Raw genomic sequence first — 45,155 nt, 5'->3', positions numbered from 1 at the left:
TGAAGGACGTGGGAGGCTGCGATAAGCCTCGGGGAGCTGCCAACCGAGCTGTGATCCGAGGGTGTCCGAATGGGGAAACCCGGCACCCGTGATGGGGTGTCACCCGCCGGTGAATCTATAGCCGGTGTGGAGGGAACGCGGGGAAGTGAAACATCTCAGTACCCGCAGGAAGAGAAAACAACCGTGATTCCGTGAGTAGTGGCGAGCGAAAGCGGAAGAGGCTAAACCGTGCGCATGGTGAAACTGTCAGGTGTTGTGTGTGCGGTGTTGTGGGAGCCACTGTCCAGTAGCTGACACTGCTGGGGATGGTGTGTGTGGTTAGTGGAACACGTTGGGATGCGTGACCGGAGTGGGTGAGAGTCCCGTACGCGAAAACCGCATGGCATTGTCTTGGTGGTGTTCCCGAGTAGCAGCGAGCTCGTGGAATTCGCTGTGAATCTGCCGGGACCACCCGGTAAGCCTAAATACTTCCTGGTGACCGATAGCGGACAAGTACCGTGAGGGAAAGATGAAAAGTACCCCGGGAGGGGAGTGAAAGAGTACCTGAAACCGTGTGCCTGCAAGCCGTCAGAGCCCTGTAGGGGTGATGGCGTGCCTTTTGAAGAATGAGCCTGCGAGTTAGTGCTGCGTGGCGAGGTTAACCCGTGTGGGGTAGCCGGAGCGAAAGCGAGTCTGAACAGGGCGTCCGTAGTCGCGTGGTCTAGACCCGAAGCGGAGTGATCTACCCATGGCCAGGGTGAAGCGCCGGTAAGACGGCGTGGAGGCCCGAACCCACCAGGGTTGAAAACCTGGGGGATGAGCTGTGGGTAGGGGTGAAAGGCCAATCAAACTCCGTGATAGCTGGTTCTCCCCGAAATGCATTTAGGTGCAGCGTCGTGTGTTTCACATCTGGGGTAGAGCTACTGGATGGCCTAGGGGGCTTACCGGCTTACCGAAGTCAACCAAACTCCGAATACAGGTGTGTGAGAGCGCGGCAGTGAGACGGCGGGGGATAAGCTTCGTCGTCGAGAGGGAAACAGCCCAGAACACCAGCTAAGGCCCCTAAGTGTGTGCTCAGTGGGAAAGGATGTGGAGTCGCTGAGACAACCAGGAGGTTGGCTTAGAAGCAGCCATCCTTGAAAGAGTGCGTAATAGCTCACTGGTCAAGTGGTTCTGCGCCGACAATGTAGCGGGGCTTAAGCACACCGCCGAAGCTGTGTCATTCACATGTGTGATCCGCCCGCGCCTCTTCGGGGGTGTGGGTGCAGTCGTGTGGATGGGTAGGGGGAGCGTCCTGCATCCAGGGAAGCAGCCGGGTGACCGAGTTGTGGAGGGTGTGGGAGTGAGAATGCAGGCATGAGTAGCGAATGCAGAGTGAGAATCTCTGCCGCCGGATGACCAAGGGTTCCTGGGCCAGGTTGTTCCGCCCAGGGTAAGTCGGGACCTAAGGCGAGGCCGACAGGCGTAGTCGATGGACAACGGGTTGATATTCCCGTACCCGCGTGTGTGCGTCCCTGGCGAGGCAGGTGAGACTAACCACCCGCCCTGCACTGGTGTCCCTTCGGGGACGTGGTGTTGGGGTGCGTGGGACCTGAGCTTGTAGTAGCCAAGCGATGGGGTGACGCAGGAAGGTAGCCCCGCCAGTCAGTGGTAATACTGGTGTAAGCGTGTGGCCCGCCCGATAGGCAAATCCGTCGGGCTGTCTTGAATGACGAGGGTGAGGCGTGATGCATAGCCGTTGTGGCGAAGTAGGGTGATCCTCTGCTGCCGAGAAAAGCCTCTAGCGAGTGCGCGCGTGGCCCGTACCCCAAACCGACACAGGTGGTCAGGTAGAGAATACCAAGGCGATCGGGTGAACTGTGGTTAAGGAACTCGGCAAATTGCCCCCGTAACTTCGGGAGAAGGGGGGCCAAAACACCTGAAGCCCCTTCGCGGGCTGGGGTGGGTTGGCCGCAGAGACCAGCGGAAAGCGACTGTTTATTAAAAACACAGGTCCATGCGAAGACGTAAGTCGATGTATATGGACTGACGCCTGCCCGGTGCTGGAACGTTAAGAGGACCGGTTAACCCTCCTTGTGGGGGTGAAGCTGAGAATTTAAGCGCCAGTAAACGGCGGTGGTAACTATAACCATCCTAAGGTAGCGAAATTCCTTGTCGGGTAAGTTCCGACCTGCACGAATGGCGTAACGACTTTCCGGCTGTCTCAACCACAGGCCCGGCGAAATTGCACTACGAGTAAAGATGCTCGTTTCGCGCGGCAGGACGGAAAGACCCCGGGACCTTTACTATAGCTTGGTATTGGTTTTCGGTTCGGCTTGTGTAGGATAGGTGGGAGACTGTGAAACAGCCACGCCAGTGGTTGTGGAGTCAACGTTGAAATACCACTCTGGCCGGATTGGGAATCTAACCTCGGACCGTGAGCCGGTTCAGGGACAGTGCCTGGTGGGTAGTTTAACTGGGGCGGTTGCCTCCCAAAGAGTAACGGAGGCGCCCAAAGGTTCCCTCAGCCTGGTTGGCAATCAGGTGTTGAGTGTAAGTGCACAAGGGAGCTTGACTGTGAGACCGACAGGTCGAGCAGGTGCGAAAGCAGGGACTAGTGATCCGGCACCACCTGGTGGAAGGGGTGTCGCTCAACGGATAAAAGGTACCCCGGGGATAACAGGCTGATCTTGCCCAAGAGTCCATATCGACGGCATGGTTTGGCACCTCGATGTCGGCTCGTCGCATCCTGGGGCCGGAGTAGGTCCCAAGGGTTGGGCTGTTCGCCCATTAAAGCGGCACGCGAGCTGGGTTTAGAACGTCGTGAGACAGTTCGGTCCCTATCCGCCGCGCGCGTTGGAGACTTGAGGAAGGCTGTCCCTAGTACGAGAGGACCGGGACGGACGAACCTCTGGTATGCCAGTTGTCCCACCAGGGGCATGGCTGGTTAGCTACGTTCGGAAAGGATAACCGCTGAAGGCATCTAAGCGGGAAGCCTGTTCCAAGATGAGGTCTCCCACCACCCTCGAGTGGGTAAGGCCCCCTAAAGACGATGGGGTTGATAGGCCAGACATGGACACGCAGCAATGCGCTTACGAGTGGACTGGTACTAATCGGCCGAGGGCTTGACCACAAACATGCTACGCACCCACTCTGCAACTCTGAAACACCACACACAATGGTTGTTTCACAACGTTACGGCGGCCATAGCGGTAGGGGAAACGCCCGGACCCATCCCGAACCCGGAAGCTAAGCCCACCAGCGCCGATGGTACTGCACCCGAAGGGGTGTGGGAGAGTAGGACACCGCCGAACACAACCACACAAAAGAAAAGGGGCCCCGGAACAACAGCGGAAGGTCGAGACCACATCTCCCACCGCACCCTCCGGGGCCCCTTCTCTCCCCCCACCCAGATCGCAACCCACGAGTGCGAACCACACACTTACCACGACGTCTTATATCTCACGACGGGCAGAGAGGCGGGGCGTTGCCCCGGGGGGCGTGAAGGGCTCGGATCACACACCAAGAAGCCAACCCTGCGGCCGCATTCTTTATTACTGCGTCGGATGCCAATTTGTCTTCGCCCGTGAGTGGGTACACTCGCGGGCTTTTTGCTGTTCGGCTGCAACCCCGGTTCGTCAAGAGAAGTCGCATGCTCCTGGCAGCTCGGTGTTTCGGCGAGAGGTTCGTTCTCCATGCCGTCGTGGACCAGCTCTGCGAAACGGACTCGCGAGACGCGACCAAAGGGCGACAGGAGCGGCGGTCAAACGGTTTCCGCTGGGTGCGGTAAGCCGGGCGGAAGGCCCATGTCCAGCAGGGCGGAAGAGCGTCCGCCTCTACTGGAGGTAGACGCAAAGCCCTCCACCGTGGCGAGGTGCCGCCCGGATGTCGCGAGCAACACAGGGCACGGCACCTTGGGCTCTAAGCTGGGCGCGTGAGTGCACCGCGACTTCTCGTCATTCAGCCGGACCCGTTCGCTCCGCTGGGCCCACTTGGTGACTGGCTCACCGAGGCCGGCGCATCGCTCGATCTTCGGATGATGCCGGACGACCCTCTGCCGACATCCCTGGACGAGTACGAGGCGGTCGTCGTTCTCGGTGGCGGCGCGAATGCAGAGCAGGACGAGAAGCACCCGTGGCTTGCCAGTGTGCGAACGCTGCTCACCCAAGCTGTCGAGCAGGACAGGACCACGCTGTGTGTCTGCCTCGGTGCTCAACTCTTGGCCGTGGCGTCTGGAGGCCGGGTGACCACTGGGCACGACGGCCCCGAGGTCGGGCCCGCGCTCGTCGCGAAGAAGGACGCCGCGTGGATCGACCCGCTTTTCGCAGATCTCCCACTCATGCAGGACGTCCTGCAATTCCATTCCGACGAGATCGCACAACTTCCGCCGAACGCCGTCCTCCTGGCCTCGTCACCGCGCTACCCGCACCAGGCGTTTCGCCTCGGCCGCCGTGTGTACGCCATCCAGTTCCATATCGAGACCACCCCTGAGATTGTGCGGCGGTGGGCTGCGAACACGCGGTCGAAGGCCGAGGCTGTCCGCCATGCTGCCCTCGATGACGAGACGTTGACCCGGGTCCATGCCGACATCGCCGAAACCTGGCGCCCCTTCGCCCACCGGTTCGTCGATCTGGCCGCGGGTCGGCTGGCCCCGGTGCAGGCACCGCCGTCACTGCCGATCGCCGATGGCTGAACCAGCAAGGCCCGCGGCGTCGTTGGCCCGCTTCGGCTTCACCGAACCCGCCGCACAGGAAGCGTTGCGGTCCGCAGGATGGTGGACGGACGCCGGCGCGGACTCCGGAGCCGGTGAACTGCTGGCCGCACTCGCGCGCACCCCTGACCCGAATCTCGCCCTGCTCACCCTCGACCGAGTCCGGACGGGGGACGAGGCAGGCTGGGCGGAACTCGACGAAAGATTGCGCGCCGACCGGCGCCTCCGAGCGCGGCTGTTGTCGGTGCTCGGCTGCTCCACGGTCCTCGGCGATCTCGTCGCCGCTGAACCGGGCCAGTGGCGCCGGCTCGCCGCAGTATCGCTGAGCCCTGTGAACGACTACGACCAACACCTCGCCGACGCCGTCACCGCCGACGGCGCCCAGCTCACGGGAGCTGCCGCGGTGCGGGCACTGCGATCGGGATACCGGGGGCTGCTGCTGGAGATCGCGGCGTCCGACCTCGCGCACGTCGTGGAACCGGAACTGGACAGGCCGTCGCTCACCGACATCACCGGCGCTCTGACCATGCTGGCCGAGGCGGCGCTGCGCACAGGGCTCTCGCTGGCCGAGCGGGAGGTGGGGCACAGCGCCGACGAGACCTTGGCGGTCATCGCGATGGGCAAATGCGGTGCGCGTGAACTCAACTACGTGAGCGATGTCGATGTCGTGTTCGTCGGTGCGGGGGACATCCCGGTCGCCACACGGCTGGCAGCATCCCTGATGCGGATCGTCGGGCAGGCCTGCTTCGAGGTGGACGCGGCGTTGCGGCCGGAAGGCAAGGCCGGAGTGTTAGTTCGTTCGCTCGACAGTCACGAGACCTACTACACGCGGTGGGCCAGGACGTGGGAGTTCCAGGCTCTGCTCAAGGCCCGCCCCGTGGCAGGCGATAGAGAACTGGGGCGGCGCTACGCCGAGTTGGTCGCACCCATGGTGTGGTCGGCGGCCGAGAGGGAAGACTTCGTCGCCGATGTGCAACGGATGCGCCGCAGGGTCGAGCGACACGTTCCCGCCGAGCTCGCCGATCGGGAGCTGAAACTCGGCAAGGGCGGGTTGCGGGACGTCGAGTTCGCCGTGCAACTGCTGCAGCTCGTCCACGGCCGAGCGGACACCACGCTGCGAGCTCCGTCCACTCTGGACGCTCTGGAGGCGTTGGGCGCGGGCGGTTACGTCGGCAGGGTGGACGCGGCCGAATTGCGTGAGTCGTACGAGTTTCTGCGCATGGTGGAACACCGGCTACAGCTGCGCGGGCTACGCCGGACGCACCTGTTCCCCGAGCCCGGCGACGCGGAGGAGCTGCGCAGGCTCGCGCGCGCAGGCGCCATGCGGCCAGTACGGGGCAAACCGGAGAGCGAGGTGCTGATCTCCGAGTTTCGCAGGCACCTGCTGCGGGTGCGCAGACTGCACGAGAAGTTGTTCTACCGTCCGCTGCTGGAAGCCGTGTCCAGGGTCCCCACAGCGGCATTGCGGCTGACCACTCAGCAGGCGGCGAACAGACTGTCCGCGTTGGGTTATCTCGCGCCCGACGGTGCACTCCGGCACATCCGTGCGTTGACGTCGGGGGTGTCGCGGCGAGCGGCGATTCAGAGGACGTTGCTGCCCGTGCTCCTGGACCTGCTTGCCGACACGGCCGACCCGGACGGCGGCCTTCTGGCGTATCGGCGAGTGTCGGAAGCACTGGCTGAGACCCCGTGGTATCTCAGGGTGCTGCGGGACGAGGCTGCTGTCGTCGAACGGCTCGCCACGCTGCTCGGCACGTCGAACCTGATACCGGACCTCCTGGTGCGCGCGCCTGAGGTCCTGCAACGGCTGAGCGACGACAGAGCACTCGCGGGCCGGGACCCCGGTGAGGTGGCGCGGTCGTTGCGCGCCGCGGCAGGCAGGCAGCCGGGTGTGGAAGGCACCGTCGTGGCTGCCCGATCGCTGCGCAGGCACGAGCTCCTGCGAGTCGCCTGTGCCGACCTGCTCGGACTGCTCGACGTGAATTCGGTGTGTCTCGCACTGTCGTCGGTGTGGACGGCGGTGTTGCAGGCCACGCTGGCGGCAGCCGTCCGGGCTCGCGCCGACGAGGCGGGGGGTGAGCGGGCGCGCATCACCGTGATCGGTATGGGCAGACTCGGCGGGGAGGAACTCGGATACGGCTCGGACGCCGACGTGCTGTTCGTGTGCGAGCCGGTGGGAGGTGCGAACGATTCCGAGGCCGTGCGGTTCGCGACCTCCGTCGCCGAGTCGGTGCGTTCGGCGCTCGGCGCACCGAGCCAGGACCCCCCGCTGGTCGTGGATACCGATCTCCGTCCCGAGGGACGAAGCGGACCGCTGGTGCGCACAGTGGATTCCTACCGTGCGTACTACGCGCGGTGGGGACAGGTGTGGGAAGCGCAGGCCCTGCTGCGCGGCCGGGTCGTGGCGGGGGACGCCGAACTCGGTGATCGGTTCCTCGCGGCCGTGGACCCCTTCCGGTATCCGGAGGGTGGCCTGGACGCGGCGGAGATACGGGAGGTCCGCCGTATCAAGGCGAGGGTCGAGACCGAGCGTCTCCCCAAGGGAGCCGACCCGACCGTCCACACGAAACTCGGTCGCGGTGGGCTCGCGGACGTCGAGTGGACGGCCCAGCTGATGCAGCTGCGGTACGCACACCGGATCCCCGGCCTGCGCACCACCTCGACCTCGATGGCGCTGCGCACGCTCGCCGCTGAGGGAATCGCCGACCGCGACGACGTGGAGGCGCTTATCCGGGCGTGGGAGCTGGCCACGCGAGCACGCAACGTCACCATGCTCGTCAAGGGAAAGCCGTCCGACCAGCTTCCCGCGTCGGGCCGGGAGCTCGCGGCCGTGGCGCGCGCGTTCGGTCTCTCCGCCGATGACGACCCCGGTGAGTTCCTCGACCGTTACCGTCGGGTGACACGACGCGCTCATGCCGTTGTCCAGCGCCTTTTCTACGAGTCGTGATCGTCACCGCCGGGGGACGGCGGTGACGTGGGCGGCTTATCGTGGGCGCGTGAGTGAGCAGGAGCCGTTTCGCACCCGGATCAAGGTGCGGCATTACGAACTCGACAGTCTCGGACACGTCAACCACGCCGTCTATCACCAGTACGGCGAGGTCGCCAGACTGGAGTTGTTCGAGAAGGCCGGGGGCATCGACAGCGGTCTCGCCGAGCTGGGCATGGCTCCCGTGCTTCTGGAGTCGCACATCGTCTACCGCAGGGAACTGCGCTCGGGTGACGAGGTGGACGTGAGCTGCCGCGCCTCGTTCGGCGACGGCAAGGTGTTCTGGATGACCAACGAGATCGTCAAGCTCGATGGCACACTCTCGGCCGACATCCGCTGCACCCTGGGTCTCATGGATCTGACACTGCGCAAGCTCGTGGCGCAGCCTCGTGAACGCATGGCTGAGGCGGGACTCGACATCGACCTGTTCTGCGGGACGGCTCAATAGCCTGAGGAGTCCGGCTCGCTGAGCCGGAGCCGCCCGACAGCAGGCGCGATGTGCGGGCTACACGAATCGGTCCAGAGCCTCGAAGACGCTGACAAGGTCGCCCGGAGTCGCTGGTCAGAAGGCCGCGGCGACGGCCGCAGCGACGAAGATCACCTGTATTGCCGTGCGCAGCGGCAGCGGTGTCACAGGTTTGCCGCCGAGCGTGAGTTTGCGCCGGGCCGCGGACACGTTCGCTGGGAACATGGCCAGCATGAGCGCCGCGAGCCCGAGCGCCGCCCACCTGGCGAGTGGCGGAATGAGCAGGGCTGCGGCGCAGGCCAGCTCCAGCACCCCGGTCACAGCCACCAGAATCCGGGGATACGGCAGGCCAGGCGGAATCATGGCCGCCATGTCGTCACGCCATCCAGGCAGGAAGTGCGGGATCGCCGTGAAGAGCAGCATCAGGGCCAGCGCGGCGCGTAGGGCGGGCTGCCAGCTGTCGAGGACGTCCACACCGGCCACACCGATCAGCCGGAACGCGGCAAAGCCGCCGAGGAGTGCGAAGAGAGGTACCACAACAGCTCCAATCTTGACGATGGAAAGATGCCAGGAGATACGGTAACTTGTCAACGTCAAGATTTCGGAGGTGACGGACGATCGGCTCTTCGGGCTACCACCATGGCAATCTGAGGCGCGCCCTTCTCGACGCCGCGCTCCACGCGATCACCGAGCACGGGCCGACCGCGTGGAGTCTTCGTGAACTCGCACGGCGCGCCAACGTCTCTCACGCAGCTCCGGCGCACCACTTCGGTGACAAGACTGGAGTACTCACCGCTGTCGCAGCAGAGGGATACGCGATGTTCGCCGACACCCTCGAACGTCAGTCGCACGACTTCCGCCAGGTCGGTGTCGCCTACGTGCGCTTCGCGCTGGAGAACCCCGCCCACTTCACGGTGATGTTCCGCCCGGACCTCTATCGCGTGAACGACCCGGCGGTGGTCGCGGGACGCGACCGCGCCCGTGCCGTGCTGAGCGAGGGCGCACGAACACTCACCCCTGACACCGCGTCCGGAGAATCCGACAGGGCGATCGCCCTCACTGCGTGGTCGTGTGCTCACGGGTTCGCGCACTTGTGGTTGAGTGGAGCGTTTCCGGAGAGCATCGGCAACGACCCGGAACAGGCGGCACACGCCGTGTTCGGAGCCATGTTCGGCGCGGCGAACCTCGGCGGTTGAACACGGACGGCCCGGCGGCGTGAATGCCGATGGGCCGTCCGATGCGGGTGGATCACACGTCGTAGTACAGGGCGAACTCGTAGGGGTGCGGGCGAAGTCGCAGTGGGTCGATCTCGTGCTCCCGCTTGAACGCGATCCAGGTCTCGATCACGTCGGGGGTGAAGACGCCGCCCTCGAGAAGGAAGTCGTGGTCGGTCTCCAACGTGTCGAGCACTGTGCCCAGGTCGGTCGGAACGAGCTTGACGTCCCTGGCCTCCTCAGGAGGAAGCTCGTAGAGGTCCTTGTCGATGGGGTCCGGCGGCTCGATCTTGTTCTTGATGCCGTCGAGCCCTGCCATCACCATCGCGGCGAACGCCAGGTACGGGTTACCGGACGAGTCAGGGCACCGGAACTCGATGCGCTTGGCCTTGGCGTTGCTTCCCGTGATCGGGATGCGGACGCATGCGGAGCGGTTGCGCTGCGAGTACACCAGGCTCACCGGCGCCTCGTAGCCAGGAACCAGGCGGTGATAGGAGTTGACGGTGGGGTTCGTGAACGCCAGCAGGCTCGGCGCGTGCGCCAGGATGCCACCGATGTAGTGGCGGGCCATGTCCGAAAGGCCCGCGTAGCCGGACTCGTCGTAGAACAGCGGCTCGCCGTCCTTCCACAGCGACTGGTGGCAGTGCATGCCTGACCCGTTGTCACCGAAAAGCGGCTTCGGCATGAACGTCGCGGTCTTGCCTGCGGCGAACGCCGTGTTCTTGACGATGTACTTGAACAGTTGAAGGTCGTCGGCCGCGTGCAGCAGTGTGTTGAACCGATAATTGATCTCGGTCTGGCCTGCGGTGCCCACCTCGTGGTGTGCCCGTTCTAGTACGAAACCCGACTCGACGAGTTGCTGCGAGATGTCGTCTCGAAGGTCGGCCAGGTGGTCCACCGGCGGCACGGGGAAGTAGCCGCCCTTGAACTTGGTCTTGTAACCCTTGTTCCCGCCTTCCTCCTCGCGCCCGGTGTTCCACCAGCCCTCGATCGAGTCGATCTCGTGGAACGTCGCGTGCTCGGAGGAGTCGAACCGCACCGAGTCGAAGAGGTAGAACTCCGCCTCGGGGCCGAAGAAGGCGGTATCGGCGATACCGGATTCCCCGATGTACTGCTCGGCCTTCCTCGCGATGTTGCGAGGGTCGCGGCTGTAGGGCTCCCGCGTGAAGGGGTCGTGCACGAAGAAGTTCAGCGACAACGTCTTGTGCTTGCGGAACGGGTCGATCCGAGCCGTCGCGGGATCGGGCAGCAACAGCATGTCCGATTCGTGAATCGACTGGAAGCCGCGGACCGACGACCCGTCGAACGCAAGGCCCTCTTCGAACGCCTCCGCGTCGAACGCCGATGCGGGTACGGTGAAGTGCTGCATCACGCCCGGCAGGTCACAGAACCTCACATCGACAAACTGGACGTCCTCGTCCGCGATCAGACGTAGGACCTCGTCTGGAGTAGTGGACACGCTCGGTGACTCCTTCATGGTCGGTGCGGGCGGCAGTACTCTCGTTTACCCACGTTACGACCGCGGTGTTGCCCGACCGTCACCTCGATGTTTCGCGGACGTTAACTGGCTGGTTGTGCCGTGGTGACACAGGCGAGCCGACCAGGCCGGAAGCGGCCTGCGCACTCCGAATACTCTGGAAGAGTGGCACGATGGACCGGCGAATGGTTGCAGACTCTCTCGTCCGGCGGGGCGACGACACAAGAGCCCCCTCGGTGGCCGGGTGAGCGTCTCGGCCTTCCCCAGCGCGGGCCGCGCGCCGTCGCGGGGACGGGGCGGCGCTTCCTCGCGCTACTGGGGGACCTGGTCCTCGCCTCCCTGCTGACGGCGATTTTCACCCGCCCGGACTACTCCGACCTGGCAGCAATGCAGGAACACAACCTCTGGGCTCTCGTGACCTGGACGGTCATCACGGTCGTCCCGGTGACATTCTTCGGGTTCACGCCAGGCATGGCGCTGACGGGGATCCGCGTGGCGCGGTTGGACGGCGCGGCGGTCGTCGGACTGTGGCGGGCCGCCCTGCGGTGTGTGCTGACCTTCTTCATCGTCCCAGCAGCCGTGCGCAACGCCGACAATCGCGGCTGGCACGACCGCCTCACCAACACCGTCGTGGTGACGATGCGATGACCCGGCGGCGTGCCGCCACGGCGACGGGCTGACGAGCGTCAGCGCCGACGGATGGTGCGCTGAACGTTGCGCATCTTCGCGCCCTGCGGCATGGGGCCCTTCGGCAGGGCGGCACCGCGGTTTCCGAGTGCCGCGAGCTTGGTTTCGAGCACATCGATGTCGCGGGGCCTGAGGTTGCGGGGCAGCTTCATCATGTGGCTCTGCAACTTTCGCAGCGGCACCTGACCTTCGTCGGTACCCACGATGACGTCGTAGATCGGTGTCTCACCGACGAGGCGTGCGATGCGCTTCTTCTCCTGCGACATCAGGGTCTTCACGCGGTGCGGTGCGCCCTCGGCCACCAGAATGATCCCCGGCCCGCCGAGCACCCTGTGAACGGCGTCGAGTTGTGTCGTGGCGGCGACCGTCTGGGTGACGCGCCAGCGGCCACGGAGGTTGTCGAGAGCCCACGCGGCAGCACCTGGCTGCCCCTCGGCCTTGGTGAAGACGGTCTTCTGTACGCGCCGACCAAAGATGATCATGGCGGCGAGCAGACCGAGCATGATCCCGATCGGCAGCAGCCACCACTCGATGCCCATGAGCCATCCGAGGCCGAACACGAGCCCGGCCACGACCAGGAACGACCCGAGCATCCAGGGGATGAGGGCCTTGTCTTCTTTGCGTTGCATCGAGAACGCCTGGAAGATCTGTGCCCGCCTGGCCTTACTCGCGGCACGCTTCTCTCGCTTGGCCTGCTTGGCAGCCTCTTTGTCCTGCTTTCCCGCCATAATTCCCCAGGATACGGGCGCCCGGGTGGGCGCAGGGCGCTCGGTCCCCTCTGCGAGGATGCGGGAGTGGCCAGCGCACAACGCTCTTCCCGATTGCGGGACCCACTCGACGGTCTCGATCCGGAACAGCGCGCGGCTGCGAGTGCCCCTCGAGGCCCCGTATGTGTGCTCGCGGGCGCCGGCACCGGAAAGACCCGCACGATCACCCGGCGTATCGCGTACCTCGTGCGGCAGGGGCACGTTGCCGCAGGTCAGGTACTGGCGGTCACCTTCACCGCGCGGGCCGCGGGAGAACTTCGGGCGCGCCTGCGGCAGCTCGGGGTCGATGGAGCCCAGGCACGCACGTTCCACGCCGCCGCGCTTCGCCAGCTGCGGTACTTCTGGCCCCGGGTCGTCGGCGGTGAACACTGGGACTTGATCGACAACAACAAGCTCCGACTGGTCGGGCTCGCTGCCGGCAAACTCGGGATGCCGACCGAGACGGAAGTGCTGCGTGACCTCGCGGGCGAGATCGAATGGGCCAAGGCCTGCCTGGTCGGGCCGGACGACTACCCGTCTGTGGCGCTGGCGCGACGACGCGACATCGGGCACCCTGCCGAGCGGGTCGCGGAGGCCTACCGGACCTACGAGGAGCTCAAGAACGACCGGCGGCTGCTCGACTTCGACGACCTTCTCCTGCACACCACGGCGGCGCTGGAGGAGCACCGGGGGGTGGCGGAGGAGTTCCGCGACCGCTATCGCTGCTTCGTCGTGGACGAGTACCAGGACATCACGCCCGCGCAGCAGCGGTTGCTGCAAGCCTGGCTCGGCGGTCGTGACGACGTCACGGTCGTCGGCGACGTCAACCAGACGATCTACTCTTTCGGTGGTGCTTCTCCGCGCCCGCTGCTCGACTTCACCCGGAAATACCCGGACGCCACGGTGGTCCGGCTCGAGCGCGACTACCGATCGACTCCGCAGGTGGTGGAGCTCGCCAACCGAGTCATCAGCGGAGCACGCGGGCGCCCGGCCGGCGCCCGGCTGCGTCTCGTCGGACAACGGCCCGACGGACCGAGACCGACGTTCGCCGAGTACGACGACGAGCCCACAGAGGCCGCTGCTGTGGCCCGCAAGGTTCGCGACCTCGTCGGTGCCGGAGTACCCGCCGGTGAGATCGCTGTGCTCTTCCGGGTCAACGCACAGTCGGAGACGTACGAGCGCGCGCTGGCCGACGCCGGAGTGCCCTACCAGATCCGAGGCGGTGAACGCTTCTTCGCGCGGCAAGAGGTCCGGCAGGCGATGACGGCGTTGCGCACCGCCGCGGCGGCGCAGACCGGAGCCTCGGCCACCGACCTGCCCACGATGGTGGGGCAAATCCTCTCCCAGCTCGGGTGGAGCCCGAGGCAACCAACCGGCGGCGCTGCTCGCGAGCGTTGGAGTGGCTTGCAGGCACTTCACGAACTCGCACAGGATCTCGAGCCCGAGTTCCGTGCGATCTCCACGGACGAGCGGCCGGCTTTGGCGCGCTACGTCGCCGAGTTGGAGCAGCGCGCAGCGAGCCAGCATCCTCCCGAGGTAGACGGCGTGACGTTGGCTTCTCTCCACGCGGCCAAGGGGCTCGAATGGGACGCGGTCTTCCTTGTCGGCCTCGCGGATGGCACCGTGCCGATCCAGCACGCCACCACGGACGATGCGGTCGAGGAGGAGCGCAGGCTGTTCTACGTCGGTGTGACACGGGCGAGGGAACATCTGGCGCTCAGCTGGTCGCTGTCCCGCACTCCAGGTGGCAGGCCACATCGCAGGCGCAGCCGCTTCCTTCACGGCCTCGTTCCTGAGGAGGACGCCGCACGGAGTGTCCGCCGTCCTGCGCGGCATCGCGCGGGTTCGCGAGCGGTCTGCCGGGTTTGTGGCCGTGCGCTCAACTCCACAGTGGAGGTGAAGCTCGGCCGTTGCGCCGACTGCCCCTCCGATGTGGACGAGGAACTCCTCGAACGGCTCAGGCAGTGGCGCGGGGAAAAGGCCAGAGAGCTTGGCGTCCCCGCCTTCGTCGTGTTCACCGACGCCACACTCGTCGCCATCGCCGAGCAACGTCCTGCCGACGTGCGTGGCCTTGTGTCGATCTCCGGCATCGGTGCGACCAAGGTCGAGCGGTTCGGTGAGGACGTCCTCACGCTCCTCACCGAGGACGTCCCCGGTCGCTGACCAGACGTCGGCGTGAAAGCGCTGGTCAGGGCAACTTCCCGAGAATCTGGGGAACTTTCCGGAAAATAAGTTGCCGCAGGGCCGGTCCGGGCAATAACCTGCAAGCACTGGGTGAATATTGTGCGATCTCGGCCACCGTTGCGTACGGAGAGCCGCGGACAGCGAGAGGAGGTGCCAGTGATGACGCTCAACCAGACGAACGGCATTGTCGGCACTCTGCTGTCCCCGATCGGTCACGTCATCCGTGAGCGCCGACACCTCGTCGTGTCGCGGTACGCGCAGCAGAGCCAGGGGACGGGTGTGCGCGTCGGCGCTGCGCCCGCTTTCTCTGCCGTCGTCGGCGGTGCCGAAGCAATCTGCTCGGCAGCCCTTCGTATGACCGGCGATCTGCCGAAGCAGTTCTGGGTTCCGTTGTGTCCACAGGAGCGCGCCCCCTGACCTGAGTGTCAGTGGAACAGGCTCACAAAGGCCGCGGAACCGTACTCCGGATCCGCGGCCTTTGTGCTGTCTCGGTCTGGAGACCGGCTGAATCAAGTAGCGCACAACAACACAAGGGAGAGAACGAATGCCATCGGCGACCGCCTTCGCGTCGGAGAAGGCGCTGACCGACGACAACGCCGGTACGACTGGCGTGGCCGAGTTGCTCGACTCGGTCACTACGCCGGAAACCGATCTGCCGTGCCGTTCGGGGGAGGCGGACCTGTGGTTCGCCGAAGCTCCGGCGGATCTCGAGCGGGCGAAGTATCTGTGCGGGGACTGTCCGGTGCGGGCATCCTGCCTGGCGGGCGCACTCGCCCGCCGGGAGCCCTGGGGGGTGTGGGGCGGCGAGATCTTCGAGCGAGGCGCGGTTGTGGCGAGGAAGAGGCCGCGAGGACGTCCGCGCAAGCACCCTGTCGTACCCACGGTCTCGCAGGCATCACCGGCAACGCAGGCGGCGCAGGCGGCGCAGCCGGCCGGACAACGGAGTGCGGCATGACCACCACGCTCACCATCGACCATGGAACGTCGCATCGGAGCGAGATCCGCAACAATGCCCGATTTGTCGCATTCACCACACTGTGCAACAAGGAGCCCATCACCATGTTGATGAATGAAGAACTCGCCAGAGAACGAATACGGGATATGCTGCAATCGGCGTCCGCGCAGCGTGAGGCTGGACATTCCAGAAGCGCTCGGCTCTGGACGCGCGTGGCCTATTGGGCGCAACGCCGGGCTCATCGATTCGGTTCGTAAAAGTTCCCAACTTTTCGGCGTCGGGAGCCGAAAAGACCACTGTGTCAGGGGTTCTAAGCAGGGCGGGGGCAGCGATGGACGTCGCTGCCCCCGCCTTTGCGGGTAAGGGGAGGAGATTCCGTCATGTCCGCTGGGGCGCATGACGACATCGATTGGGCCGCAAGGCTCACCGAGCTGCGTCGGCTTGACGCTCTCGAAAGCGATGCTGTGCAGGAGGTGGCCGAGAGACTCGCGGGTGGTCTGCCCCAAGACGCGGTCGTCGTGGACGCGGGCTGCGGAGCGGGAGGGATGAGCGCCGCCTTGGCTTCGGTTCTGAAGGACAACGGTGGCGGTCGGCTCGTGCTCATCGATGCGAGCGAGGAGCTTCTCGTCGCGGCTCAGGAGATGGCTGAGGAGACAGGGGGCGGAGACGTCGCGGTGACCACGGTGGTCGCCGATGTGGCCGTCGATCCGCTGGCCTCGCTGGTGCCGCAGGCCGATCTGGTCTGGGCATCGGCCATGGTGCACCACCTGCCGGACCAGCAGGCTGGTGTCACAGCCCTTGTGCGGTTGCTCGCCCCCGGAGGAAGGCTGGCACTCGCCGAGGGCGGGACGGGGCAATCGTTCCTCCCGTGGGACATCGGTCTGGGACATCCCGGTCTGGAGTCCCGTCTCAACGCGGCTCGCAACGCCTGGTTCGCCGACATGCGCGGGAGGATCGACGGTGCGGTGGCCATGCCTTACGGCTGGACCACAGCGTTGATCCGGGCTGGACTCGTGGAAGCCACATCGTTCAGCTACCTTGTCGAGCATCCTCCTCCCGTGGACGACGCCGTGCGGCGATATGTGGTGGAACGGTTCACCTGGCTCGCCGACGTGGTGAATGACCGGCTGGCCCCGGCGGACAGGGAGACTCTCGCCGAACTGCTCGATCCGGACAGTGCTTACTACGTGGGTGCTCGTGACGACGTGTTCATGCTCTACGCCCGCACCGTGCACACTGCGGTGCGACCTCGCTGAGAGGATCATCGCTGATCAGGCGGCGACGACGCGGGCGTCGGCCAACACGTGGGGACGTGGGCGTCGCGCCGCCTGCCGGAAGGCACCGACAAGCTCCGCGACGACGAGGTCACCGTGGTGCCGGAGCACGGAAGGGTCGGTGCGAACCAGTACGACCCCTGCCGCTGCGAGTGCGAGATGGCTCGGTTCGTCCCGAGTCCCGCCGTGCGGCGAGGTGGTGGGGGCGACCGACCAGGCAAGGCCGACGTCGTCCCACCAGGCATCGACCTGGCCGAGGTGGCGTCTGTCGCGGGTGAACACGGTCGTGTCCCACCGCGGCGGCGGCAGGGGACAACGGCGCGCGAGCTGATGGGCTGCGCTCCGCAGGTCGCACGTGTCGGTTCGGGAGAGCTTGCGTAGTTCGACCCGAACAGCTGCCGAGCCGCGCTGGTTTCCCTCACCGAGTTCCTCACCGAGTTCGTCGAGGGTGCAGAGGCCGTCGCGTACCGCCAGCGCCAGGACACGGCGGATACGGTCGGGCTCCGTCTCGTGACGGGCTGCGTCGATCGTGGCGCGCGCCGGAGGTGCGAACGGCAACCCTTCAATGATGATCGGGACAGGTAATCGTGAGGTGCGCTCGAGGGCCACGAACGCGGGCGGTGTGAGTCGGCGGTGCGTGGAGACGAGCGTGCGCACGGCTGGCGGCGGAGGTAACCCGATGCCGTGAGCGCGCAAGGCGTCAACACCAGTGATCACGCTGTGGCCCAGGTACGCGACAGCGGCCTGCAACAACTGGTGGCGGGTGGGTTCACCTCTTTCGAGCAGGACGACGCCGGTGGCGAGTCGGCGCCATGGTCCACCCGGCCTGCATCGCTTCGTGACCGTGCTGGGATGGACACCGAGGGAGCGCAACTGAGCCACGGAGAGCACCTGCGCCCCGGGATCAGCCTGTCGCGCGGGTGTGCTCGCGGCCGAGAAAACCGAGGCCATCGTGGGTGTGGGATCTGTGATCGCGGCGTGTGCCGCAGCAGCCGTTGTCGTCATGCCGCAAGCCTGCACCGCGCCCCCACCCCGCGACACCGCCTCGCAACCGATGTGGACAACCCACGGCCGCGAACGGTGCCAGTCGGTTCCGGCAGGAACGTCCCTGTGGACAACCCACCGCTGACGGGGATTTCAGTCAGTCGGCGAAGCCGGGCTGCCATCGTTCGACGATCGCCCGCACGGGCAGCTCGGCGTCCAGTTGACACAGGATTCCGATCGCTCCAGCGGTTACCCGATGGATCAGCAACCACTGGGGTGGCAGGTTGAGCGACCGGCCGATGTGAAAATCCTTGTTCCGGGTGTCGCCCATGCGCATCGCCTGCTTCTGCGCCCAGCGCCTCGTGAAATGGAACGTCTCGCCCGTCAGCGGCGCGACGAGCGGCAGGAGCCAGGCGTAGACGTCGTCGGCGTCGAGGCCGACCTCGGGACGCACGAATCCCTCGGCCCGCAGCAGCTCGAACAGATCCTGTGACTTGCCTTCGAGGGCCAGCCGCATCATCACGCCGAGTGCCCGCGGCGCCCCGTCGGGAAGGTTCGCGACGGCGCCGAAGTCGATGACGCACAACCGCCCGTCGTCGAGGAGCATGAAGTTGCCCGGATGCGGATCAGAGTGGAGCAGGTGCGCCCTCGCCGGGGACGAGTAGTGGAACTCGGCGAGCAGACGGCCTGCCGCGTTCCGTTGCTCGACGGTGCCGTCGGCGATAATGCGCGAGTAGGGGGTGCCGGTGACCCACTCCGACACGATCACCTTCGGGGCACTCGCCACGACCTTCGGGACGAAAACGTTGTCATCGCCCGAGAAGGCCCTGGCGAACCGGCGTTGGTTATCGGCCTCCGTGCGGTAATCGAGTTCCTCGTTCATCCTCTCGGCCAGTTCGGCGAGCAGCGGCTTCACCTCCGTGCCGGGCACCAATGCCTGGAAGAGCCTGCTGAACCTCTGCAACTGCCTGAGATCGCTGCGCAGCGCCTCGTCCGCCCCCGGATACTGAACCTTCACCGCGACTTCTCTGCCGTCGTGCCACACGGCCCGATGCACTTGGCCGATGCTCGCCGCAGCAGCGGGCTCGTCGTCGAAGTCGGCGAACCGCTGGGTCCACGACCTGCCGAGTTGTTCGGCCAGCACTCGCCTCGTCTGCCGCGACGGCATCGGCGGTGCTGCCGACTGAAGGCGCGTGAGCGCGTCCCGATAAGGGGCCGCGAATTCCTCGGGGACGGCTGCCTCGAACACGCTGAGGGCCTGTCCGAACTTCATGGCACCGCCCTTGAGCGTGCCGAGGACTTCGAACAGTTGCTCGGCAGCCTTGGCGGACAGCACAGCGTTGACGTCCTCGGCGCTCTGCCCTGTGAGGCGTCGTCCCCACCCTCCGACCGCTCGGCCCGCTATGCCGAGCGGCAAGCTCGCCAGCTTCGCGGTTCGCGCCATCGTCCGCCGAGGAAGGGCAGCGTCCTGCTGATCGCCGAGGGAATCGCGGGAGTCCGTCACGCCAGCGATTCTGCCTTCCAGATCACCGCTCGCGCACTGGTTTCGGCTGTGAAAGGGAAGTCAGTGACCTGCCCTTCGCTGTGGCGCTCCACACTGACAGCGAGGATGCGGTGGCCACTCTCGTCTTGTGACAACGCCCGTGACGCAGTCGAGCTCCAGTGTCGCGTTCCAGGTCGGTGGCGGTTGGGCAGAGGGTGTTCCCAGTGTCACCGAGAGCGCTCGAGCGGCCTGGCCCACCGCCAGCGCCGCGGTACCGTAAACACTTGTGATATCCGCCTCCTGATACCGGCCCGCGAGCTGACCCGCGATGCGAGGCCAACAGGAATCCCTGCCTGCTCTGTGGAGATCGGCACACCTCAGGCAGCTGCTCCGGCCGGGCACCACCAGTGGGCCGACGATGCCGATCCCGTCCCTGACCCGGGCCACCAGATGCGGCACACCCCACGCGACGAGGTCGGTGACCACCTCGGGGGCCGGCACGACGGCATCGGTGAGAATAACCAGCTCGGTGGAAGCAGAACCGGGACGGAGACGGCCGATCCGGACGTCCGGATGGAGCCTCCGCGCGACGTTTGCGAGCGCGGAGGTGCGATCTCTGCCGACATCGTCGTCGTGGAATCCAGACCCGACGTCGGACTTGCCGACGACCCCGTCGGCTGCGAGACAGAGCCGGGCGACACCGGCACCGGCCAGCAGTGCGGTGACGGCCGCCCCCAACCTACCGCCTCCGTGAACTCCGAATGAGCGGCGCGCAGCGGAGTCCGGCGCGATACCGGACGGGCTCACCGGGAGGCCGGAACGGTGTGCGGAGCCCTCGGCGTCCTCAACCAATCCTCGTTGGGCGAGACTCCACAACATGGCTTTGAGGCGATCGGCGTGCTCGCCGCGCACCAGCGAGAGAAGCGTGTCGGTACTTCGTCTCCCGTCGAGACCGCGCAGGACGTCCACCAGAATCGGCGGGAGATCGGTGGCGATGACGGCGTGACGGGCGTCAAGACCGATCTGGATCTCGTTTGTCCGACGTTGTACGACGGGCAGCCCCGCGCGAAGGCGCGGGCGTCTCGGCAGCGGTACGCGGGAGACGATTCCCGACGGCGATCCGGTCATGTGCTCACTGTGACCCCGAGCGGACCATTCCGCACGCGTCGTGAGCGAGTTGTCCACAGGGTGAAGCATCTGTGGACAAGTCAGGGCGATCCGCCCCTGTGATCACCGGGATGTCGGTGCCTGGCCTTACCGTTGTCCCCGTGGCCGATGTACGGGTTCCCTCGCTCAGGAATCGGAGCAGCTCGCAGCGTGATCCCGCTGCGGAACAGGAAAAAGTGGAAGTCCGGAGGAGTCCCCGACGCCGCCGGACGGTCACGGCGTATCGGGACGGCGACACGCTCGTCGTGCTGATCCCCGCCACCATGACGAAGGCTGAGGAGAAACACTGGGTCGTCGAGATGCAGCGCAAGCTGCAACGCACGGAGAGCAGGAGGGCGAATCCCGCTCGAGCCTCCGACGAGGCTCTCCTCCTGCGCTGTACCCAGCTTTCCCGGCGGTACCTGGACGGGACGGCGCAACCCGCGAGTGTCAGATGGGTTCCGCCCATGCGCACACGCTGGGCTTCGTGCACTCCCGCCGATCGCACCATCCGGGTGAGCGAACGACTCAGGGAGGTGCCGTCGTGGGTACTCGACTACGTCCTCGTCCATGAGCTGGCACACCTGAGGGTCGCCGAGCACAATCGCACGTTCTGGAACCTGGTCAACCGGTACCCGAAGACCGAGAGGGCCATCGGGTACCTCGAAGGACTCTCGGCAGCCGAACGCCTGGGCGGTTCACCACTCGAACAGTCTTGATCCCGTCCGCACCTCAGACGTCGCCGGGCTCTCGTCCGGCGACGCCGTTCTCGCCGTCGCCCTCGTCGCGACGTTCCTCTTCCGGGCCCGGCTCGCTCTCGCTCCTGCGGGCTCGCTCTGCGCGTTCGAGCTCCGCGATCGGATCGACACCGTCATCGAGAGCGCCTGTGTCCCCGAGGCGCTCGGCGAAGCCGAGTGGATCGTCGAGGTCGTCGGCCGTCGGCATGAGGTCGGGGTGGGTCCACAGGGTGTCGCGGGCCTGCATGCCGTGCCGGTCGCCGATGAGCTTCCACAGAGCCGACGCGGCGCGCATTCGGCGAGGACGCAGTTCGAGGCCCACGAGCGTGGCGAACGTCTGCTCGGCAGGCCCGCCCGTCGCGCGCCGCCTCCGCAGTGTCTCGCGCAGCGCCTCAGCCCCGGGAAGGCGTTCACCGACGGCGTCGGCCACCACGACGTCAACCCAGCCCTCCACGAGCGCCAGCAGCGTCTCCAGCCTGCCGAGCGCCGCCTTCTGCCCCGGGGTGGTCTGCGGTTCGAGGAGGCCGGAGGACATCACTTCCTCGATGCTGGCCGGGTTGGTCGGATCGACGCGGCCGGCGAGTTGTTCGAGTGCGCTGGTGTCCACGGTGATCCCCGACGCGAACTCCTCGACGGTGGCCAGCAGGCGTTGCCGCAGCCATGGGACGTGGGCGAACAGCCGTTGGTGTGCTGCCTCCCTGGCGGCGAGGTACACGAGAACCTCGCTCTTCGGTCGTTCCAGTCCCTCGGTGAACTTGGCGATGTTCTGGGGCAGCAGGGCCGACGTCGTCTCGGGGCCGAGCGGCAGTCCGACGTCCGTGGAGGTCAGCACCTCGGAGGCGAGCCCCGCCAGTGCGTTGCCGAGCTGCGAGCCGAACGCCATGCCTCCCATCTGTCCCACCATGGAGAGCAGCGGGCCTGCCGCCTGCTTGGCTTCGTCGGGAAGTGCCTGCATCCACGCGCTTGAGACCTGCTTCGCGACAGGGTCACACAGCCGCTGCCAGGTCGGGAGCGTTCTGTCGATCCAGTCCCGAGCTGTCCACGCCGCGGTGGTCGTGGCTCCCGCAGGCAGGATCGTGGCCTCGTCGAGCCAGAGTTCCGCGAGATGAGCCGAGTCTCGGACGGCCGATTCGCTGGACTCCTCCCCCGCCGTGAACCCCATCCGGCCCTCGGAACCGAGCCGCTGAAGGGCGATCTGCTTGGCCAGGTCGTAGTTCACCGGCCCTGACGTACTGCCTGCCTGGCTCAGCATCTGCCCGAGCTGGCTGAGCATCTGCCCAAGCTGCTGGAACGCGTCGGGGCCCGAGCCGGATTGCCCGCCCGACGATTCGTTGTCGCGGCCTTTGTCGGGATCGGGCAGTCCGAAGCCGAACGGTGGGTTGCTCATAACACCACCGTACGCGGCTCGGTGGACGGGCGGAGAACGGACTGTGACGCCCACGGCGAACGCGCCACGTGCGATCCGTAGGCTGGTCACGTGAGTGACTCCCCGGACAAGGCGGCACCCACCGAGGATTCCGCAGGGCGTCCTGTCGGCACACTCAGTGACCACGACGGGGCGAAGCCGTACCTCGTGCGCGACCGGCGCCGGTTGAGCAGACGCGGCTGGACCATGGTGGTCAGCGGTCTCCTCATGCTCACATTCGCCGTCCTCGGCGCTTTCGTGCGCGTGCCGTACGTGGCGCTCGGGCCGGGGCCGACCTTCGACACGCTCGGCGCGGTGGACGGCACCGAGGTCATCAAGGTCGAGGGCGAGCGAACGTATCCCACCGGTGGTGAGCTGCGCATGACCACGGTGTCCCTCAACGACAACATCACGATGTTCGGCGCGCTGGGAATGTGGCTCAGCGGACGTTACGCACTCGCCCCGAGGGAGGAGTACTTCCGTCCTGGTCAGTCGGAGGAGGAAGTACGCAAGGAGAACCTGAGGCAGTTCCAGGACTCGCAGAGCAACGCCGAGGTCGCGGCTCTGCGCGAGCTCGGCCACCCGGTGGTTCCGGTGGTCGATCAGGTCGTCGGCGACAGCCCCGCCGCGGACGTCCTCGAACCCGGCGACCGGATCGTCAAGGTGGACGGCAAGGAGGTCGCCGACTCCGAAGCGGTCCGTGAGGTACTCGGCGGTACTCGTCCAGGGCAGACGGTGTCCGTGACGTTCATGCGGGGCGAGGAGCCGGAGCGCACCGAGTCGGTGACCTTGGCACGGCATCCCAACGGCTCGTACGGATTCCTCGGCATCCAGCCTGCCGACAGCGCCGAGGTGCCCTTCACGGTGGACATCGCGCTGGAGGATGTCGGTGGCCCCTCGGCAGGGTTGATGTTCGCGCTGGCCATCGTGGACGAGCTGACTCCCGGTCAGTTGACGGGAGGTGAGCACGTCGCGGGCACGGGGACGATCGACTCGAAGGGCAATGTGGGAGAGATCGGCGGCATCACGTTCAAGCTCGTCGCGGCCCACGAAGCCGGTGCCACGGCGTTTCTGGTTCCGGAGGGCAACTGCGACGAGGCGGTGGCGGGCGCGCCGGAGGGGCTCCGGCTGGTCAAGGTGGCCACGTTGGACGACGCCGTTGACGCACTGGAGCTCCTGTCACAGGGACGCCCGGCGCCGTCCTGCGGTACCTGAGGCCGGTCTCAAGGTTGGAGGGTCGCTCGCAGTGCCTCGATCAGGTTCGGTGCGAGGTCAGGGCTCTCGACGATCTCGTCGGGAACCTCGGGGGCGTTGCTGCCGGGAACACCGCCGCGCAGACGCATGACACAGGAGGCCGAGCCATCGCGGAGGACGGCGGCGACCAGGCGGGCCTCGGTGCGGCGTGGATGGTCGGCCGCGGCCTGCCGGATACGCTCGAGGTCTTGCTCGGTGACCTCGCCCTCGGCGGTGGCTTCGGCCAGGGCGGGGAGTTCCGACTCTGCGTCGGGCGGCAGCACGATGATCTCCTGGGCGAGCGCGCACCCGTGAACGGCGTCGGGCCACGCGATTCGACCGAGAGCCTGGCCGAGGTCGCCATCGGGTAGTTCGTCCTGCGCGACCGGGGTGAACTCGCTTTCCTGGTCCAACTGGCCTGCGAGCTCGGGCTGCTGGCGGAGGATGTCCGCCGTCGGCACCAGCGCGAACAGTTGTGGCCTCTGGTCCCAGCCGCCGCTCGCGACGAACTCCTCGACCTCGCGGGCCAGCGCGGCTACCCTTCCGGAACCTGCCCGGTTCTCGCTCTCCGTCATGACGCCATCCTGGCAGGTGACGGGAACGGCCCGCGCGGCGCCCGATTTGGGTGTCTTCGGGAACTCGGGTCGCGATCCGTACAGTTAGGTAACCAGGGACGCCCGCAGGTCGGCGCCCTGACAACGACAGCCTTGACCACGGGGAGTGTGCGTAGTGGCCACCCGGCCCCCAGCCAGTCTGCCGAAACTTTCTCGGCGTGCCCGCGTGCTGCTGATCATCGCGGCCGTCATCGTTCTTCTGCTCCTACTCGGCGCCCGTCTGCTGGACACTTATGTGGACTGGCTCTGGTACGGCGAGGTCGGCGCCCGCAGCGTCTTCACGACGATGCTGTTGACCAGGGTGGCGCTGTTCTTCGCCACGGGCCTGCTCGTGGGCGGGCTGCTCGCTCTGAGCCTGTGGCTCGCGTACCGCAACCGACCCGTGTTCGTTCCCGTGTCGAGCGCGGAGGACCCGCTCGCGCGGTACCGCACGCTGATCGCGGCAAGGACCAAGCTCTTCGGCATCGGTATCCCGGTCGTCGCGGGCCTCATCGCGGGCGCGAGCGGGCAGGGCAACTGGCAGGTCGTCCAGCTGTGGCTGAACGGCACCGACTTCGGCAGAACCGACCCGGTGTTCGACAAGGACGCCAGCTTCTTCACCTTCGACCTGCCGTTCTACGGCTGGTTGCTCGGGTGGGTCTTCGTCGCGCTGGTCATTTCGTTCTTCGGTGCGCTGGTGACCCACTACCTGTTCGGCGGTGTGCGGCTCGCGGGCAGGGGCGGCCAGGTCTCAGGGCCTGCGCGGGTGCATCTGCTCGTGATGATCGGCGTGTTCGTGCTCTTCAAGGCGCTCGAGTACTTCCTCGACCGGTACGAGCTGCTGCTGTCTGGGCGCAACGACCTTTTCACGGGGGCCGCCTACACCGATCTGAACGCGGCCATGCCTGCCAAGCTGATCCTGCTGTGCATCTCGGTGCTCTGCGCCATCGCGTTCTTCGTCGGGGCGTTCCTCAAGAACATCCAGCTCCCCGCGATCGCGTTGGTGCTGTTGCTGCTCTCCGGTTTGATCCTGGGCGTTGCGTGGCCTGCCGTGCTGGAGCAGTTCTCCGTGCGGCCGAACGCCAACGAGAAGGAAGCCCAGTCGATCGAGCACAACATGGCGGCCACCAAGTACGCCTATCAGCTGGACCCCGGACACGTTGACATGCGTGAGGACTACACGGGCAACAGCAACGCGACTCCTGAGGAGATCAGGGCGGACTCGGGCACGATCCCGAACATCCGGCTGCTCGATCCCAACGTGCTGAGCTCCACCTTCACCCAGCGGGTCGGCCGCGAGAACTTCTACGGCTTCCCCAAGAAGCTCGACGTGGACCGCTACACGGTTGACGGGGAGCGGCAGGCGTACATCGTCGCGGCGAAGGAGATCAACACCAGCGGTCTCGCCGAGAATCAGCAGACCTGGATCAACCGGCATCTGGTGTACACGCACGGAAACGGGTTCGTCGCGGCGCCTGCCAACACGATCGACCGCGCGCTGGAGGACGCCAACAGCGACGGCGGTTACCCGCTGGCGAGGACGAGCGACACGCAGAACCCCACAGGGGCGGGCATCGAGGTCACCGAGCCACGGATCTACTACGGCGAACTGGCCACCGACTACGCGATCGTGGGCGGTACGAAGGGACAGGCGCCCGGCGAGTACGACACGGCGACCGACCGGAGCTACCTGTACGAAGGCAAGGGCGGCGTCCCGATCGACAACCTGTTCAACCGGTTGGTCTTCGCGGCGCAGTACGGGGAACGCAACATCCTGTTCTCCGACCAGATCAGTGACGGCGCCAAAATCATGTATCACCGCGATCCGCGTGAGCGGGTCGAGAAGATCGCGCCGTGGCTCACCGTTGACGGCGACCCCTACCCCGCCGTGGTCGAGGGACGCATCAAGTGGATCGTTGACGGCTACACCACGCTCAACAACTTCCCGTACGCGCAGCGGACGTCTCTCGGCGGAGCGACACAGGACTCGCTCACCGGGGTTGCACGGCAGCAGGACAACCGGATCAACTACATCCGCAACTCGGTCAAGGCCACCGTCGATGCGTACGACGGCACCGTGACCCTGTACGAGATGGACAAGAAAGACCCGGTTCTGAAGACGTGGATGAAGACGTTCCCCGGGTTGGTGAAGCCGAACAAGGAGATCACTCCGGAGCTGCGGGAGCACTTCCGCTACCCCGAGGACATGTTCAAGGTGCAGCGTGAGCTGCTGACGAAGTACCACGTGAAGAACGCACAGGAGTTCTACTCGACGCAGACGTTCTGGAACGTGCCGCAGGATCCGACCGAGGAAGGCGGCCTTGATCCGAACTCCGACACGGCCAACCAGCCGCCTTACTACATCTACGCGCAGGCGCCGGGCCAGAAGGAACCCACGTTCCAGATCACGAGCGCGTTGACGCCGCTGGCTCGGCAATATCTGGCGGCGTGGGTGACGGTGTCGTCCGAACCGGACGATTACGGCAAGATGACGGTGCTCAAGCTGCCCACCGGTGGCGGCCAGCAGTTGGAAGGTCCGGTTCAGGTCCAGAACGCCTTCCAGAGCAACCCGAAGTTCACCCAGGACCGGACATTGCTCGGCAACCAGAGCGTGGACATCATCTACGGCAACCTGCTCACGTTGCCCGTCGCGGGCGGGTTCCTCTACGTGGAACCGGTGTACATCCAGCAACGCAACGCCCAGAGCTACCCACAGCTCGCGAGGGTGCTGGTGTCGTTCGGCGGCCGTATCGGCGTCGCGTCCACACTCAACGAGGCACTGGACGAGGTGTTCGGTGAAGGGACGGGAGAGGCCGCGACCGGTCCGGCCGACGACGGCAGCTCAGGCGGTGACACGGGCGATCAGCAGCAACCACCGCAGAACCCCGGGGGCGACGACCAGGCGAGCCCGCCCGCGAACGGCGACCAGAACGAGGCCGAGATCGCGCAGGCCGTTGACGACATCCAGACCGCCTTGCGGAAGTTGAAGGACGCTCAGAAGTCCGGTGACTTCGAGGCACAGGGCAAGGCGCTGCAGGAACTCGACGCGGCCGCCCAGCGATACGAGGAGCTCACAGGGTCGGGCAACTGACGATCATGTGATCTACGGGACACCCGCTTTGCGCCGAGGCGCTACCTTGGCGTAAGGTGGGTGTCACCGAAGAGGTGAGAGCCACGGCCGACACACTCCCGGACCCCCTCGAAAGAGGGGAAAACGGATGTGCTAGAGTGGAAATCACAACGACGCGGGGTGGAGCAGCTCGGTAGCTCGCTGGGCTCATAACCCAGAGGTCGCAGGTTCGAATCCTGTCCCCGCTACGAAACGAAGAAGGCCCGGATCGCAATGATCCGGGCCTTCTTCGTGTATGCGGTCCAGTGCGCAGGGTGAACCAGCCGTTCCATTGTGGACGAAAGCTTGACCACTGTGGACAGATCTCGATTTTCGTGGCACCGTAGAGGACGTGTCCGATTTGAACGCAACTGCCGCAGCATTGCTTGGTTTGCTCCACGACGGTCCGGCTACCGGTGGCGAACTCGTCGCGGCGGCTGAGGAACGATTCGGCACGTTCTTCAGCGTCACGAGGAGCCAGGTCTACCGGGAGCTTCCCGCGCTGCACAAGGAAGGTTATGTGCGGCTCGGCAAGCAGGGGCCACGCTCGAGCCAGCAGTACGTCCTCACAGCAGGGGGGAAGAAGGCCTTCAAGGCCTGGCTGACGAGTGCGTCCTCGCCCGACCACCTGCGGAGCCCGCTCATCCTCAGGGTCGTCAACTCCGGTGTGCTGACGCCGAAGCAGCGCGCGGGGCTCTTCGATGCCGCGAGGGAGACCTACAAGGCCGAACTCGACGAGGCCAAGGCTGCCGTGAAGGCCGCGACCGACCCGGTGGAGAAGGCGGTCGCGGAGTTCGGTCAAGCGCATGCGAGGGCCGCGTTGAAGTTGCTGGACACCGTGTCGTCGGCCTGAGGGCCGGCGGCGGCGGACAGAGCCGGAAGCGCGGGGACGGCGAGTCGGAGCGACCGCGAGGGAAGCGGTCGCTCGATTTGCCGTAACCTTGTGTTTTGTGAGTGCCGACTTCGAAGCTGCGTTGAAGGACCTTGGCGGCAAGCTGGCCCAGATCGAGGCCGTGATGGATCTGGATTCGCTCCGCAAGGAGGTCGCCGAGCTGGAGGAGGAAGCCGCCCGCCCGGACCTCTGGAACGATCCGGAGACCGCGCAGAAGGTGACCAGCCAGCTCTCCCACAAGCAGGCGTCGCTGCGGAAGGTCACCGAGCTGCGCCAGCGGGTGGACGACCTCACCGTCCTCCACGAGCTGGCGGAGGCCGAGGGTGACGCGGCGAGCCGATCCGAGGTGGAAACGGAGTTCGCGGGACTCTCCCGCGACATCGACGCCCTCGAGGTCCGCACACTGCTCTCCGGCGAGTACGACGAGCGCAACGCCGTCGTGACGATCCGGTCGGAGGCAGGCGGTGTTGACGCGGCCGACTGGGCGGAGATGCTGCTGCGGATGTATTTGCGGTGGGCCGAGCGACACGATTACCCGACCCAGGTTTATGACATCTCGTACGCAGAGGAGGCAGGCATCAGGTCGGCCACCTTCAAGGTCAGCGGGCCGTACCTCTACGGGACTCTCTCGGTCGAGCAGGGCACCCACCGCCTCGTCCGTATCTCCCCGTTCGACAACCAGAGCAGGCGGCAGACCTCGTTCGCGCATGTCGAGGTGCTTCCCGAGGTCGAGGAGGTGGACCACGTGGAGGTGCCGGAGAAGGACATCCGGGTCGATGTCTACCGTTCGTCGGGGCCTGGTGGGCAGAGCGTGAACACGACCGACTCGGCCGTCCGCATCACCCACCTGCCCACGGGCATCGTGGTGTCGTGCCAGAACGAGAAGTCGCAGTTGCAGAACAAGGCATCGGCGATGAAGGTGCTCCAGGCCAAGTTGCTCCAGCGAAAGAAGGAAGAGGAGCGCAAGGAGCTCGACGCGCTCCGCGACAGCGGTTCGAGCTGGGGCAACCAGATGCGTTCCTACGTGTTGCACCCGTATCAGCTGGTGAAGGATCTTCGCACCGAACACGAGGTGGGCAACCCGTCGGCGGTGCTCGACGGTGAGCTGGACGGCTTCCTTGAGGCCGGCATCCGGTGGCGCAAGCAGCAGGCCGAGGTCGCGTAGGGCGGGTTGTGCGGAGCCGGTGGTCAACCGAGGCTTAACCGGCTTCGACTGTAGGATGGCCGACCGTGATCCGGCTTGAGAGTGTCTCCAAGGTCTACAAGACCTCCCAGCGTCCCGCGCTCGCGGATGTCTCGGTGGACGTGGACAAAGGCGAGTTCGTCTTCCTCATCGGTCCGTCGGGGTCGGGGAAGTCAACCTTCCTGCGGCTGCTGCTGCGGGAGGAGGTGCCCAGCCATGGCCGAGTGATCGTGTCGAACGTGGACGTGGCCAAACTGCCCCGGCGCAGGGTGCCGAGGCTGCGACAGACCATCGGCTGCGTGTTCCAGGACTTCCGTCTGCTGACCAACAAGACCGTGGCGGAAAACGTCGCGTTCGCCCTCGAAGTGATCGGCAAGCCGAAGAAGACCATCGACAGGGTCGTCCCCGAGGTCCTGGAACTGGTCGGTCTCGACGGCAAGGCGGACCGGATGCCGAAGGAGCTGTCCGGTGGTGAGCAGCAGCGGGTCGCGATCGCACGCGCGTTCGTGAACCGTCCGCTTGTCCTGCTGGCGGACGAGCCGACAGGAAACCTGGACCCCGACACGAGCCAGGACATCATGCTCTTGTTGGAGCGCATCAACCGCACCGGAACGACGGTGCTGATGGCCACCCACGACCACTCCATCGTTGACTCGATGCGCCGCAGGGTCGTCGAGCTGGATCACGGTCGCGTGGTCCGCGACGACCGGCGCGGCGTGTACGGCGTCGGTCGCTGACACCCGGGCTCCCCGCACCATCCCCACGTCCCCCCGACCCAAGGAAACCCCCTACCGATGCGTGCCAGCTTCGTCTTCAGCGAGGTCTTCACCGGTCTTCGCCGGAACGTCACGATGACCATCGCGATGATCCTCACCACGGCCATCTCGCTCGGGATGTTCGGTGGTGGTCTGCTGTTCGTCCGCACGATCGACAAGATGAAGGCGAACTACCTCGACGACGTCCAGGTGACCGTCTATCTGAACGACGAGATCAGTTCGAACGACCCCACCTGCTCCTCGAGCACGTGCACCTCGCTGCGGCAGTCGCTCGAGACGAACCCCGCCGTCGAGTCGGTGGTGTACGAGAACCGGGACCAGGCGTACAAGCGGTTCCAGGAGATCTTCGCGGGGCAGCCTGAGCTCGTCGAACTCGCCCGTCCCGAGTCCCTGCCGTCATCCTTGCAGGTCAAGCTGGTCAACCCTGAGCGCAGTGAGGTGCTTGTTCAGGAGTACTCGGCCACGGAGGGCGTCTACCAGATCGATGACCAGAACAAGTTCCTCGAACGGTTCTTCGGCATCCTCAACGCGGGGCGGAACGGGACGTTCATCGTCGCGTTGATCGCCGCTCTCGCCGCGGTGCTGCTGATCGCCAACACCATTCAGGTCTCTGCCTTCACCCGGCGTACCGAGGTGGGCATCATGCGTCTCGTCGGCGCCACCCGGTGGTACACGCAGCTGCCGTTCCTGCTGGAGGCGGTGGTCGCCGGGGTGGCTGGCGCGGTCCTCGGCACGGGTGGGCTGGTCGCGCTGAATTACCTGGTGCTCGACTCGATCATCGGGGCGACGGGCTCGGTAATCCCCAAGATCGAGTTGGTTGACATCCTCTTCCCCGTCGCGCCCATCCTGCTGGGCACGTCGGTGCTGATCTCGGCCGTGACCGGATACGCGACGCTGCGCCTCTACGTGCGGCACTAATTCGGTCGGGCAGGACGGCAGGGAGAGCTACAGTCGAGTTATGGCGAAGGAAGTCGGTCAGAAGGTGATCGCGTCGAACCGGCGTGCCCGGCACGACTACACGATCATCGACACCTATGAGGCCGGGGTGGCGCTCGTCGGCACCGAGGTGAAGAGCCTGCGCGCGGGCAAGGCGTCGCTGGCCGACTCGTTCGCCACCGTGGACGACGGCGAGGTGTTCCTGCGGGGCCTGCACATCCCCGAGTACTCGCACGGCACGTGGACCAACCACGAGCCGAGGCGGACGCGCAAGCTCCTGCTGCACCGCAAGGAGATCGAGAAGCTGATCGGCAAGACGAAGGAGTCGGGCCTCAGCCTCGTTCCCCTTTCCCTCTACTTCAAAGAGGGCAAGGTCAAGGTCGAGCTGGCGCTGGCGAAGGGCCGCAAGGCGCACGACAAGCGGCAGGCGATCGCCAAGCGCGATGCGCAGCGCGAGATGGCGCGTGCGATCGGCAGGGCCGCCAAGGGCAAGTACCGCCGTTGAGGCCCGATCGGGACGGCCCCGGGCCGAGGTCGGACACGGATGTGGCCGACTGGGTGCGGGGCCTCGGGCTCGACGGGATTGTGGACATCCACGTGCATTTTCTGCCGGAGCGGGTGTTGCGCAAGGTGTGGGCGTACTTCGACGACGCCGAGCGCAACTACGGCATGAGGTGGCCGGTCCGGTACCGCGTGCCGCAGCACGAGCGGATCGCGACGCTCCGCTCGCTGGGAGTGCGAACATTCGCTCCGCTCGTCTACCCGCACAAGCCGGACATGGCGGACTGGCTCAACACCTGGGTTCGCGAGTTCGCCGCCGAGGTGCCCGAAGCCGTTCCCACGGCGACGCTGTACGCCGAGCCGACGGTGTCGGGCTACGTGGCAGAGGCGCTGGCCGCCGGGGTGCGGTGTTTCAAAGCCCACGTGCAGGTGGGCGGCTACGACCCAGCCGACGCGATCCTCGACGGCGCCTGGGGGCTGATCGCGGATGCGGCCGTGCCGGTGGTCGTGCACTGCGGGCACGGGCCGTTGCGCGGTGAGCACACCGGCATCGGGGTCTTCGAGCAGGTGCTGCGGCGGCATCCCGGGCTGGTGACGGTTCTCGCGCACGCGGGTATGCCGGAGTACGACGCCGCGCTGGCGCTGGTGCGGCGGTACCCGAATGTCTACCTCGACACCACGATGGTCGGTGTTCCGTTCACGGAGGAGTTCATGCCGGTGCCCAGTGACTGGCCGAGCAGGCTCGCCGAGCTCGCCGATCGCGTGGTGCTGGGCACGGACTTCCCGAACATCCCTTACTCCTACGCCACCCAGCTGCGCGCGGTGGCTGGGTGGGCGGAGTCGGATCCGCGGCTCGGCCGGTCTTTCCTGCGCGCGGTACTGCACGACACGCCGTCGCGGTTGCTCAGGCAGGCACCGGCGTCCGGTTCCGTGTCCCGTTCCGGATAGGGACGCGGATGAGTGCGTAGGCGACGACGATCAGGGCGATCCACGGCCACGGAGCCGAGGAGAAACCCGTCGCGGCGAGCGTGAGGGTCCCCGTCGCGGCGAGCAGCGCGGCGACGCAGAGCAGGGGCATGGGAGCGGGGGCGCAGCGCGGCACCCGGGTCTCGAAGCGGCCGAAGACGCGGAGTAGCACCGCGAGGAGCGCGCCTGCCGAGAGCAGCCAGCCCGGAACGGTGGCGAGCCAGGTGATCGTGCCGGGCACCGGTGTCGCGTAGTCGAGCCAGAGCACCGTCAGGGCGGCGAGCCCGATGAGCGCAGGCATGTGCCATAGGTACACGGTCATGAAGCGGGGGCCGACCCAGCCGAGGACCGCCGCGACCGAGGGGAGGTTGGCCCACGCTGTAAGGAGGTCGCGGGCGGCGAGCGCGAGCCCGATCTGCCCGACGGCGAGTGACACCAGGACGGCGGCGGGAGGGCTCATGTTGGACATCGGGGCACCGGGCATGCCGATCATGCTGGCCACGTAAGGGCCTGCCGACACGAGCAGCGCGGTGACACCGAAACCCGTCGCGGACATGATCAGCGCGGCGCGCCGGGACAGTGCGCGGAGAGTGCCGTCGGAGTAGAAGAATCCGAGCTGGTGGATCGCGAGCCAGACGAAGACCGCGTTGGCGTACCCGACGTACGGCACTCCGTCGAAGCGGGCGATGTCCACCAGCGCGGCCATACTCGCGAGCGCTGCCGGAACGGCCCAGCGCCAGCGACGGTGAGCCGCCGCGAGCAACGGCGTGGCGAGCACGGTGATGAGGTAGACGCCGAGGAACCACAGAAGCTGCGCCGCGATGGAACCAGCCAGCGCCACCGGTTGTTCCGGCACGCCGAACAGACGCAGGGCTGGCGGAACGACCGCCCACACGGCCAGCAGCGGCAACACGGGAAACAGGAGCCTGCCGAGCCTGGTTGCCAACCACGGTGCCGCCGCACCGCCGCGGGAGAGCGAAAGATGATTGGCGGCCCCTCCCGTGAAGAACACGAGGGGCATGACCTGAGAAAGCCAGGTGACGGCCCACCAGCCGGGCGTGGTGAGCGCGTTGCCCGCGGTGAGGGTGCCGTCGGCGTAGCCGAGCACCGGCATGGTCCAGTGTTGAACGACGACGGCCGCGATGGCCAGCGCGCGCACGACGTCGAGGAAGCGGTCTCGGGACGGCGCGACTGTCACCGGCCTTGGAGGACTCAAAGTCATGATCCGAGCCTGGTCCACGAGGGAGCGGAAAACAGCGGTGCGAGCCGGTGTCTTCGAGGTGGGGCTGGCCCTACCCCGGCGAGGCACCACAGTGGACGGTCCGATGCCCGCGGGTCTGCGTGGCCCGCGCGTGCGGGCACGGCGAAGCCGACCGCGCGAAGAACCTCGGTTCACGGGAGTTTTTCCGGTCCTTTCCGTGACCAAATCGCCCGCGCGACGCGGGCGGGAATCAGATCGGTTCAGCGGCCGAGGTAGGTGAGAACTGCGCGGACCCGGCGGTGTTCTGTGTCGCTCGCTTCGAGACCGAGCTTGGCGAAGATGTTGCCGATGTGTTTCTCCACGGCGCCGTGAGACACCACGAGGCGTGCCGCGATGGCGCTGTTCGTGAGGCCCTGAGCCATGAGGCCGAGCACCTCCGTCTCCCTCGGGGTGAGTGTTTCGAGCGGGCTGCGGCGTCCCCGTGCCATGAGCTGAGTGATCACTTCCGGATCGATCGCGGTGCCTCCCGCTGCCACCCTGCGGATGGCGTCGAGGAATTCGGCCACGTCGGCGACCCGCTCCTTGAGCAGGTAACCAACGCCGCCCGCTCCGCCGGACAGCAGTTCCACCGCGTACGTCTCCTCGACGTACTGGGACAACACGAGTACCGGTAGTCCAGGCAGCAGGCGCCGGGCCCGTAATGCGGCCCGCAACCCCTCGTCGGTGAACGTCGGTGGCATGCGCACGTCCGCGATGGCGAGGTCGGGGCGGTGCCGCTGGACCGCTTCCACGAGGTCGTCGCCGTTGTCCACAGCGGCCACCGTTTCGACCCCGTCGTCGGCCAGCAGCCGCTGGACCCCTACCCGCAGCAGGACGGCGTCCTCCGCGATGACCACGCGCATGTGTGTGCTCCAAGGTGTGCGCGTCAGCTCACCAGGTGCACGGAAGGATCGCGCGGACCACGGTGGGGCCCCCGGGTGGGCTGACGACGGTGACTGTGCCGTCTATGGTCGCAGCCCGGTCGGCCAGCCCTGCGAGGCCACCGTTCGGTCGCAGACCGGCGCCTCCCTTACCGTCGTCGGTCACCTCCACGACGACGGTGTCGCCGTCGCGCCACACCTTCACGGACGCCCTGTCCGCTTCGGCGTGTTTGGCGGTGTTGGTCAGCGATTCCCCCACGATGAAGTAGGCCGTCGTCTCGACGGCCGCCGGAGGGCGGGGCTCCACGTCCACCGACACATCGACGGGAATGGGCGACTTGGCGGCCTGCGCGGACAGCGCGGCGTCCAGACCCCGGTCCGCCAGCACGGCGGGGTAGATGCCCCTCGCGAGGTCACGCAGCTCCGACACGGCAAGTTTCGCGTCGGAATGCGCCTCGTCGATCAGCGCTCGAAGCGCGTCGGTGTCGGGTTGCGCGCCGACGCCGACCTTGGCCTTCGCCCTGCCCAGGGTCATGGCCACGGACACGAGCCGCTGTTGCGCGCCGTCGTGGAGATCCCGCTCGATGCGCCGTCGTTCCGCCTCGGCGGCGTCCACTCCCCGCGCTCGGGACGCCTGGAGGCGTTGCGCCCTGGCTTCGGCCCTGCGTGCCTTCGGCGGCCCGAGCAGGGTGATGGCGAGCTGTGCGTGCAGCCACCCGAGTGAGGGGACGACCCAGACCGCCACCGGGACCAGCAGGATGGCGACGAGACCGAGAGCGAATTCGAGGATTCCGACGGGGAAGACAAGCATCAGGTACGCGAGGTCGCGCCACGTCGTCGGATCGGTCGCCTGCGCGAGCCAGCGGCGTCCCCACCCGCCTTCACTCCGCGCGCGCTCCGCGTCGGGGACGTCCACGCAGAGCGTCTTCCGTAGCCAGACCCGTTCCAGGTCGCCGAAGGCGTGAACCAGCCAGATCGTCACGGCCAGTATCGGGATGCCGATCCAGATGATCACGGTGGCGGCGCCGATGAGCCCGCCGCAGACGAGGAGGACGAACTGCAGGATCCGCAGCGGGAAGCTCACGACCATGAACAGGATCGTCCGCCACGCTGCGGGGCGCTCCGGGAAGCGTGGCGAACCCGCTGAGGCGTCCTTGGGCATGACCCCATTCTCCGCGGTCACGGCCGCATCAGAGACTGAGCCGTCTCGGCGTCGTCCTCGTCCAGCTCCCGCATCCGCGCGTACGTTGGGCCGAGCATGGCCCTGGCGAAGCGCCCGTGTGCGGCTCCCAGCCGCTGCGTGAACAGCGCGGTGATGACCACGAACACCAGGCCGATCGCCGCCCAGGGCAGCGCCGACCACACGGAATCGACGGTCACCCAGCGCACTGCGGGGTCATAGGAGGGGAAGTGCCACACGCCGCCCGGAAGGGAGCGGTAGTAGATCGGCAACCCGAGAAGGGCCAGCGAGACACCCCAGGTGGCGACCATCAGCACGAACTCGACGATGCCGATGGGGAAGAGAAGGAAGAGGTAGGTGTATTCGCGCCACGTGGCCGTGTCGGTGAGCCGTGTCCGCCACCGCTGCCGGAAGTTGCCCTCGGGCAGGGGGCGGGTCGCGGGAGGAATGTAGTTGCCGAGGAGGGCGTAAACCCGGGCCCGCTCCGTGACGGCGGCTCCCCTCGTCAACAGCACCGTGGCGCCGAGCACCGGCAGGCCGACCCACACAATCGCGGTGCCGACCCCCAGGACTGTCAAGGTCAGCAGGACGACGAAGGCGCTGACACCGACGGGGAAGCTCAACAGCAGGTAGGCGAGCGAGCCTCCGATGGAGGGTCGGGAGCGCTCATGGTCGTCGTGGGACCGGGCCGTTGACATGGCTGTGAGGTTCCTTTCACGTCTTTCGTGGTGTCATCAGCATCGAGCACGCCCGACTCGCCGACAATCAGGCCTGCCGGTCTCGTGGGGGTGGGGCTGTCCCCACCGTCCCCGCCGTCCCCGCCGTGGAACCCGTGGGAATTATGGGGTTGCGGTCCGCGTTATCCTGGATGCAGCGATCGGAAGAGATCGACTGGACGAGGGGGTGAACGGTTTCGACTCTGGACGTTGATCCAGGGGAAGCGTGCCGGTGCAGGCAACGACCACCGTGAGCGTCGTCGCAATAAATACAAGCGCCAAGACGAACAGTCAGCGCGACTTCGCCCTCGCCGCCTGAGCGAGTGTGAAGTCTGTCGGCCCGGGGATGCCTCCGCCCCGGTTCGCCGGCATCAGCTAGGAGGCTCACCGCCGGTTCCGGCCACGGGACCCGGTTGGGAAGCAAACAGTGGCTGGGCCCGTCACACCGGCTTGTTCGCGTGACCGGTGGGGCCGAGCAGAGACACAGCGAACTGCGCACGGAGAAGCCCTGGAAAGGCGACAGAGGACCCGGGTTCGATTCCCGGCACCTCCACCGACGACGACGGGCCACCCTTGGATTGGGTGGCCCGTCGTCGCGTCTACGGGTGTTCTCGGCGAACCCGGCTTGCGTTGGACGGCTGAGGGCGCGGCTGTTTGGACCCTCCTACGCCCGGCAAGTCTGCGACTGCGGGAGAGGAGGCACCGATGACGGCGCAACCGCAGAGTCCGGTCAAGGACAAGAACTACAACCTCATCAGCGTTCTCCAAGCATCGCTCGAGTACGCCTGGCAGATGGAAACCTACATCGCTGATGCCGAGCGCGAGGGCGACAGCGAACTCGCGACCTGGTTCCGCAAGATCCAGCACAACAATCTGAAGGCTGGTGAACAGGGCAAGGAGTTGCTGGCCCGGCGGCTGGAGAAGGGGTGATCCCATGGACCACGATCACTTCATCGGTCAGGTGCAGGCCCGCGCACAGCTGGCCAGTCGCGGTGAGGCGGAAGGACTGACCCGCGCCACTCTGGAGACGCTCGGGGAACGCATCCCCGAGCAATTGGCCGCTCACCTGGCCGATCAGCTTCCCACCGAGATCGGCGAGAACCTGCGCAGGACCGTCACCATGGGCGGCGCCGGATCGGGGGAGCGCTTCGGACTCGACGAATTCGTGCGCAGGGTCTCCGAACGCGGGCATCTTCCCGAACCGAACGCGGTGTACGGGTCGCGGGTGGTCCTTGAGGTGACCGGTGAGGCGACCCAAGGAGTTCTGGGCAAGGTCCGCGACTCGCTGCCTGTGGATCTTCGGCCGCTCGTGGACTCCGGCAGCAGAGGGGAGATGCGCTGACGCACACCGCGTCGCGTGTGTCCGCAGTCTGCGCACGGGTGTTTGTAGCCTGTGCGCTCGTGTCCGCAGTGTGTGTGCGGGTGTTGGCAGTTGCCGTCCGTGTCCGCGCCGGAGGCTGCGGACACGCGTGCGGGAAGTGCGGACACGCGTGCGGGAAGTGCGGACACGCGTGCGGGAAGTGCGGACACGCGTGCGGGAAGTGCGGACACGCGTGCGGGAAGTGCGGACACGCGTGCGGGAAGTCAGCGGCGCTTCGTGCCTTTGCTGGGAGTGGCGGTCAGCGGGGCGGGTGGCCACGGGTGTTTCGGGTAACGGCCTCGCAGTTCCGCCCGCACCGCCGGGTAACCGTGCTGCCAGAAGGACTCCAGGTCGGAGGTCACCGCGGCCGGGCGCCCCGCGGGTGACAGTAGGTGGAGGACGACGGGAACAGCGCCGTCGGCGATTCTCGGCGTCGTGCGCCAGCCGAACGTCTCCTGGAGCTTCACCGCGAGCACGGGCTCGGCACCGGAATAGTCCACCCTCACCGACGAACCGCTGGGCACCTGAAGCCGATCCGGTGCCAGCTCGTCGAACCGCGACGCCTGCGGCCACGGCAGCAGCCTGCGCAGAGCCGTGGCGGTGTCGATACCGGCGAAATCGGCCCTGCGGCGCACGGAGGCGAGTTCCGGCCCGAGCCAGTCGTCGATCCGCGAGAGCAGTTCGGTGTCCGACACCGGTGGCCACGGCTCGCCGAGACTCCGGTTCAGGAAGGTGAGGCGCTCCCGCAGCCGGGTGGCGGCCTGCGGCCACGGGAGCAGCCGGAGTCCGATCTTGCGCAGCCCCTCCGACACCGCCGCCCGCACGGCCGAGGGATCGGGCGATGCCAGCGGCTGTTCGGAGAGCGTCACAGCGCCCAGCCGCCGCACCCGGCGCGCCACGACGTCGCCGTCGATCCACGCGATCTCGTCGGACTCGTTGACGAGTGCGGCCCCGGCTCGTGTCGCCAGTCGCTCGTCTGCGACAGCGGCCAGCCGCACCACGCCGTGGGCGCGACCCGGTTCGCGCGTCGCCTCGGCCACGGCGAGCCATTCGCTGTCCCCAAGACCGCTTCCCCGCGGAACCTCCACGGCTGTTCCACTCGCCATCAGATAGACGGGTGAGGCGCCGTGCCTGCGACGGGCGAGCCGCTCGGGAAAGGCCAGAGCCACCACCGCCGCAGGGTCGGGCGGGCCATCGGCGTCGTCGTCCACCAGCGCAGCGAGCCGGGTCACCTCCCTGTGCCAGCGCCGTGCCACCGCGTCGTCGGCGCGGCGGAGGCGGGTGAGCTCAGCGTCGAGATCGGTGCGCGCCGACCCCGCGTCGAGCAGTGCCACGACCTCGGCCGCTGCCAGGGCGCCCACCTCCCGTGCCCCGTCGAGCAGCGCGCGGGCGAGCCGTGGGTGCAGTCCTACGGAGGCCATCCGCCGCCCCCGCTCGGTGGGGCGGCCGGACTCGTCCACGGCACCCAGCGTGGACAGCACGTTCCTGCCCGCGGCCAGCGCGCCCTCCGGTGGCGAATCCAACCAGACGAGCCCCGCACCGTCCGGAGTGGACCAGCACGCCAGTTCGAGCGCCAGTCGCGACAACTCGGCCGTGCGGATCTCCGGTTCCGGATAGGCAGGCAGGCTCGCACCCTCCGCCCGGCTCCAGCAGCGATACGCCACCCCCGGTGCCTCCCGGCCCGCCCTGCCGGAGCGTTGCTCGGCGACCGCGCGGGACACCCGTACCGTCGCCAGACCGGGAAGGCCGCGACGGTGATCCACGCGTGGCACGCGGGCGAGTCCGGAGTCCACGACGACCCGGACCCCCGGCACTGTCAGGCTCGACTCCGCCACCGCCGTCGCCAGCACGACGCGCCTGCGCGGTCCCGGGGTGAGCGCCAGATCCTGTTGCCGTCCCGGCAGCCTGCCGTGCAGTGCGACAACGTCGGCGTCGATCCCGTCGAGAAGGCAGGCGACCCTGTCGATCTCGGCCACGCCGGGAAGGAACGCGAGGATGTCACCGTCGTGAGCCGACAACGCCGACCTCACACACCTGGCGACACCAGCCTCGATGCGTTCGCCCCTTCCGGGCGGCCGGTGCACGACCTCGACCGGGTGCAGGGGTGCCTCCGCGGTGACGACGGCAGCGTCGCCGAGGAGCGTGGCCAGCCGGTCCGCCGCCACGGTCGCAGACATGGCGAGAATTCGCAGATCGTCCCGCAGCCCCGCGCGTGCGTCCAGCAGCAGCGCCAGCAGCAGGTCGGCGTCGAGCTGGCGTTCGTGGCACTCGTCGAGCACCACCACGGACGTGTCGGAAAGCTCCGGATCGTTCTGAAGCCGTCGCACGAGCAGGCCGGAGGTGACCACCTCAATGCGGGTCCTCGCCGAGACCTTGCGATCACCTCTCACCGAGTAGCCGACCGTGCCCCCGACCTGTTCACCGAGCAACGCCGCCATCCGGGCAGCCGCCGCTCTCGCGGCGATCCTGCGTGGCTCGGCCACGACAACTTTGCGCGGTTCGACCGCTGTCTTGTTGCGCGGTCCCACCGCTGTCTTGTTGCGCGGTTCCACCGCTGTCTTGTTGCGCGGTCCCACCGCTGTCTTGTTGCGCGGTCCCACCGCGGCGCCCTCTCGGGGGCCGAGCCCCGCAAGCGCCAGCGGGACGAGCGTGGTCTTGCCCGTACCGGGCGGCGCGACGAGGACCGCGCTGCCGTGCGTGTCCAGTGCGTGGCCGATCTCGCCGAGCACCGCCCGCACGGGAAGATCGGGCCACTCCGCGATACCGGGCCAGGTCACGGCCCTTCGACCTTCGGCGGCTGGGAGACCTCGATGCCGGACGGGGCGAGATGTCGTTCCAGCGACGCCCTCCACGAACCCGAGTCGATCATCTTCCTGAGGGCGGCGTTGACGGCGGCCCTTCCCTCGGTGTCGCCCTGACGGAGACCGATCCCGTAACGCTCGATTGACCACTGCCGACCTGCGAGTCTCACGAGTTCGGGGTTCTGCGCGACGTATCCAGCGAGGATGGCGCCGTCCGTCGTCACGGCGTCCACCCTGCCTGCCAGCAGCGCGGTGACGCACTCGGAGATGCGCGGGTACTCGACGAGCGTCACCGACGTACCGAAGCGGCGTTTGACGTTGCTCGCGGAGGTTGAACCCGTGGACGTGCACACCGTTCTTCCAGCGAGGGAATCGGAATCCGTGATGTCACTGGAGGTGCGCCGCACAAGCAGATCCTGCCCCGTCTCGAAGTACGGGCCCGCGAACGTCACCTCTCGCGTGCGTTCCTCGGTGATCGAATAAGAGGCCACCACCATATCGACGGAACCGGAGACGAGGGCCTCCTCCCGTTCGGCCGGGATCGTCTCCTTCCAGACGATGTTCTCCTCGGCCACACCGAGTTCCCCTGCGACGAACCGCGCGACGTCGGCGTCGAAGCCGACGAACCGTCCGTCCACGGTGCGCTCCGCCAAGCCAGGCTGATCGAATCGGATGCCGATGGTCAACGATTCGGTGTCACTCGCGCGGGCGACAATCGAGTCGTGTTCGGCACCGGTCGCCGAACACGCCGCGAGCAGAAGCCCTGCTACGGCCGCGTTGACCAGGCAGCTGAGCCGTCGCATCACCCTTGCCCCTCATCATTTTCACAGGTGCGCTGGCTAGCCTAGACGTTGTGCTTCCCTCCCGTGGACGGCTGCTTCGAGGCGTCGGATTGCTCGTCAGGCTCGGCCTTGCCGCCATCTGGTTGGTGTCAGGGGTCCTGAAGGTCTCCGACCCCGGCCAGACGTACCTCGCGGTGCAGGCGTACGACGTCCTGCCGGACTCGTTGATCGGTGTGGTGGCGACCGCGTTGCCGCTGGTGGAGATCGTGTTGGGTCTGCTTCTGCTGTTCGGGGTGGCGACCCGGATCACGGCGGTGGCCTCGGCGGCGTTACTCGTCGTGTTCATCGCAGGGGTCGCGCAGTCGTGGGCGAGGGGTCTGACGATCGACTGCGGGTGCTTCGGCGGCGGCGGCGAGGTGAAGCCGGGCGAGACGGCCTACCCGGAGGAACTTGCGCGGGACATCGGGTTCCTGGCGCTCGCGGTGTGGTTGTGGGTGAGGCCGGACACGCCGTTGTCGATCGACCGATGGTTGCGGCGAGGGCGGGGCGAGACGAGGTCTGAGACGTACCAGGCCGAGCCCGCCGAATTGAATGACGAATCGAGGAAGGACCCCAGTGGGCGGAGCGGAGCGGACGGCGAGGAAGCGGCGTCAACAGCAGGTGGCCGGTAGGAGCAGCGGCGCGAAGGCCGTCTCCGCCGCGCGGCGTGGTGGCGACGGCAAGCGCGTCGCCGTGATCGTCGGCGTGGTCGTGGCCGTGCTCGCTGTGGTGGTCGGTGGTCTCATCTGGACCAACGCGGCCAAGAACGCCACCGAAGGGCAGAAGATCCCCACCGAGACGGGGCAGACGGAGATCGCCGAGCGCAGGGACGGCGCCGTGGTGGTGCTCGGTGACGAGAACGCGCCCGCGACCATCGACGTGTACGCCGACTTCCTGTGCCCCGTGTGCGCCACGTTCGACCAGCAGTACGGCGCGCAGATCAAGCAGAAAGTCGCCGACGGCACGGTGCAGGTTCGCCAGCACATGCTGCCGATGCTGGTGGAGATGTCCGATCCGCCCGGCTACTCCATGGAGTCGGCCAATGCTGCTCTGCTCGCGGCCGACGCGGGCAAGTTCGTCGAGTTCCACGACAGCCTCTTCGCCAACCAGCCGGAAGAAGGCAAGCGCGGCTACGACAAGGACCAACTGATCCAGCTGGGGCGGGATCTCGGTATCACCGACAAGGCGTTCGCCGAGGGCGTCCGCAACGGCAAGTACGAGAAGGTGCTCACCGAGGAGATGGAGCGCGTCAGCGCGGACACGAGCCTGCGCCGCGACTTCGGGGGCGGCAGGGTCGGCTTCGGCACGCCGACCGTCGTCGCGAACGGCAAGATCGTGGACATCGGTGACCCGGCTTGGCTCGACAAGGTCGTGGGAACGGCCACGAGTTGAGCATTCGGCCCTCGCGTGCACTCCGGGTGTTCTAGTGTTCGACCCGGAGTGCACGCGCTGGGGAACCGGGTGGGGTCCGGCCGCGTCGCACTCACGCGAAGGAGGGTGACGTGGACGGCACACCACACACGGGTTTCTGGGTCGAGGAAGGCGCGTACGACCACTACGCCCGCAGTATCGACCCCACCGGCGACGACGTGAGGCAGGCATCCGACCGGCATGTCTCGCCGAACGTCGAACTGGGTGGCGACGGGTTCTCCGCGATGGGAACGGAAGCCGGGTTCGCCGGCGCCTACACCGCGCGGATGCGCGGGATTCAGGAGCGGCTGAGCAAGCTTGGGGGCAACTGGTCGGCGATGGCCGACGCGGCCCGCCGCACCAGCGCGAACTACGAGGTCGTCGAGGCCGAGCAGCAGGAAACCGTCCAGCGGCTGGGCAGGGAGCTGAGATGACCGAGACCGCGGACGTCACGAGGGCGGCACTGGACCTGCCCGACCAGTTCGCCAGGCGGATGCGAACCGACGACACGGCGATCGACTCCGCCGTCGGCGGGCAGTCGAGGCTGAGGACGTCGCTGGACGGTGTCCGCGGCACCGCATCGGCACAGCGGGCGCTGCTGGCGGAACGCTCGTCCGGCAACGCCACCGACAACGCCGTCGGCACCGCGCAGGCGCTGGAGGACGAGGTCCAGGCGCTGCTCGACGAGAGCGTCGAGATCGAGAACGCCGTGGCCGAGGCCGCCGAGGCTCTCAAGGTGGGTCAGGTCGAGAACGACCGGGTCCGCGAGGAGATCATCCGCGAGATCAGCAAGACGATGAAGGCGGTCGCCGCCGCGAGGCAGACGCCGCCGGTGCCCACGGGTGGCCAGGCCGCCGTCCGCGAGTTAATGGTGGCGCTTCAGCAGAAGATCGCGGAGTTGACCGGGCAGTCGGCCGACATCAGCGACCGCACGCTCTCCACCTTGACCGGTATCGCGGGCAAGCTCGGCAGGGATAGCGGGTCCACCACCGCGAGCAGCGCGAGTACCGAGGTGGCGTCGTCGTTCAACTCGCAGGGCTCCGGTGGTGGCGGCGGCGGTGGTGGTGGCGGTGCAGGCGGCGGCTACAGCGGTGGGGGCGGAGCCGTCACCAAACCTCGCCTGCCCGTGGCCATCCCGCCGCAGCCCGGCACCGGAGTGAAGATCAATCTGCCGAACGGGCAGACGGTCGAGGCGCCGAACGAGACGGCGGCCAAGGCTGTGCGCGCGGCGATCTCGCAGCTCGGCGTCCCCTATGTCTGGGGCGGCACGGCACGCGGCGTCGGGCTGGATTGCAGCGGGCTCACCATGACGTCGTACGGCGAGGCTGGGCTGGAGATCCCGAGGCTCGCGCAGCAGCAGACGGTGGGCGCCGAGGTGCCGTCGCAGGACCAGTTGCTGCCGGGCGACCTCGTCGTCTGGTCGGGTCACGTCGCGATGGTCGTCGGCGACGGCCTCATGATCGAGGCAGGGGACCCGGTTCAGATCGGTCCCATCCGCACCACCAACGCCGGACAGCAGTTCATCGGCTTCTACCGGCCGACCGGATAGGGTTGGCCGTGCCGTCGGGCGACGGTTGGGGTTCGCGTGGATTCGCGGTTGTTCATGGGGGTGTTATGGAACTCGACGCGCAGCGTGAGGCTGACCGGATCGACGAGCAGGTGCGGCAGACCTCGGAGCGAGCCGCGGGCCAGTTCGCCAGGATGGGTGCTGTCAGCGGGGTGGCGGAGTCCGGTGACGGCGCAGTGCGGGTCGAGGTGGCTCCGGGAGGGTTGCTGACGGAGGTTCGGCTGACGCACGCCGCGCTGAGGTCGGGCACCGACGCGCTCGCTCAGCAGATCCTGGCGCTGGCACACACCGCCACGCGGCGTGCGGGCGACCGCATGTACCGCGCGTTGTCGCCTGTGCTCGGACCTGACGGCGACGCCACGTTGGCGTCCCTCGGCTACGAGCCGCTGCCCGAGGACGAGAACGAGGAACCCGGTTCCGTGTGGGGGAGAGGAACACGGTGATCGAGCAGGTGCCGGTCGGCGGAGGAAGCACCAGGGAGCTCATCGCGCAGGCCAGGGCACGTCAGGACGCGCTGGCGTCCGTGGACGCGCTCATGGCCACGGCAACGGGCACCGCGCACGACATCGACAACACG

At 67.0% G+C, this 45,155-nt stretch carries 41 protein-coding genes, 1 tRNA gene, 2 rRNA genes and 1 other RNA gene (2 of these 45 cut by a window edge); 31 read left to right on the top strand and 14 right to left on the bottom strand.

Annotated features, from left to right (window positions below; all coding sequences use genetic code 11):
- From SACXIDRAFT_RS06070 to SACXIDRAFT_RS06050, 5 genes are all read left to right on the top strand, one after another.
- Positions 1–3,091, top strand: a 23S ribosomal RNA gene (locus SACXIDRAFT_RS06070) (it extends 49 nt beyond the left edge of the window).
- 63 nt (positions 3,092–3,154) lie between these two features.
- Positions 3,155–3,272, top strand: a 5S ribosomal RNA gene (gene rrf / locus SACXIDRAFT_RS06065).
- 620 nt (positions 3,273–3,892) lie between these two features.
- Positions 3,893–4,651, top strand: coding sequence for a type 1 glutamine amidotransferase (locus SACXIDRAFT_RS06060; protein WP_006237625.1), 759 nt, complete (start codon positions 3,893–3,895; stop codon positions 4,649–4,651).
- The gene (locus tag SACXIDRAFT_RS06055; protein WP_040922066.1) at positions 4,644–7,616 is read left to right on the top strand and encodes a bifunctional [glutamine synthetase] adenylyltransferase/[glutamine synthetase]-adenylyl-L-tyrosine phosphorylase; all 2,973 of its coding nucleotides are present in this window, start codon (positions 4,644–4,646) and stop codon (positions 7,614–7,616) included. Before SACXIDRAFT_RS06060 ends, SACXIDRAFT_RS06055 begins: the two co-directional genes overlap by 8 nt.
- A 49-nt stretch (positions 7,617–7,665) precedes the next feature.
- Positions 7,666–8,103, top strand: coding sequence for an acyl-CoA thioesterase (locus SACXIDRAFT_RS06050; protein WP_040922065.1), 438 nt, complete (start codon positions 7,666–7,668; stop codon positions 8,101–8,103).
- 114 nt (positions 8,104–8,217) lie between these two features.
- Here SACXIDRAFT_RS06050 and SACXIDRAFT_RS06045 read toward each other — a convergent pair whose 3' ends face one another.
- Positions 8,218–8,658, bottom strand: a complete 441-nt coding sequence (locus SACXIDRAFT_RS06045; protein ID WP_006237622.1) for a DoxX-related protein — start codon at positions 8,656–8,658, stop codon at positions 8,218–8,220.
- An 80-nt stretch (positions 8,659–8,738) separates the two neighbouring features.
- On the opposite strand from SACXIDRAFT_RS06045, the gene SACXIDRAFT_RS06040 reads away from it, so the two are divergent.
- Entirely contained in the window at positions 8,739–9,317 is a 579-nt protein-coding gene (locus tag SACXIDRAFT_RS06040) for a TetR/AcrR family transcriptional regulator (RefSeq protein WP_006237621.1), read from the top strand.
- A gap of 52 nt (positions 9,318–9,369) precedes the next feature.
- Here SACXIDRAFT_RS06040 and glnA read toward each other — a convergent pair whose 3' ends face one another.
- The gene (gene glnA, locus SACXIDRAFT_RS06035; protein ID WP_006237620.1) at positions 9,370–10,794 is read right to left on the bottom strand and encodes a type I glutamate--ammonia ligase; all 1,425 of its coding nucleotides are present in this window, start codon (positions 10,792–10,794) and stop codon (positions 9,370–9,372) included.
- A 183-nt stretch (positions 10,795–10,977) separates the two neighbouring features.
- On the opposite strand from glnA, the gene SACXIDRAFT_RS06030 reads away from it, so the two are divergent.
- Positions 10,978–11,460: an RDD family protein gene (locus SACXIDRAFT_RS06030; RefSeq protein ID WP_040922064.1), complete on the top strand. Its 483-nt coding sequence runs from the start codon at positions 10,978–10,980 to the stop codon at positions 11,458–11,460.
- 38 nt (positions 11,461–11,498) lie between these two features.
- On the opposite strand, the gene SACXIDRAFT_RS06025 is transcribed toward SACXIDRAFT_RS06030, so the two are convergent.
- Positions 11,499–12,227 carry a DUF4191 domain-containing protein gene (locus tag SACXIDRAFT_RS06025; protein ID WP_006237618.1) on the bottom strand — a complete coding sequence of 243 codons (729 nt, stop codon included), beginning with the start codon at positions 12,225–12,227 and terminating at the stop codon, positions 11,499–11,501.
- Between the two features lie 66 nt (positions 12,228–12,293).
- On the opposite strand from SACXIDRAFT_RS06025, the gene SACXIDRAFT_RS06020 reads away from it, so the two are divergent.
- The 5 genes from SACXIDRAFT_RS06020 to SACXIDRAFT_RS06005 all read left to right on the top strand — a co-directional run bounded on the left by SACXIDRAFT_RS06020 (position 12,294) and on the right by SACXIDRAFT_RS06005 (position 16,640).
- A complete protein-coding gene (locus SACXIDRAFT_RS06020; protein ID WP_006237617.1) occupies positions 12,294–14,408 on the top strand; it encodes an ATP-dependent DNA helicase UvrD2 in 2,115 nt (704 codons plus the stop codon).
- 180 nt (positions 14,409–14,588) lie between these two features.
- Positions 14,589–14,846: a hypothetical protein gene (locus tag SACXIDRAFT_RS06015; protein ID WP_006237616.1), complete on the top strand. Its 258-nt coding sequence runs from the start codon at positions 14,589–14,591 to the stop codon at positions 14,844–14,846.
- A 127-nt stretch (positions 14,847–14,973) separates the two neighbouring features.
- Positions 14,974–15,384 carry a WhiB family transcriptional regulator gene (locus tag SACXIDRAFT_RS06010; RefSeq protein ID WP_006237615.1) on the top strand — a complete coding sequence of 137 codons (411 nt, stop codon included), beginning with the start codon at positions 14,974–14,976 and terminating at the stop codon, positions 15,382–15,384.
- A complete protein-coding gene (locus SACXIDRAFT_RS22270; RefSeq protein ID WP_006237614.1) occupies positions 15,381–15,641 on the top strand; it encodes a hypothetical protein in 261 nt (86 codons plus the stop codon). Before SACXIDRAFT_RS06010 ends, SACXIDRAFT_RS22270 begins: the two co-directional genes overlap by 4 nt.
- 123 nt (positions 15,642–15,764) lie before the next feature.
- Entirely contained in the window at positions 15,765–16,640 is an 876-nt protein-coding gene (locus SACXIDRAFT_RS06005) for a class I SAM-dependent methyltransferase (protein ID WP_006237612.1), read from the top strand.
- A 15-nt stretch (positions 16,641–16,655) separates the two neighbouring features.
- On the opposite strand, the gene SACXIDRAFT_RS06000 is transcribed toward SACXIDRAFT_RS06005, so the two are convergent.
- The 3 genes from SACXIDRAFT_RS06000 to SACXIDRAFT_RS22265 all read right to left on the bottom strand — a co-directional run bounded on the left by SACXIDRAFT_RS06000 (position 16,656) and on the right by SACXIDRAFT_RS22265 (position 20,253).
- Positions 16,656–17,609: a hypothetical protein gene (locus SACXIDRAFT_RS06000; protein ID WP_040922491.1), complete on the bottom strand. Its 954-nt coding sequence runs from the start codon at positions 17,607–17,609 to the stop codon at positions 16,656–16,658.
- Positions 17,610–17,799: 190 nt separating this feature from the next.
- Entirely contained in the window at positions 17,800–19,146 is a 1,347-nt protein-coding gene (locus SACXIDRAFT_RS05995; protein ID WP_006237610.1) for an ABC1 kinase family protein, read from the bottom strand.
- A 60-nt stretch (positions 19,147–19,206) separates the two neighbouring features.
- Positions 19,207–20,253: a ThiF family adenylyltransferase gene (locus tag SACXIDRAFT_RS22265; RefSeq protein ID WP_006237609.1), complete on the bottom strand. Its 1,047-nt coding sequence runs from the start codon at positions 20,251–20,253 to the stop codon at positions 19,207–19,209.
- Between the two features lie 215 nt (positions 20,254–20,468).
- On the opposite strand from SACXIDRAFT_RS22265, the gene SACXIDRAFT_RS05985 reads away from it, so the two are divergent.
- Positions 20,469–20,990 carry a M48 metallopeptidase family protein gene (locus SACXIDRAFT_RS05985; protein ID WP_006237608.1) on the top strand — a complete coding sequence of 174 codons (522 nt, stop codon included), beginning with the start codon at positions 20,469–20,471 and terminating at the stop codon, positions 20,988–20,990.
- A 13-nt stretch (positions 20,991–21,003) separates the two neighbouring features.
- On the opposite strand, the gene SACXIDRAFT_RS05980 is transcribed toward SACXIDRAFT_RS05985, so the two are convergent.
- A complete protein-coding gene (locus SACXIDRAFT_RS05980) occupies positions 21,004–22,395 on the bottom strand; it encodes a zinc-dependent metalloprotease (protein ID WP_006237607.1) in 1,392 nt (463 codons plus the stop codon).
- A 90-nt stretch (positions 22,396–22,485) separates the two neighbouring features.
- Here SACXIDRAFT_RS05980 and SACXIDRAFT_RS05975 point away from each other — a divergent pair, with 90 nt between their 5' ends.
- A complete protein-coding gene (locus SACXIDRAFT_RS05975; protein WP_006237606.1) occupies positions 22,486–23,628 on the top strand; it encodes a YlbL family protein in 1,143 nt (380 codons plus the stop codon).
- A gap of 8 nt (positions 23,629–23,636) precedes the next feature.
- Here SACXIDRAFT_RS05975 and SACXIDRAFT_RS05970 read toward each other — a convergent pair whose 3' ends face one another.
- Positions 23,637–24,221 carry a PPA1309 family protein gene (locus SACXIDRAFT_RS05970; RefSeq protein ID WP_006237605.1) on the bottom strand — a complete coding sequence of 195 codons (585 nt, stop codon included), beginning with the start codon at positions 24,219–24,221 and terminating at the stop codon, positions 23,637–23,639.
- A gap of 154 nt (positions 24,222–24,375) precedes the next feature.
- Between SACXIDRAFT_RS05970 and SACXIDRAFT_RS05965 the strand changes: the two genes are divergently transcribed.
- The 8 genes from SACXIDRAFT_RS05965 to SACXIDRAFT_RS05930 all read left to right on the top strand — a co-directional run bounded on the left by SACXIDRAFT_RS05965 (position 24,376) and on the right by SACXIDRAFT_RS05930 (position 32,584).
- The gene (locus SACXIDRAFT_RS05965; RefSeq protein ID WP_006237604.1) at positions 24,376–27,330 is read left to right on the top strand and encodes a UPF0182 family protein; all 2,955 of its coding nucleotides are present in this window, start codon (positions 24,376–24,378) and stop codon (positions 27,328–27,330) included.
- A 153-nt stretch (positions 27,331–27,483) separates the two neighbouring features.
- Positions 27,484–27,557: transfer RNA gene (locus SACXIDRAFT_RS05960), tRNA-Met, on the top strand.
- A gap of 152 nt (positions 27,558–27,709) precedes the next feature.
- Positions 27,710–28,201 carry a PadR family transcriptional regulator gene (locus SACXIDRAFT_RS05955; protein ID WP_006237603.1) on the top strand — a complete coding sequence of 164 codons (492 nt, stop codon included), beginning with the start codon at positions 27,710–27,712 and terminating at the stop codon, positions 28,199–28,201.
- 97 nt (positions 28,202–28,298) lie between these two features.
- A complete protein-coding gene (gene prfB / locus SACXIDRAFT_RS05950) occupies positions 28,299–29,405 on the top strand; it encodes a peptide chain release factor 2 (RefSeq protein ID WP_006237602.1) in 1,107 nt (368 codons plus the stop codon).
- A 65-nt stretch (positions 29,406–29,470) separates the two neighbouring features.
- Complete coding sequence (gene ftsE / locus SACXIDRAFT_RS05945) at positions 29,471–30,160, top strand: cell division ATP-binding protein FtsE (protein ID WP_006237601.1); 690 nt, start codon at positions 29,471–29,473, stop codon at positions 30,158–30,160.
- A 57-nt stretch (positions 30,161–30,217) separates the two neighbouring features.
- Positions 30,218–31,117 (top strand): permease-like cell division protein FtsX, encoded by a 900-nt coding sequence (ftsX, locus tag SACXIDRAFT_RS05940; protein ID WP_006237600.1) that lies wholly within the window; start codon positions 30,218–30,220, stop codon positions 31,115–31,117.
- 40 nt (positions 31,118–31,157) lie between these two features.
- Positions 31,158–31,640 carry an SsrA-binding protein SmpB gene (smpB, locus tag SACXIDRAFT_RS05935; RefSeq protein ID WP_006237599.1) on the top strand — a complete coding sequence of 161 codons (483 nt, stop codon included), beginning with the start codon at positions 31,158–31,160 and terminating at the stop codon, positions 31,638–31,640.
- Positions 31,637–32,584 (top strand): amidohydrolase family protein, encoded by a 948-nt coding sequence (locus SACXIDRAFT_RS05930; RefSeq protein WP_006237598.1) that lies wholly within the window; start codon positions 31,637–31,639, stop codon positions 32,582–32,584. Before smpB ends, SACXIDRAFT_RS05930 begins: the two co-directional genes overlap by 4 nt.
- Here SACXIDRAFT_RS05930 and SACXIDRAFT_RS05925 read toward each other — a convergent pair.
- From SACXIDRAFT_RS05925 to SACXIDRAFT_RS05910, 4 genes are all read right to left on the bottom strand, one after another.
- Positions 32,541–33,824 carry an acyltransferase family protein gene (locus SACXIDRAFT_RS05925; RefSeq protein ID WP_006237597.1) on the bottom strand — a complete coding sequence of 428 codons (1,284 nt, stop codon included), beginning with the start codon at positions 33,822–33,824 and terminating at the stop codon, positions 32,541–32,543. The genes SACXIDRAFT_RS05930 and SACXIDRAFT_RS05925 overlap by 44 nt on opposite strands.
- 239 nt (positions 33,825–34,063) lie before the next feature.
- Positions 34,064–34,705: a response regulator transcription factor gene (locus SACXIDRAFT_RS05920; RefSeq protein ID WP_006237596.1), complete on the bottom strand. Its 642-nt coding sequence runs from the start codon at positions 34,703–34,705 to the stop codon at positions 34,064–34,066.
- A gap of 28 nt (positions 34,706–34,733) precedes the next feature.
- The gene (locus SACXIDRAFT_RS05915; RefSeq protein WP_006237595.1) at positions 34,734–35,885 is read right to left on the bottom strand and encodes a sensor histidine kinase; all 1,152 of its coding nucleotides are present in this window, start codon (positions 35,883–35,885) and stop codon (positions 34,734–34,736) included.
- Positions 35,886–35,902: 17 nt separating this feature from the next.
- The gene (locus SACXIDRAFT_RS05910; protein ID WP_006237594.1) at positions 35,903–36,601 is read right to left on the bottom strand and encodes a sensor domain-containing protein; all 699 of its coding nucleotides are present in this window, start codon (positions 36,599–36,601) and stop codon (positions 35,903–35,905) included.
- A gap of 201 nt (positions 36,602–36,802) precedes the next feature.
- Between SACXIDRAFT_RS05910 and ssrA the strand changes: the two genes are divergently transcribed.
- From ssrA to SACXIDRAFT_RS05900, 3 genes are all read left to right on the top strand, one after another.
- Positions 36,803–37,175: a transfer-messenger RNA gene (gene ssrA / locus SACXIDRAFT_RS22260) on the top strand.
- 149 nt (positions 37,176–37,324) lie between these two features.
- Positions 37,325–37,549: a hypothetical protein gene (locus SACXIDRAFT_RS05905; protein ID WP_006237593.1), complete on the top strand. Its 225-nt coding sequence runs from the start codon at positions 37,325–37,327 to the stop codon at positions 37,547–37,549.
- A 4-nt stretch (positions 37,550–37,553) separates the two neighbouring features.
- Positions 37,554–37,961, top strand: coding sequence for a DUF2267 domain-containing protein (locus SACXIDRAFT_RS05900; protein WP_006237592.1), 408 nt, complete (start codon positions 37,554–37,556; stop codon positions 37,959–37,961).
- Positions 37,962–38,203: 242 nt separating this feature from the next.
- Here the strand turns inward: SACXIDRAFT_RS05900 and hrpB are convergent, their stop codons facing one another.
- Positions 38,204–40,756 carry an ATP-dependent helicase HrpB gene (gene hrpB, locus SACXIDRAFT_RS05895; RefSeq protein WP_006237591.1) on the bottom strand — a complete coding sequence of 851 codons (2,553 nt, stop codon included), beginning with the start codon at positions 40,754–40,756 and terminating at the stop codon, positions 38,204–38,206.
- Entirely contained in the window at positions 40,753–41,583 is an 831-nt protein-coding gene (locus SACXIDRAFT_RS05890) for a glutamate ABC transporter substrate-binding protein (RefSeq protein ID WP_006237590.1), read from the bottom strand. The genes hrpB and SACXIDRAFT_RS05890 overlap by 4 nt, the downstream gene beginning before the upstream one ends.
- A gap of 50 nt (positions 41,584–41,633) precedes the next feature.
- Here SACXIDRAFT_RS05890 and SACXIDRAFT_RS05885 point away from each other — a divergent pair, with 50 nt between their 5' ends.
- From SACXIDRAFT_RS05885 to SACXIDRAFT_RS05860, 6 genes are all read left to right on the top strand, one after another.
- Positions 41,634–42,233: a MauE/DoxX family redox-associated membrane protein gene (locus SACXIDRAFT_RS05885; protein ID WP_006237589.1), complete on the top strand. Its 600-nt coding sequence runs from the start codon at positions 41,634–41,636 to the stop codon at positions 42,231–42,233.
- Complete coding sequence (locus SACXIDRAFT_RS05880) at positions 42,178–42,993, top strand: DsbA family protein (RefSeq protein ID WP_006237588.1); 816 nt, start codon at positions 42,178–42,180, stop codon at positions 42,991–42,993. Before SACXIDRAFT_RS05885 ends, SACXIDRAFT_RS05880 begins: the two co-directional genes overlap by 56 nt.
- 110 nt (positions 42,994–43,103) lie before the next feature.
- Positions 43,104–43,445, top strand: coding sequence for a hypothetical protein (locus SACXIDRAFT_RS05875; protein ID WP_006237587.1), 342 nt, complete (start codon positions 43,104–43,106; stop codon positions 43,443–43,445).
- Positions 43,442–44,560 carry a C40 family peptidase gene (locus SACXIDRAFT_RS05870; protein ID WP_006237586.1) on the top strand — a complete coding sequence of 373 codons (1,119 nt, stop codon included), beginning with the start codon at positions 43,442–43,444 and terminating at the stop codon, positions 44,558–44,560. The genes SACXIDRAFT_RS05875 and SACXIDRAFT_RS05870 overlap by 4 nt, the downstream gene beginning before the upstream one ends.
- Before the next feature lie 65 nt (positions 44,561–44,625).
- Positions 44,626–45,021: a YbaB/EbfC family nucleoid-associated protein gene (locus tag SACXIDRAFT_RS05865; RefSeq protein WP_006237585.1), complete on the top strand. Its 396-nt coding sequence runs from the start codon at positions 44,626–44,628 to the stop codon at positions 45,019–45,021.
- Positions 45,018–45,155, top strand: the 5' end (the start) of a protein-coding gene (locus SACXIDRAFT_RS05860) for a YbaB/EbfC family nucleoid-associated protein (RefSeq protein ID WP_006237584.1). 411 nt of this gene lie beyond the right edge of the window; only the first 138 of its 549 coding nucleotides appear in the window; the start codon lies at positions 45,018–45,020; its stop codon lies beyond the right edge, outside the window. Before SACXIDRAFT_RS05865 ends, SACXIDRAFT_RS05860 begins: the two co-directional genes overlap by 4 nt.

This window comes from Saccharomonospora xinjiangensis XJ-54, assembly GCF_000258175.1.
GTDB lineage: Bacteria > Actinomycetota > Actinomycetes > Mycobacteriales > Pseudonocardiaceae > Saccharomonospora > Saccharomonospora xinjiangensis.
The sequence above is the reverse complement of the archived record's forward strand: the minus strand, read 5'-3'. Positions and strand labels throughout refer to the sequence as shown.

Bases quoted from the DNA above. Each gene is read 5' to 3' on its own strand.
- SACXIDRAFT_RS05980 (WP_006237607.1), bottom strand. From the start codon at position 22,395: ATGAGCAACCCACCGTTCGGCTTCGGACTGCCCGATCCCGACAAAGGC.
- SACXIDRAFT_RS06005 (WP_006237612.1), top strand. From the start codon at position 15,765: ATGTCCGCTGGGGCGCATGACGACATCGATTGGGCCGCAAGGCTCACC.
- SACXIDRAFT_RS05970 (WP_006237605.1), bottom strand. From the start codon at position 24,221: ATGACGGAGAGCGAGAACCGGGCAGGTTCCGGAAGGGTAGCCGCGCTG.
- SACXIDRAFT_RS06025 (WP_006237618.1), bottom strand. From the start codon at position 12,227: ATGGCGGGAAAGCAGGACAAAGAGGCTGCCAAGCAGGCCAAGCGAGAG.
- SACXIDRAFT_RS05925 (WP_006237597.1), bottom strand. From the start codon at position 33,824: ATGACTTTGAGTCCTCCAAGGCCGGTGACAGTCGCGCCGTCCCGAGAC.
- SACXIDRAFT_RS06055 (WP_040922066.1), top strand. From the start codon at position 4,644: ATGGCTGAACCAGCAAGGCCCGCGGCGTCGTTGGCCCGCTTCGGCTTC.
- SACXIDRAFT_RS22265 (WP_006237609.1), bottom strand. From the start codon at position 20,253: ATGACCGGATCGCCGTCGGGAATCGTCTCCCGCGTACCGCTGCCGAGA.
- SACXIDRAFT_RS06000 (WP_040922491.1), bottom strand. From the start codon at position 17,609: ATGGCCTCGGTTTTCTCGGCCGCGAGCACACCCGCGCGACAGGCTGAT.
- SACXIDRAFT_RS05865 (WP_006237585.1), top strand. From the start codon at position 44,626: ATGGAACTCGACGCGCAGCGTGAGGCTGACCGGATCGACGAGCAGGTG.
- SACXIDRAFT_RS06010 (WP_006237615.1), top strand. From the start codon at position 14,974: ATGCCATCGGCGACCGCCTTCGCGTCGGAGAAGGCGCTGACCGACGAC.
- smpB (WP_006237599.1), top strand. From the start codon at position 31,158: ATGGCGAAGGAAGTCGGTCAGAAGGTGATCGCGTCGAACCGGCGTGCC.
- SACXIDRAFT_RS06015 (WP_006237616.1), top strand. From the start codon at position 14,589: ATGACGCTCAACCAGACGAACGGCATTGTCGGCACTCTGCTGTCCCCG.
- SACXIDRAFT_RS05905 (WP_006237593.1), top strand. From the start codon at position 37,325: ATGACGGCGCAACCGCAGAGTCCGGTCAAGGACAAGAACTACAACCTC.
- SACXIDRAFT_RS22270 (WP_006237614.1), top strand. From the start codon at position 15,381: ATGACCACCACGCTCACCATCGACCATGGAACGTCGCATCGGAGCGAG.
- SACXIDRAFT_RS05910 (WP_006237594.1), bottom strand. From the start codon at position 36,601: ATGTCAACGGCCCGGTCCCACGACGACCATGAGCGCTCCCGACCCTCC.
- SACXIDRAFT_RS05915 (WP_006237595.1), bottom strand. From the start codon at position 35,885: ATGCCCAAGGACGCCTCAGCGGGTTCGCCACGCTTCCCGGAGCGCCCC.
- SACXIDRAFT_RS05870 (WP_006237586.1), top strand. From the start codon at position 43,442: ATGACCGAGACCGCGGACGTCACGAGGGCGGCACTGGACCTGCCCGAC.
- ftsX (WP_006237600.1), top strand. From the start codon at position 30,218: ATGCGTGCCAGCTTCGTCTTCAGCGAGGTCTTCACCGGTCTTCGCCGG.
- SACXIDRAFT_RS05890 (WP_006237590.1), bottom strand. From the start codon at position 41,583: ATGCGACGGCTCAGCTGCCTGGTCAACGCGGCCGTAGCAGGGCTTCTG.
- SACXIDRAFT_RS05900 (WP_006237592.1), top strand. From the start codon at position 37,554: ATGGACCACGATCACTTCATCGGTCAGGTGCAGGCCCGCGCACAGCTG.
- SACXIDRAFT_RS05920 (WP_006237596.1), bottom strand. From the start codon at position 34,705: ATGCGCGTGGTCATCGCGGAGGACGCCGTCCTGCTGCGGGTAGGGGTC.